At 60.5% G+C, this 57,671-nt stretch carries 54 protein-coding genes (1 of these 54 running past the window's edge); 21 read left to right on the top strand and 33 right to left on the bottom strand.

All coding sequences use genetic code 11. The features are described from left to right. The 13 genes from CCR95_RS21860 to gspD form a co-directional block, all read left to right on the top strand. A protein-coding gene (locus tag CCR95_RS21860; protein ID WP_242523417.1) for an MraY family glycosyltransferase crosses the window boundary here: on the top strand, positions 1-857 show its 3' portion. 247 nt of this gene lie to the left of the window's left edge; the window shows 857 of its 1,104 coding nt (coding positions 248-1,104); its start codon lies beyond the left edge, outside the window; its stop codon occupies positions 855-857. Further along, a complete protein-coding gene (locus CCR95_RS21855; RefSeq protein ID WP_201098494.1) occupies positions 854-991 on the top strand; it encodes a hypothetical protein in 138 nt (45 codons plus the stop codon). The genes CCR95_RS21860 and CCR95_RS21855 overlap by 4 nt, the downstream gene beginning before the upstream one ends. Before the next feature lie 61 nt (positions 992-1,052). After that, positions 1,053-2,831, top strand: coding sequence for a type II secretion system ATPase GspE (gene gspE, locus CCR95_RS21850; RefSeq protein WP_201098444.1), 1,779 nt, complete (start codon positions 1,053-1,055; stop codon positions 2,829-2,831). A 75-nt stretch (positions 2,832-2,906) separates the two neighbouring features. Then, positions 2,907-4,115 (top strand): type II secretion system F family protein, encoded by a 1,209-nt coding sequence (locus CCR95_RS21845; protein WP_201098442.1) that lies wholly within the window; start codon positions 2,907-2,909, stop codon positions 4,113-4,115. Between the two features lie 93 nt (positions 4,116-4,208). Beyond that, positions 4,209-4,628, top strand: coding sequence for a type II secretion system major pseudopilin GspG (gene gspG / locus CCR95_RS21840; protein WP_201098440.1), 420 nt, complete (start codon positions 4,209-4,211; stop codon positions 4,626-4,628). A 64-nt stretch (positions 4,629-4,692) separates the two neighbouring features. Beyond that, a complete protein-coding gene (locus CCR95_RS21835; protein WP_201098438.1) occupies positions 4,693-5,175 on the top strand; it encodes a GspH/FimT family pseudopilin in 483 nt (160 codons plus the stop codon). Then, a complete protein-coding gene (locus tag CCR95_RS21830; RefSeq protein ID WP_201098436.1) occupies positions 5,172-5,606 on the top strand; it encodes a type IV pilus modification PilV family protein in 435 nt (144 codons plus the stop codon). Before CCR95_RS21835 ends, CCR95_RS21830 begins: the two co-directional genes overlap by 4 nt. After that, a complete protein-coding gene (locus CCR95_RS21825) occupies positions 5,603-6,310 on the top strand; it encodes a prepilin-type N-terminal cleavage/methylation domain-containing protein (protein WP_201098434.1) in 708 nt (235 codons plus the stop codon). Before CCR95_RS21830 ends, CCR95_RS21825 begins: the two co-directional genes overlap by 4 nt. Then, the gene (locus CCR95_RS21820; RefSeq protein WP_201098432.1) at positions 6,310-7,260 is read left to right on the top strand and encodes a type II secretion system minor pseudopilin; all 951 of its coding nucleotides are present in this window, start codon (positions 6,310-6,312) and stop codon (positions 7,258-7,260) included. The genes CCR95_RS21825 and CCR95_RS21820 overlap by 1 nt, the downstream gene beginning before the upstream one ends. Before the next feature lie 153 nt (positions 7,261-7,413). Next, positions 7,414-8,514, top strand: a complete 1,101-nt coding sequence (locus CCR95_RS21815) for a PilN domain-containing protein (protein WP_201098430.1) — start codon at positions 7,414-7,416, stop codon at positions 8,512-8,514. Further along, positions 8,514-9,128 (top strand): type II secretion system protein GspM, encoded by a 615-nt coding sequence (gene gspM, locus CCR95_RS21810; protein WP_201098485.1) that lies wholly within the window; start codon positions 8,514-8,516, stop codon positions 9,126-9,128. Before CCR95_RS21815 ends, gspM begins: the two co-directional genes overlap by 1 nt. Then, positions 9,125-9,706, top strand: coding sequence for a hypothetical protein (locus CCR95_RS21805; RefSeq protein ID WP_201098428.1), 582 nt, complete (start codon positions 9,125-9,127; stop codon positions 9,704-9,706). Before gspM ends, CCR95_RS21805 begins: the two co-directional genes overlap by 4 nt. Positions 9,707-9,741: 35 nt before the next feature. After that, entirely contained in the window at positions 9,742-11,964 is a 2,223-nt protein-coding gene (gene gspD / locus CCR95_RS21800; RefSeq protein WP_201098427.1) for a type II secretion system secretin GspD, read from the top strand. On the opposite strand, the gene CCR95_RS21795 is transcribed toward gspD, so the two are convergent. From CCR95_RS21795 to CCR95_RS21740, 12 genes are all read right to left on the bottom strand, one after another. Beyond that, positions 11,961-13,016 (bottom strand): PilT/PilU family type 4a pilus ATPase, encoded by a 1,056-nt coding sequence (locus CCR95_RS21795; RefSeq protein ID WP_201098425.1) that lies wholly within the window; start codon positions 13,014-13,016, stop codon positions 11,961-11,963. The genes gspD and CCR95_RS21795 overlap by 4 nt on opposite strands. 26 nt (positions 13,017-13,042) lie before the next feature. After that, positions 13,043-14,293 carry a PilT/PilU family type 4a pilus ATPase gene (locus CCR95_RS21790; RefSeq protein WP_201098423.1) on the bottom strand — a complete coding sequence of 417 codons (1,251 nt, stop codon included), beginning with the start codon at positions 14,291-14,293 and terminating at the stop codon, positions 13,043-13,045. A 136-nt stretch (positions 14,294-14,429) separates the two neighbouring features. Next, a complete protein-coding gene (locus CCR95_RS21785) occupies positions 14,430-14,564 on the bottom strand; it encodes a DUF29 family protein (protein WP_242523415.1) in 135 nt (44 codons plus the stop codon). A gap of 95 nt (positions 14,565-14,659) precedes the next feature. After that, the gene (locus CCR95_RS21780; RefSeq protein ID WP_201098421.1) at positions 14,660-16,126 is read right to left on the bottom strand and encodes a glutamate synthase subunit beta; all 1,467 of its coding nucleotides are present in this window, start codon (positions 16,124-16,126) and stop codon (positions 14,660-14,662) included. After that, positions 16,119-20,774 (bottom strand): glutamate synthase large subunit, encoded by a 4,656-nt coding sequence (gene gltB, locus CCR95_RS21775; protein WP_201098419.1) that lies wholly within the window; start codon positions 20,772-20,774, stop codon positions 16,119-16,121. Before gltB ends, CCR95_RS21780 begins: the two co-directional genes overlap by 8 nt. A 514-nt stretch (positions 20,775-21,288) precedes the next feature. Continuing rightward, positions 21,289-22,368: a 3-dehydroquinate synthase gene (gene aroB, locus CCR95_RS21770; protein ID WP_201098417.1), complete on the bottom strand. Its 1,080-nt coding sequence runs from the start codon at positions 22,366-22,368 to the stop codon at positions 21,289-21,291. Between the two features lie 17 nt (positions 22,369-22,385). After that, positions 22,386-22,910, bottom strand: a complete 525-nt coding sequence (gene aroK / locus CCR95_RS21765; RefSeq protein WP_201098415.1) for a shikimate kinase AroK — start codon at positions 22,908-22,910, stop codon at positions 22,386-22,388. A gap of 392 nt (positions 22,911-23,302) precedes the next feature. After that, a complete protein-coding gene (locus CCR95_RS21760) occupies positions 23,303-25,663 on the bottom strand; it encodes a type IV pilus secretin PilQ (protein ID WP_201098413.1) in 2,361 nt (786 codons plus the stop codon). A 19-nt stretch (positions 25,664-25,682) separates the two neighbouring features. Next, positions 25,683-26,213, bottom strand: a complete 531-nt coding sequence (locus tag CCR95_RS21755; RefSeq protein WP_201098412.1) for a pilus assembly protein PilP — start codon at positions 26,211-26,213, stop codon at positions 25,683-25,685. After that, positions 26,210-26,827 carry a type IV pilus inner membrane component PilO gene (locus CCR95_RS21750; RefSeq protein ID WP_201098411.1) on the bottom strand — a complete coding sequence of 206 codons (618 nt, stop codon included), beginning with the start codon at positions 26,825-26,827 and terminating at the stop codon, positions 26,210-26,212. Before CCR95_RS21750 ends, CCR95_RS21755 begins: the two co-directional genes overlap by 4 nt. Beyond that, positions 26,818-27,465 (bottom strand): PilN domain-containing protein, encoded by a 648-nt coding sequence (locus CCR95_RS21745; protein WP_201098409.1) that lies wholly within the window; start codon positions 27,463-27,465, stop codon positions 26,818-26,820. The genes CCR95_RS21750 and CCR95_RS21745 overlap by 10 nt, the downstream gene beginning before the upstream one ends. Then, positions 27,466-28,560, bottom strand: a complete 1,095-nt coding sequence (locus CCR95_RS21740) for a pilus assembly protein PilM (RefSeq protein ID WP_201098408.1) — start codon at positions 28,558-28,560, stop codon at positions 27,466-27,468. It abuts the gene before it with no gap. A gap of 402 nt (positions 28,561-28,962) precedes the next feature. Here CCR95_RS21740 and CCR95_RS21735 point away from each other — a divergent pair, with 402 nt between their 5' ends. Next, positions 28,963-29,577 (top strand): hypothetical protein, encoded by a 615-nt coding sequence (locus CCR95_RS21735; protein ID WP_201098406.1) that lies wholly within the window; start codon positions 28,963-28,965, stop codon positions 29,575-29,577. Here CCR95_RS21735 and CCR95_RS21730 read toward each other — a convergent pair. From CCR95_RS21730 to uvrD, 6 genes are all read right to left on the bottom strand, one after another. Then, the gene (locus CCR95_RS21730) at positions 29,574-30,869 is read right to left on the bottom strand and encodes a citrate synthase (protein WP_201098404.1); all 1,296 of its coding nucleotides are present in this window, start codon (positions 30,867-30,869) and stop codon (positions 29,574-29,576) included. The genes CCR95_RS21735 and CCR95_RS21730 overlap by 4 nt on opposite strands. Positions 30,870-31,024: 155 nt before the next feature. Further along, entirely contained in the window at positions 31,025-32,005 is a 981-nt protein-coding gene (mdh, locus tag CCR95_RS21725; protein WP_201098400.1) for a malate dehydrogenase, read from the bottom strand. 294 nt (positions 32,006-32,299) lie between these two features. Beyond that, a complete protein-coding gene (gene rpmE, locus CCR95_RS21720) occupies positions 32,300-32,500 on the bottom strand; it encodes a 50S ribosomal protein L31 (RefSeq protein ID WP_201098483.1) in 201 nt (66 codons plus the stop codon). A gap of 197 nt (positions 32,501-32,697) precedes the next feature. Further along, a complete protein-coding gene (gene hemW, locus CCR95_RS21715; protein ID WP_201098398.1) occupies positions 32,698-33,912 on the bottom strand; it encodes a radical SAM family heme chaperone HemW in 1,215 nt (404 codons plus the stop codon). 18 nt (positions 33,913-33,930) lie between these two features. After that, complete coding sequence (locus tag CCR95_RS21710; RefSeq protein WP_201098396.1) at positions 33,931-35,145, bottom strand: 30S ribosomal protein S1; 1,215 nt, start codon at positions 35,143-35,145, stop codon at positions 33,931-33,933. Positions 35,146-35,228: 83 nt separating this feature from the next. Beyond that, positions 35,229-37,400, bottom strand: a complete 2,172-nt coding sequence (gene uvrD / locus CCR95_RS21705) for a DNA helicase II (RefSeq protein WP_201098395.1) — start codon at positions 37,398-37,400, stop codon at positions 35,229-35,231. A gap of 941 nt (positions 37,401-38,341) precedes the next feature. On the opposite strand from uvrD, the gene hemE reads away from it, so the two are divergent. Next, positions 38,342-39,406 carry a uroporphyrinogen decarboxylase gene (hemE, locus tag CCR95_RS21700; RefSeq protein WP_201098394.1) on the top strand — a complete coding sequence of 355 codons (1,065 nt, stop codon included), beginning with the start codon at positions 38,342-38,344 and terminating at the stop codon, positions 39,404-39,406. Positions 39,407-39,461: 55 nt separating this feature from the next. Here hemE and CCR95_RS21695 read toward each other — a convergent pair whose 3' ends face one another. From CCR95_RS21695 to glgC, 6 genes are all read right to left on the bottom strand, one after another. Beyond that, the gene (locus tag CCR95_RS21695; protein ID WP_201098393.1) at positions 39,462-40,271 is read right to left on the bottom strand and encodes an ABC transporter permease; all 810 of its coding nucleotides are present in this window, start codon (positions 40,269-40,271) and stop codon (positions 39,462-39,464) included. Continuing rightward, a complete protein-coding gene (locus CCR95_RS21690) occupies positions 40,268-40,906 on the bottom strand; it encodes an ABC transporter ATP-binding protein (protein WP_201098391.1) in 639 nt (212 codons plus the stop codon). The genes CCR95_RS21695 and CCR95_RS21690 overlap by 4 nt, the downstream gene beginning before the upstream one ends. Further along, a complete protein-coding gene (gene trmB / locus CCR95_RS21685) occupies positions 40,906-41,616 on the bottom strand; it encodes a tRNA (guanosine(46)-N7)-methyltransferase TrmB (protein ID WP_201098389.1) in 711 nt (236 codons plus the stop codon). The genes CCR95_RS21690 and trmB overlap by 1 nt, the downstream gene beginning before the upstream one ends. A gap of 249 nt (positions 41,617-41,865) precedes the next feature. After that, positions 41,866-42,663, bottom strand: coding sequence for a thiazole synthase (locus CCR95_RS21680; protein ID WP_201098385.1), 798 nt, complete (start codon positions 42,661-42,663; stop codon positions 41,866-41,868). A gap of 58 nt (positions 42,664-42,721) precedes the next feature. Next, complete coding sequence (gene thiS, locus CCR95_RS21675; protein ID WP_201098383.1) at positions 42,722-42,922, bottom strand: sulfur carrier protein ThiS; 201 nt, start codon at positions 42,920-42,922, stop codon at positions 42,722-42,724. 1 nt (position 42,923) lies between these two features. Next, complete coding sequence (gene glgC, locus CCR95_RS21670) at positions 42,924-44,195, bottom strand: glucose-1-phosphate adenylyltransferase (RefSeq protein ID WP_201098380.1); 1,272 nt, start codon at positions 44,193-44,195, stop codon at positions 42,924-42,926. 127 nt (positions 44,196-44,322) lie between these two features. Between glgC and glgB the strand changes: the two genes are divergently transcribed. The 5 genes from glgB to moaE all read left to right on the top strand — a co-directional run bounded on the left by glgB (position 44,323) and on the right by moaE (position 48,684). Next, a complete protein-coding gene (gene glgB, locus CCR95_RS21665) occupies positions 44,323-46,605 on the top strand; it encodes a 1,4-alpha-glucan branching protein GlgB (RefSeq protein ID WP_201098378.1) in 2,283 nt (760 codons plus the stop codon). Next, positions 46,592-47,017, top strand: coding sequence for a DUF2288 domain-containing protein (locus tag CCR95_RS21660; protein WP_201098376.1), 426 nt, complete (start codon positions 46,592-46,594; stop codon positions 47,015-47,017). The genes glgB and CCR95_RS21660 overlap by 14 nt, the downstream gene beginning before the upstream one ends. Continuing rightward, positions 46,930-47,406, top strand: coding sequence for a YaiI/YqxD family protein (locus CCR95_RS21655; protein WP_201098374.1), 477 nt, complete (start codon positions 46,930-46,932; stop codon positions 47,404-47,406). Before CCR95_RS21660 ends, CCR95_RS21655 begins: the two co-directional genes overlap by 88 nt. Positions 47,407-47,604: 198 nt before the next feature. Further along, on the top strand, positions 47,605-48,177 hold the full coding sequence (locus CCR95_RS21650; RefSeq protein ID WP_201098372.1) for an NnrU family protein: 573 nt from the start codon (positions 47,605-47,607) through the stop codon (positions 48,175-48,177). 57 nt (positions 48,178-48,234) lie between these two features. Next, positions 48,235-48,684 carry a molybdopterin synthase catalytic subunit MoaE gene (gene moaE / locus CCR95_RS21645; RefSeq protein ID WP_201098370.1) on the top strand — a complete coding sequence of 150 codons (450 nt, stop codon included), beginning with the start codon at positions 48,235-48,237 and terminating at the stop codon, positions 48,682-48,684. A 274-nt stretch (positions 48,685-48,958) separates the two neighbouring features. Here moaE and CCR95_RS21640 read toward each other — a convergent pair whose 3' ends face one another. The 7 genes from CCR95_RS21640 to CCR95_RS21610 form a co-directional block, all read right to left on the bottom strand. Continuing rightward, the gene (locus tag CCR95_RS21640) at positions 48,959-49,867 is read right to left on the bottom strand and encodes a DUF6268 family outer membrane beta-barrel protein (RefSeq protein ID WP_201098368.1); all 909 of its coding nucleotides are present in this window, start codon (positions 49,865-49,867) and stop codon (positions 48,959-48,961) included. Between the two features lie 122 nt (positions 49,868-49,989). Continuing rightward, a complete protein-coding gene (locus tag CCR95_RS21635; RefSeq protein WP_201098366.1) occupies positions 49,990-50,334 on the bottom strand; it encodes a Na+/H+ antiporter subunit G in 345 nt (114 codons plus the stop codon). A gap of 8 nt (positions 50,335-50,342) precedes the next feature. After that, positions 50,343-50,612 (bottom strand): K+/H+ antiporter subunit F, encoded by a 270-nt coding sequence (locus CCR95_RS21630; RefSeq protein ID WP_201098365.1) that lies wholly within the window; start codon positions 50,610-50,612, stop codon positions 50,343-50,345. Continuing rightward, complete coding sequence (locus tag CCR95_RS21625; protein ID WP_201098363.1) at positions 50,606-51,100, bottom strand: Na+/H+ antiporter subunit E; 495 nt, start codon at positions 51,098-51,100, stop codon at positions 50,606-50,608. Before CCR95_RS21625 ends, CCR95_RS21630 begins: the two co-directional genes overlap by 7 nt. Then, positions 51,097-52,614 carry a monovalent cation/H+ antiporter subunit D gene (locus CCR95_RS21620; protein WP_201098361.1) on the bottom strand — a complete coding sequence of 506 codons (1,518 nt, stop codon included), beginning with the start codon at positions 52,612-52,614 and terminating at the stop codon, positions 51,097-51,099. Before CCR95_RS21620 ends, CCR95_RS21625 begins: the two co-directional genes overlap by 4 nt. Then, a complete protein-coding gene (locus CCR95_RS21615) occupies positions 52,611-52,964 on the bottom strand; it encodes a Na+/H+ antiporter subunit C (protein ID WP_201098359.1) in 354 nt (117 codons plus the stop codon). The genes CCR95_RS21620 and CCR95_RS21615 overlap by 4 nt, the downstream gene beginning before the upstream one ends. Next, positions 52,965-55,775, bottom strand: a complete 2,811-nt coding sequence (locus CCR95_RS21610) for a monovalent cation/H+ antiporter subunit A (RefSeq protein WP_201098357.1) — start codon at positions 55,773-55,775, stop codon at positions 52,965-52,967. An 89-nt stretch (positions 55,776-55,864) separates the two neighbouring features. Between CCR95_RS21610 and CCR95_RS21605 the strand changes: the two genes are divergently transcribed. Continuing rightward, entirely contained in the window at positions 55,865-56,371 is a 507-nt protein-coding gene (locus tag CCR95_RS21605; RefSeq protein WP_201098355.1) for a hypothetical protein, read from the top strand. On the opposite strand, the gene CCR95_RS21600 is transcribed toward CCR95_RS21605, so the two are convergent. After that, positions 56,346-57,533, bottom strand: a complete 1,188-nt coding sequence (locus CCR95_RS21600; RefSeq protein ID WP_201098481.1) for a hypothetical protein — start codon at positions 57,531-57,533, stop codon at positions 56,346-56,348. The genes CCR95_RS21605 and CCR95_RS21600 overlap by 26 nt on opposite strands. Positions 57,534-57,587: 54 nt before the next feature. Beyond that, on the bottom strand, positions 57,588-57,671 hold an 84-nt coding region (locus CCR95_RS25600; protein WP_242523135.1), incomplete at its 5' end, for an IS4 family transposase.

Here is a 57,671-nt window from a genome sequence, read left to right as displayed (position 1 = left end):
ACGCCTGGCTGTGCGCGGCACTGGCACTTGTGGCCACCATTTCGTTTCTCGACGATCTGGGCGATGTGTCACCCTGGATGAGACTCCTGACCCATTTGTCGGGGGCACTGCTCCTGATCGCTGGCGGCTTGCACTGGGCGGTTCTCGACTTGCCAGGAATCATGCTGACCCTACCCGCGCTGGTGGGCGGCGGCCTGACCCTCCTTTACATTATCTGGATGATCAATCTCTATAATTTCATGGACGGCATGGATGGTTTCGCTGGCGGCATGGCGGTCTTCGGTTTCGCGGCACTGGCGATTCTGGGCTGGTCAGGCGGCGAGCCGCTGTTCGGTCTCGTCGCCACCTGTATCGCCGCCGCCGCCGCAGGATTTCTGCTCGTAAATTATCCGCCGGCACGCATTTTTCTTGGCGACGCAGGCTCCTCAAGCCTCGGCTTGCTGGCCGCTGGTCTATCGCTCTGGGGCGTCCAGCTCGGCCTGTTTCCACTCTGGACCGCCTGGCTTGCCTTCTCGCCTTTCATCGTCGACGCAACCTGGACGCTTCTGGCCAGACTGATGCGGCATGAGCACATCTGGGAGCCGCACCGCTCCCATCACTACCAGCGCCTGGTTCTCGCTGGCTGGGGTCATCGCAAAACCCTGCTGCGTGGTTATCTGCTCATGGCGGCCGCGGCCGCCTGCGCAGTTGCATCGCCCCGATTGCAAGTGCACGAGCAATGGTTATTGCTCGGGGCCTGGACGACCATCTATATCCTGATTCACATCAAGGTGGGGCTGATCGAGCGCACTTCGACTCCGCTCAGCGCAAGAGCTACGACTCCGCACAACCCAAGGTCGACACCGAATCGCCCATGAATCCGATGATCGACCGGCTGCGATCCCGGATCGCGGTCTTTGCCCATGACCTGTTGACCATCCCGGCAAGCTGGTTCCTGGCCTATTGGCTGCGCTTCAATCTCGATCGGATTGCGCCGGATTTCGTCCGGTGAGGCACGCTTGCAAGGGTTCACTCAACTGCCTGATCCTGAACGCACCAAGGGAAAGACCCTGATGCAAGACGACACCACCATCGACGAAGCCCCCGTCATCCGCGCGTTGCGCGACGATCCAGGCGATGCCTCTCTCGACGAGACATCGCACGTAACTCATGACATCAGTCCCGAGGCAGGCGTGGTCGCCTCGCTCCAGGCGCAGGGTAAACTGACGCCCGGCGATCTCGCGCGGGCGCGGCGCCTGGCCGAGGATGGCGGCGACAATTTGCTGCCGATGCTGGTGCGTCTGGGCTTGATCTCGGAGCGTGACATGGCCCGGACCATGTCCGAGGTACTGCAACTGCCACTCGCGGACGCCACGACCTTTCCAAGCGAGCCAGTGCGCGAAGACCTTTTTTCATTACGCTTCCTCAAGGACTCCCGCGTACTGCCACTGGCCGACGATGAGCGGCACATCGAGGTCGCGCTGGCCAACCCTATCGACGGCTTTGTCATTGCGGCAATCCAGATGGCGGCGGGCAAAGCGGTGCAAGCCTCGGTGGCCCTGCCGACCGAGATCGAGGCCGCGATCGAGCGTCTCTATGAAAAGGTCGAGGAGACGCCCACGGATCCGGATGCCGACTTCGGCGATTTCGATGAAGAAGACATCGAACATCTCAAGGATCTGGCCAGCGAGGCGCCGGTCATCCGCATGGTCAATCAGCTCATTCAGAAAGCGGTGGAATCGCGCGCCTCGGACATCCACATCGAACCGTTCGCCGACGCATTAAAGGTACGCTATCGGGTTGACGGCATCCTGAAAGAGGTCGACGCGCCGCCCGTGCGCTCCACCGCCGCCGTCATCTCGCGGGTCAAGATCATGGCCAAGCTCAATATCGCCGAACGCCGTCTGCCCCAGGACGGACGCATCCCGATCCGCATCCAGGGCAAGGAGCTCGATCTGCGCGTCTCGACGGTGCCGACCATGTTCGGCGAGAGCGTGGTGATGCGTCTGCTCGACAAGGAAAGCGTGCGCTTCGATCTTGACGCGCTCGGGTTCGATGGCTCGCCGCGCGAACGTCTCCGGGTGATTCTGGAGCAGCCTTACGGCATCCTGCTGGTGACCGGACCGACCGGTTCGGGCAAAAGCACCACCCTCTATACCGCGCTCAGCCGTCTCAACACCGAGGAACGCAAGATCATCACGGTTGAGGATCCGGTCGAGTACCAGTTGCCGGGCATCAACCAGATCCAGGTCAAGGCGGCGATCGGCATGACCTTCTCCGGCGCGCTGCGCGCCATCGTCCGGCAGGATCCCGACATCATCATGGTCGGCGAAATGCGCGACCTGGAGACCGCGCGGATCGCGGTGCAGTCGGCGTTGACCGGACATGTCGTGCTCTCCACCCTGCACACCAACGATGCCGCCAGCGGCGTCACCCGTCTGCTGGACATGGGCGTCGAGGATTATCTGCTCACCTCCACCATCAATGGCATCCTCGCCCAGCGTCTGGTGCGCCGGCTCTGTCCGCACTGTCGGGCGTCCTATCGCGCACTCCCCGAGCTGGCCGAGCGCTTCGCCCATATGGCTGGCGTCTCCAATGACATCGATCTGCATCGAGCGGTTGGCTGCGAGGCTTGCAACGGCACCGGTTATCGTGGCCGTCTGGTCATCACCGAGGTCTTGATGATGACGGATCAGATCCGCAAGGCGGTGCTCGGCCACGCCACCGCAACCGAGATCCGGCGGATTGCCGTCGACGAGGGGATGGAAACCATGTACCAGGATGGGCTGCGTAAAGCGCTCGATGGCCGCACGACCATCGAAGAAGTCCTGCGCGTGGCCGAGGACAACTAAACCTCAGCTTGCCGATCACTGACGGTGAGACAGGATTCATTCAAAAGATCGCAGATCACTCCGGACGCGGTTGCAATGCCAAAATTTTTCTATAAGGCCGTCAAACTCGATGGCGAGTACCTCGAGGGCGAGCTTGAGGCCACGGACGAGGCGGACGTGATGCGTCGGCTGCAAAAGGATGGGTTGATCCTGATCCAGGCCCGCACATCCAAAAGCCTGTTTACCCAGCTGAGACGTGCGCGGCGGCGGCGGCTGAGCCAAAAAGAGATCGGTATTCTAACCCGTGAGCTGGCAACGCTCCTGGAAGCAGGCATGACCCTGGACCGCTCGCTGCAGATTCTGGTGGATCTCACCGAGCAGGAACACCTGGTCTACGTCCTTTCGGACCTTCAGGAACGGGTGCGTGGAGGGTCCACCTTTTCCAGCGCGTTGGATGTCCAGGACGGTCAGTTTCCGCGGCTCTATGTCAACATGGTCAAGGCTGGCGAGGCGAGCGGAGCACTGGATCAGGTGCTCGATCGTCTGGCCGATTATCTGGAGCGGGTCGCCGAACTGCGCCAGACCGTCACCTCCGCTCTGGTTTACCCCGCCATTCTGCTGTTCGTCGCCGCGCTCTCGGTCATCATGCTGCTGGTGTTCGTGGTCCCGCAGTTCACGGTGCTGTTCGAGGACATGGGCGAGGCTCTGCCGTTGCCGACACAAATCGTGGTCGCGGCGGGCGATCTGTTTCGAAACTATTGGTGGGCCATGCTGTGTGCGATCGCCTTGATCGCGGTGGTTCTTGAACGCTGGATGCAAAATCCCGTGGTTCGCGAGCGGTTCGATCACAAGGTACTTGACCTACCCCTGTTTGGCGATCTGATCTGGAAAATGGAGACCGCCCGGCTCTGCCACACATTGTCGACATTGCTGAAAAACGGCCTGCCGCTGCTCAACGCACTCACGCTGGCCCGGGAGGTAGTGTCCAATCGCAAACTGTCCGGCCTGCTGAACGAAGCGGGCGACGACCTCAAACATGGCCGGGGGCTTGCCGGGCCACTGGTGCGACTTCAGGCGCTGCCGGATCTGGCGCTCCAGATGATCCGCGTCGGCGAGGAGTCGGGTAGTCTGGACGCCATGCTGGCCAAGGTGGCAAACATCTATGATCGGGAGACTCGAACCAGCGTTCAGAGTATGCTTACCATGCTGGAGCCGATGCTGATCATCGGACTTGGAGTGATCGTAGCCGGCATCATCATGTCCATTCTGATGGCCATATTGGGGGCCAACGAGCTGGTCTTTTGACTGGCCCGCATCCACTCTTGGCCACTCCACCCTTGCGTCCTAAAATACCCGCGCACAATCATTCAAACCAAGCACGGGAATCGAGGTATCCAGATGCATTCAATCAACTCCAGACGTCGCCGCGGCTTCACACTGGTCGAACTGCTCGTCGTGCTCGCCATCCTCGGGCTGCTCGCCGGTCTGGTTGGCCCACAGGTGATGAAGTTTCTCGGCAGTTCCAAGACCAAGACGGCCAAGCTTCAGATCGAAGACCTTGCGGCGACGCTCGATCTGTATCGGCTGGAACTCGGCTATTATCCCACTGACATCAAGGCACTGGTCGAAAAGCCTGGCGACGTGCCGAACTGGAATGGACCGTATCTGAAAAAAGGCGACATCCCGAAAGATCCCTGGGGCTTTGAATATCAATACCGCTATCCAGGAGAAAACGGCAGTTTCGACATCTGGTCCCTCGGTGCCGACAATCGAGATGGCGGCGAAGGCGAGAACGCCGATATCCGCAACTGGGAATAGCGCGTCGAATCGCTAGCGTTTATCCAAAGCCAGGTCGCAGGGCGCCGCGCAACCCATCAGCTCCATGTCAGTCAATACACCTGCCATCGCGTTTTCACGCACCCGGCACTCTGGCTTCACCATCGTCGAACTGCTGGTGGTGCTCGCCATCGCCGCACTCATGATGACGGCAGTTCCATCACTGTTTTCGGCCTCATTTCCAGGACTTGAAATGAAGTCGGCAGCACGCCGTACCGCCGCCACCCTGCGACTGGCGAGGGAATCGGCCATTCGCCAGGGAACCGATACCGAGCTGCTGATCGACGTGGAAGCGCGCCGACTCGATCTCCAAGGCTATCGCAGTTTCACTTTTCCCTCGCGGCTGACGGTCAAATTGGAGACGGCCAGCCGCGAGATGCTGGACGATCAGCGCGGTGTCATCCGCTTTTTCTCGGATGGAAGCTCGACCGGCGGGCGCATCATCGTGGAAAATCAGGGGCATGGCTATCAGATCGGGGTGATCTGGCTGACTGGACGGATCGAGCTGGGCCCCTGGGAGGCACCTTGAACATCCACCGTCAGCGTGGCTTCTCGCTACTGGAGGTCTTGGTGGCGTTCGCGATCCTGGCCATCACGCTGGGCGCGCTCATGGAAATCTTTTCCCGCGCGAGCCTGGCCACCATCGTTTCGTCCCGGTACAGTCAAGCGGCATCGCTTGTCGAGTCAAAGCTCGCCGCTGTCGGTGTCGAGGTTCCATTAGAGGAAGGCGCTTTTTCGGGCGAAACCGAGGACGGCTTCGCTTGGGAGGTGACCATGACACCGTTCGAGTTCACGGAGGGAGTCATCACCTCTGGACTTCACTTAGGGCAATTGGAGTTGCCGTCCACTCCGTACCGCGTGAATGCGACCGCTCTCTGGCAGGATACCGGTCAAGTTCGCCGCTTGACCGTCTCCACCCTGCGTCTCGGCGAACGGGACGATAGGTCACTCGTCGAATGATTCGCTCAGCGCGGCAAGCGAAACAGATCCACGGCTTCACCCTGGTCGAGCTTTTGATTGCCTTGGCCATGATCAGCCTGATTACTCTACTGCTGTTTTCGGGACTCCGCCTCGGCTCGCGCACCTGGGAAAGCATCAATGCCTCCGCCGAGCAAGTTGGCGCACTCCGTCTCGCGCATGGCTTTTTGAGCCGCACCCTGAGTCAGGCCCGGTTCGTGACCACCACCATCGATGCCGAATCGGTCGTGATTTTCGGCGGAGATGCGCAACAGATCGAATTTACCGCACCCTTGTCGCAACATGTCGGCGTTTCCGGCCTCTATATTCTCCGTCTGACGCTTGAAGACCAAGGGGACGATCACGCACTCATCCTGACGCGCTGGCTGTTGCACCCGGAGATCCTGGAGGGCGGCGACGAGTTCCCACCCTGGGAGCCACTGGAAAAAGACCAGACCATGTCGATGAACGACCTTCCATCCGAAATGGATGCCGCCGATGGGGCCTTCGGTCGGACCCTATTGGTTGAAAAGATCGATGCTTTCGACATCGCCTACTATGGCGTTCGCGATGAAGAGACGGACCCCGACTGGCATCCGGACTGGTTCGATCAATCGAGTTTACCGATCAAAATACGCATCCGTCTGACCACGATCTCCCGAGCATGGCCCGATCTCGTCATCGCCCTTCCAGCACAACCAAGCTGATGCCTCACCCGACTCGCCAACGCGGCATTGCCTTGATGCTGGTCATGTGGGTACTGACCCTGCTCACGGTCATGGCGGTCAGCATGACCGCCGTCCAGCGCACCGAAATCGCACTGACCGACAATCATGTCGCGGAAACCCGTTTCCGAGTCTTGAGCGATGCCGCGATCGCGTATACGGCCTTACAGTTCATGTCCCTCGACTCCGCTCCGGACGAATCGCCGTCGCCCGCAGATGACGAAGAGGCGAAAATGTCGGTTTGGCGGCCGAATGGCTCGCCGCGAATCTGGCATTTCGCAGGCGCGGAAATGACGATCTCGGTGTTTAATGAGCTGTCCCGGATCAATCTGAATCAGGCCGAGCCGGCACTGCTTGCCACCCTGCTGGAGGTGCTTCAGGTACCCGAGGATCAAGCGGAACCGCTGGCGGCAGCCATCGTCGACTGGCGCGACGAGGACGATCTCGTGCTGCTCAACGGCGCGGAAGATGGCGACTATCAAAACGCGGGGATCGCTTTCGGCGCCAAGGATGAACCCTTTATCGCCATCGAAGAATTACGACAGGTTTTCGGGATGACCCAGGATGTCTACCGGCGGCTGGCTCCAGAGGTCACCCTCGCAGGCGAGGGAGAAAGCCTGGTCATCGAGTTTGCTTCCCCTGCCGTCCTTGCCGCGACTCAGGGGCTCTCGCTGGAGGATGCCCAACTTCAGATTGCCGAGCGGGATTCGACGACCGTTCCCGGTGCGCAAGGACCGCTCACACTGGATCGTGGCGGACCGCTCTATCGCATCCAGGTGACCGAACAATTGAGCGGACAACCGGGACGTCGTATGGAAGCGCTGATGGAACTGATGCCTGGTCAGCAACCGCCTTATCTGGTTCACTGGCGGCGTTTCGGACTCGATTCCAAAGCCTCATCCGCTCCGCCCTTAGAGTCAGAGAATGGTTAAACCGAGTCGACCTGAACGATCCTGTATGCTGGCGAACCTGGCGGATCGCTCGCAACGGCGCAGTACACATTAGGTGCGGTTTCGATCATCGCGAACGCTCACGAGCCATCGCCAAAACCCTGTTCAAGTTCTGTTTGGAGCCGCATTCCGCTCATGACGCTCACTGATCGTTTGAACCGCCTTTTCCAGGGTCTGCCCCGAACGGGACCAGCCACCCCCGAAGGGCTCCAGGATCTCCTGGAGCGGCTTGCGGTTTGCCTGCCGACGTTCGTCAGGCAAGCTCTCGCGCATCGCAATCGGCGTCTGATTGTCGAGGTCGATGCCGCGACGGGGCATTTATTTCTAGCGACCGGCCAGGAACAAGAGGCCATCGGAGAATTCGATCTCAACGCCACCACGCCCTTGCCTGGCGTTGTCGATGAACGGGGTAGGGAACATGAACATACGACGGTCCTTTTGCTGCCCCAAGATGCCATTCTGACCAGAACCGTCTCGTTTCCCGCTCAGGTGCGAAGCAATCTGCATCAGGTACTGCAACACGAACTGGATCGTCTCTCGCCCTTTCAGGCACAGGAAGTCGTCTTCGATTACACGCTTCAGCCCGGCTCCAAACAAGCCAGCCGCGTAACCCTCGACCTGGTGCTTTGTCGACGTGATCGTCTTGAGGGCTGGATCAAACGCATGGCCGATGCAGGCTCGCCGATTGATCGGATCAGTTGGCGGGGCGCCTGGCCACGCGCCAATCTGCTGCCATTGCAGGAGCGTCCAAGCCGTCGCAAACATGCATTCGGCATGAACGGTGTATTGGCCATCATGGCGTTTCTGTTGGCCCTGAGCATTCTACTGACCCCGGTGTGGCAAAAGAACCGCATCGCCCAGGCATTGGAGACGGAGGTGCGCAACACCCGTGCCCAAGCCGTTGCCGTCGATGAATTGCGTCAGGAGCTGGAACAGGCCCGCCGGGGCAGCACCGCGGTTCTCCAACAAAAGTGGGATCAGCCGCCAATTCTGAAAATGCTGCGCGAACTGACTGACCGTCTCCCAGATGACACCTGGATTCAGAGTTTTGAATACAACCAGGGTCAGGTCGATCTGCGCGGCGAATCGGGACAGGCAACGGCCCTGATCGCCATCCTCGAACAGGCACCCGGAATTGATGGCGTTACGTTTAAGTCCCCAGTCACGCAAATCGCCCGCACCGGCGGGGAACGCTTCAATATTTCATTCCGTTTTACCAATCAGGGGGAAGATTGATGCCAAATCCTTCTCCAAGGATCTTCTGCGCACTCGTCTGGATGCTCGTGGTCATGGTTCCGCTGACGCTCCTCGCGGGCATCATGATTCCATGGGCGAACAAGCTCGCGAGTCTGGACCAGCGCATTGCCACCAGCGAAGAACAACTGACCCGCTATCGGCGGTTGGTGCAAACGCTACCCAGTCTAAACGCTGAATTGGAACGCGTGCGGAAGAATGAAGCCTTTAAAGAATTTTATTTCAAGGCGCCAACACCCTCGCTCGCCGGAGCCCAACTCCAAAGCCAGGTTCAGGAAATCGTGGTGGCCGCCAAGGGCCGGTTAGTCAGTACCCAGCTGCTTCCGGAAGACAAAAACCAGGATCCGCCAATTGTGCGTGTTCGCACCCAGATTCAGGGCACGACCGAGGCGCTGCTCGATGTACTGCTTCAGCTCGAGCAAGCCCGTCCCTTCCTTTTCGTGGAGCAGATATCGGTTCGTTCCTCGGCGCGCCCGCAGCTTCCAACGCAGAATGCGAATGGCCGGATCATGCGTCGCGCACCGACGAATCCGGCCGGAGAATTGACGGTCAGGCTGGATATTTTTGGCTTTGCGCTCGCCGGAGGTGACACTTGACGAAGATTCTGCCTGGCATGCTCACATTAGCGCTGCTAGCGCTCCTAATCCTGCAGTGGAAAGATTGGCCTCCACCTCTCTCGAGTGCCGGCCTTGATGAGACATCGGCCGCGGACGAAGGCACGACAGGAAAACCGGGACAGGATCCTCTGGCCAACTTAAAACCACCCGACGACAGAGACAATTTCGCGAGTATCATCGAGCGTCCGCTGTTCCGGCCTGACCGAAAACCCGAACCGCCCCCGGATGAATCACCGCCGGCAACGGCTGATCCAGGGACGAGCGTTGAATTGGATACCCTGGATTTAAGTGCCGTGATGCTCACGCCGATGATCGTATCCGCTTGGGTAAAGGATCCCAATCAACCAAACCTGCGGCGTCTGCGCATCGGTGACGATCTCGAAGGGTGGTCTGTCCGCGACATTCTAGAGGACCGTGTCCTATTGGAGCGACAGGGTGAAGAGTATGCGCTAATATTGCGCGACTATAGCAAAGCAACCCCGACAGCACCGACGCCGATCCCGCGGCGCCCATCCAGGGCACCAGCACGCGCGGAACCCCCAGTCATTGATCGATAGCTCGTGATGCGGCGACCGTCCAATATCGAGGCCCAATGTATTCCAACACTTACCATCTCCGCCAAATCCAGGACGGACGCTGGCTGCGAGCCATCGTGCTGGTCGGTCTGACACTTTACCTGAGCGCATGCGAACGCAGTTATTGGGATCCGACCGTCAAAGTTGGCGATCCAGCGGGACACATCGTCGATCGCGATCAGGCACTCAAGCGGGATGCATTCAAAGAACGTGGCGGCATGGGCGCCGAGACCATCGCGCTTGGCGGTGACGATGCACTGGCGCCGAAAACCGTCGATTCGCTGCAAAGAGGAACCGGCACCTTTGTCCGTAAGGTCACGCCACCCAGCGTCGATACCACACCCGGCGATGTGACCCTGAATTTCGACGGCACCGATATCCGCGAGGTCGTCAAGGTTATCCTGGGAGATTTATTGAAGGTCAACTATGTCCTTCACCCGTCGGTTCAGGGGGTCACCTCCTTGCAGACCGGACGGCCATTACGACGCGAGCATCTCATCCCGACCCTGGAAACCTTGCTGCGGATGAATAATGCGGCCATCGTTTTTCGCGACGGCACCTACGAAGTCGTGCCGATCGCCAATGCCATGCAAGGAAAAGTGGTTCCACAGCTTGGCGAGTCAACGCGAGCGCTTCCTCAAGGCTACAGTATTCAGGTCGTCCCGCTGCGCTACATTGGCGCCGAGGAAATGAGTAGCATCCTTCAACCATTGGCGCCGGAAGGCAGCGTCATTCGGATCGATAATCTGCGTAACCTGGTGGTGATCGCGGGAACCAGCCCTGAGATGGGGAATCTGCTCGATACCATTCGGGTCTTCGATGTGGATTGGATGTCCGGGCTCTCGGTTGGTTTTTTTGTCCTTGAATTCGCCAAATCCAACGAAGTCGTGACACAACTTCAAAGCCTGCTGGCCGACGAGGGCGGAAACAATCCGCTCAAAGGGCTCTTCCGGTTCGTCCCGATCGAAAGCGCCAATGCTCTATTAGTCGTCTCTCCGCAGGAGAGTTACATCCAACAGGCCCGCAACTGGATCGAACGGCTGGATATGGCGGAAGCCAGCGGCGATGCCGCGGAACGTCTGTTTGTCTATCGTGTCAAGCACGGAGACGCCGGAGCGCTTGCCGACATCCTCTCCGAATTGTTCGGTGGCGAGAGCAGTAGCGACCGCAATCAGTCCAAGGGCAGCGTCGCACCTGGACTCGAGCGTTCGAGCATCGGATCCAAGAATTCGAGCATCGGATCCAGGAATAAGACAACGGATGCCACCAATACGGATTCCGATAGCAGTCAATCCAATCAACCCCTGAAGGCTTCATCGCGCGAAATCGAGCTGTCCTCGAGCGTCAGTATCGTCGCCGATGCCGTCAACAACTCTTTATTGGTCAGATCCAATCCGCGTGATTTCAAGAAAATACTGGATGCTTTAAAGCAACTCGATATCGTACCGCTTCAGGTTTTGGTCGAGGCAACCATTGTCGAAATCACACTCACTGGCAATCTCCAGTACGGCGTCCAGTGGGAACTCTTTGGTCCCTCGGTTAAAGGCAAAGCCTTTGCTTCGCTCGACGGCAGTCTCGACGATGCAACCACGGCGGGCATCAAGACCTCGTTTCCCGGATTCAACTGGGCCTTGATCTCGAACCCCGGAACCATTCGCGCCACCTTAAGCGCCCTGGCGGGCGAGAATCTCGTCAATGTCCTGTCTTCCCCATCCGTCATGGTGTTGGACAACCAAACCGCGAAAATACAGGTCGGCCAGGAAGTCCCCGTGGCGACTTCGCAACAGCAAAGCACCTCGACGACGGATCGCGTGATTAACACCATCGAATACCGGGATACTGGAGTGATGCTGTCGGTCAAACCGCGTGTCACTCCGGGCGGGCTTGTCCAGATGGAGATCGAGCAGGAGGTCAGCACGGTAGCGCCAACCAAAAGTTCCTCTCTCGATTCGCCGACCTTCCAAACCCGTAACATCACCAGCTCGGTGGCGGTACGTTCCAATCAGGCGGTGGTGCTCGGCGGACTCATCCAGGACCAGCGCACCGATGGCAAGCAAGGCGTTCCGGGGCTCTACAGTCTGCCTTTTGTCGGAGCGCTCTTCGGCGAACGCACCAAGCAGGCCGACCGGACCGAGTTAGTCGTGGTACTGACGCCCAAGGTCATCTCAAGCGACCAGGACATCGAATCGGTCACGGAAGACTTTCGCTCCAAGGTGCGTGGTCTGAATTTCAAGTTCTAACCGAAGTGGATCTTCGCCTCCAGGTTCGGCGCCGAATCCGCGTTGGCCAGCGCCTCTTCCAGGGTAATCACGCCCTCGCGATAGAGTTCCAGGAGCGCGTCGTCGAAGGTCTTGACTCCTTCGTGACCGCTCTGCTGCATGGCCTCGTTGATCGCGTCGACGCGACCCTCCCGGATGAGATCGGCGATGTGGGGCGTGTTGACCAGCGTCTCGATCGCGGCGCGGCGCGTCCCGGCCTTGGTGCGCACCAGACGTTGCGAGAGGATGGCCCTGAGGTAGATCGACAGATCCATGAACAGGGTTTTGTGCATCTCTTGAGGAAACAGATTGACGATCCGCTCCATGGCCTGATGCGCGTTGTTCGCATGCAGCGTGGAAACCGCCAGATGGCCGGTTCCCGCCAGCTCGATCGCCGCTTCCATGGTCTCGCGGTTGCGGATTTCGCCGATCAGGATGACGTCCGGCGCCTCGCGTAGCGCGCTCTTCAGCGCGTGGGCATAGCTTTTGGTATCGAGCCCCACCTCGCGCTGACTGATGATGCACTGCTTGTGCGGATGCACGAATTCGATGGGGTCTTCGATCGTAATGATATGCCCCGACGCGCTCGCGTTGCGATGGTCGAGCATGGCCGCCAGCGTCGTGGTCTTGCCGGAGCCGGTGGCGCCGACCATGAGGATGATCCCGCGCCGGTTCATAATGAGTTGGGACAGCAGCGGGGGTAAGCCAAGCTCGGTCAGGGTGGGAATCTCGGCGCGAATGTAGCGCAGCACCATGGCGGTCTGGCCGCGCTGATAATAGGCATTCACACGAAAACGGGCGCGCTCCTCCAGGGCGATGGCAAAGTCCAGTTCACGCTCCTGTTCCAGTTCCCGCAGTTGCTGTTCGTCCATCACGGACGCCAGCGCCTCGCGACAGAATGCCGGCGTCAGGACCGTGTCCCCGATGGAGCGAATGACGCCCTCGATCTTGATCTTGACCGGCGCGCCAGCGGTAAAAAAGAGATCCGACGCCTTATGGCGGATCATCATTTCGAGATAAGGATTGATGTCCATCGGTGACTGTCTGCCTGTTGACTGCGTTATCGTCTCGCTTTCGATCCGGCCGGATTGACGAGACCCGCCGGCGGTTCCTCGATCCGGGAGACGGGCAGCGCCTCGCCAAACAGGGTCGAGTCGAAGACATCCTCTTCTTCGTCGCCGACCATGGTCAAGCCATCCGTCTCGGCGAAGTGGTTCTTGCCGCGCGCCTCCCGACCTTCCAATTTAATCGCCAGGCGCAGTCCGTTCATGGAATCGGCATTGCGCAGGGCGTCCTCGTAATTGATCTTGCCCGCTTCATGGAGATCGAACAGCGACATATCGAAGGTCTGCATGCCGAGTTCGCGGGACTTTTTCATAATGCTCTTGATGCCTCCGACATCGCCCTTGAAAATCATGTCCTGGATCAGCGGCGAATTGATCATGACCTCGACCGCCGCGATGCGTCCGCCGTCGGTACAGGGCAACAGACGTTGCGAGATGACCGCGTTGAGATTGAGCGAAAGATCCATCAGCAACTGACTCCGGCGTTCTTCCGGAAAGAGGTTAATGATGCGATCGAGTGCCTGATTGGCATTGTTCGCGTGCAGCGTCGACAGACAGAGGTGTCCGGTTTCGGAAAAATTGATCGCATGCTCCATGGTCTCACGGGTGCGGATCTCACCGATCAGGATCACATCCGGGGCCTGACGCAACGTGTTGATCAGCGCGGCATCCCAGCTCTCGGTATCGACGCCGACCTCGCGTTGGGTGATGAGACAGTTCCGATGCGGATGCACATACTCGACCGGATCCTCGATCGTGATGATGTGGCCATAGCTGTGTTCGTTGCGATGGCCGAGCATAGCCGCCAGCGAGGTCGATTTGCCGGATCCCGTCCCGCCGACCAGCAGCACCAGACCGCGCTTGTTCATCACGATCTCTTTCAGCACATGCGGCAGATTCAACTCCTCCAGGGTCGGAATCCCGGCGTTGATGGTCCGCAACACCGCGCCGCACAACCCCTGCTGCACGAAGGCATTGACCCGGAAACGCCCGATGTCCTGAGGGCTGACCGCGAAGTTGCATTCCTTGTGCGCGTCGAAGTCGCGCACCTGACGGTCGTTCATGATCGAACGCACCAGGACATTGGTCTGCTCGCCGCTGAGGATTTGGCTGCTCATGGGCGTCATGCGACCGTCGATCTTGCAGGCGGGGGGAAAGCCGGCGGAGATGAAGAGGTCGGAACCTTTTTTAGCAATCATCTTGCGCAGACATTCGAGCATGAAATGGGCGGCTTGCTGACGATCCATGAGGTACTCCGGAGGTTCTGATTGGCGATTCGCAATCGCCGCGACGACAGCGTGCGAAACCGGCCCCGTCTCGGCGGCGGGGCTCGGTCACTATGATAAGCTCCGGCGATGGATTTGTTGACTCAGGGCGCAGTGCTTAACCAGGCCAGAAATCCGGATCGATCAGCTCGGCAATCCGTTCGATGTCCACCGTGCCGAGGTCTCCAGCGCGCAGTAGAGCGGCCTGTCGATTGGTCCAGGCAAAAAAATCGGATTCGTAGAGTGTCGTCATGACGATCTCCATCACGGTCAAGGATCGAGTGTACTTCCGATAACAGAAAGGCGGCCCAATGGCCGCCTTTTGTCATCGCCGAAAACCCGCGGCCCCTATCGTGGTAGACCGGTTGCCCCCATCAGCCACTCGTCGACCGCGCGGGCGCATTGGCGGCCTTCGCGAATGGCCCAGACGACCAGCGACTGACCGCGCCGCATGTCGCCCGCGCTGAACACGCCATCGACCGAGGTGCGGTAGGCGTTCGGTCCCTCCGTCACGCCCTTGACGTTGCCGCGAGCGTCCAGTTCCAACCCGGCTGTCGTCTTGAGTTCGTCGAGCATGCCGGCATGCACGGGATGCATGAAGCCCATCGCCAGCAGCACCAGATCCGCCTTGAGTTCGCCCTCGCTGCCCGGAATTTCTTCCATTTTCCAGCGTCCCTCGGCGTCTTTCTCCCAGCGCACCAGGCAATACTGGAGCGCCGCGACCCGACCTTCGGCATCGCCCCGGAAGCCCTTGGTCGCGACATTCCACATCCTCTCGCAACCTTCTTCCTGCGAACTGGAGGTACGCATCCGGTTCGGCCAGTCGGGCCAGGTCAGCCCTTTGTCCTCTTTCACGGGAGGACGATCGAGGATCTCGATCTGAGTGACCGAGCGGGCACCATGCCGGTTGGAAGTACCGATGCAATCCGACCCCGTGTCGCCGCCGCCGATCACGACGACATGCTTGCCCTGCGCGCTGATGAAATCGCTGTCGGGCACCGGAGAGCCTTGTACCCGCTTGCTGTTGCGAGTCAGGAAATCCATCGCGAAATGCACTCCGGAAAGCTCGCGCCCCGGCACCGGCAGATCGCGCGGCTGCTCCGAACCGCCAGCAAGAACCACGGCGTCATAGTCCGCACGCAGTTTGCTGACCGGAATCTCGACGCCGATGTGCGCGTTGGTGTGGAATTCCACCCCCTCGGTGCGCATCTGCGCCATGCGGCGGTCGATCAGCGACTTGCTCAGTTTGAAGTCCGGGATGCCGTAGCGCAGTAGCCCACCGATCCGGTCGGCCTTCTCGAACAGCGACACCTGATGACCGGCACGCGCCAGTTGCTGGGCCGTCGCCAGCCCGGCTGGACCGGAACCGACCACCGCTACCCGCTTGCCGGTCCGCCGCTCAGGAACCTGGGGCTTGATCCAACCCTCGGCCCAGGCGCGGTCGACGATGGCGCATTCGATGGTCTTGATGGTGACCGGCGTGTCGTCGATGTTCAGGGTGCAGGCGGTCTCGCAGGGCGCGGGACAGATGCGTCCGGTGAACTCGGGGAAGTTGTTGGTCGAGTGCAGCACCTCGATGGCGGCCTGCCAGTCCCCGCGATACACCAGGTCGTTCCAGTCCGGAATGATGTTGTTGACCGGGCAGCCCTGATGACAGAAAGGAATGCCGCAATCCATGCAGCGCGCGCCTTGCTCGCTCAGTTCGTTCTCCTTCAACGGAATCACGAACTCGTTGTAGTGCACGACCCGATCGGCGGCCGGCTGATAGCGCCGGTCGCGACGGTCGTATTCCATGAATCCGGTTGGCTTACCCATGATCCACAATCCCCTTCAACGGCTTGAACGTCCGTGGCGGACGGCTTTGATTGGCCTGCATGTCCTGAAGCGCGCGACGATAATCGACCGGCATCACCTTGACGAACTTGGGGAGATAGGCCTCCCAGTCGTCCAGGATGCGCCGCGCGACCTCGGAGTTGGTGTAATGCAGATGCTGTTCGATCAGTTGTTTCAGACGCCTCGCATCGAACCGGCTCATATCGTGGCTCAGGTCGACACGCCCGTGGGTCTCCAGGTCTCCGCCCTGATGGTCCAGCGCCTCCAGCGCGTCGTCTTCGCGGGCGATCGGTTCGAGTTCCACCATCGACAGGTTGCAGCGATCCGCGAAGCCGCCATCACCGTTCAGCACATAGGCGATGCCCCCGGACATACCAGCGGCGAAGTTGCGCCCGGTCGGCCCGAGCACCACGGCAACGCCGCCCGTCATGTACTCGCAGCCGTGATCGCCGACACCCTCGACCACCGCCGTCGCGCCCGAGTTGCGCACGCAGAAGCGCTCGCCGGCAACGCCCCGGAAGTAGCATTCGCCGCCAATGGCCCCGTAAAGCACGGTGTTACCGACAATGATGTTGTCCTCGGCCCGCTCGATGGCCGACTCTGCCGGGGGATAGATGACGATGCGCCCGCCCGACAGTCCCTTGCCGACATAGTCGTTGCCCTCGCCTTCGAGTTCGACGGTCACCCCGCGCGCCAGCCAGGCGCCCAGCGACTGACCGGCGGTCCCCTTGGCCTTGATGTGGATGCAGTCATCGGGCAAACCGGCATGCCCGTAACGCTCGGCCACCCGACCCGAGAGCAGGGCGCCAAAGGTACGGTTGAAATTGCGGATGGCGATCTCGATCCGCACCGGCTTGCCGTCCTGCAAGGCGGGTTGGGCCTGACGGATCAGCTCATGGTCGAGCGCCTGGTCGATCCCGTGATCCTGTTGCTCGCGGTTATAGAGCGCGATCTCCGCGGCCACCGCCGGTTTGTTCAGGAGCCGCGAGAAATCCAGCCCCTGTGCCTTCCAGTGCGCGATGGCGCGACGCATCTCCAGCCGGTCGGACTGGCCGATCATCTCGTTCAGGGTGCGGAAGCCGAGACGTGCCATCAGGCGTCGGACTTCCTCTGCCACGAAAAAGAAGTAGTTGATGACGTGCTCGGGTTTTCCGGTGAAGCGCTTGCGCAGCTCAGGATCCTGCGTCGCCACCCCCACCGGACAGGTGTTGAGGTGACATTTTCGCATCATGATGCACCCCTGAACGATCAGCGGCGCGGTGGCGAAGCCGAATTCGTCCGCCCCCAGCAGGGCGCCGATCACGACATCGCGCCCGGTGCGCATGCCGCCGTCCACTTGGACCGCGATCCGCCCGCGCAGATTGTTGAGCACCAGGGTCTGATGGGTCTCGGCCAGGCCGATTTCCCAGGGCGAGCCGGCGTGCTTGATCGAGGTCAGAGGACTGGCGCCGGTGCCGCCGTCATAACCGGCGATGGTCACATGATCGGCATGGGCCTTGGAGACGCCCGCCGCCACCGTGCCGACGCCGATCTCGGACACCAGCTTGACCGAGATCCGCGCCTTGGGGTTGACGTTTTTCAGGTCATGAATGAGCTGCGCCAGATCCTCGATGGAATAGATGTCATGGTGCGGCGGCGGCGAGATCAGACCGACGCCCGGCGTCGAATGACGCACCCGCGCGATCTGGGCGCTCACCTTGTGGCCGGGCAACTGACCGCCCTCGCCCGGCTTGGCGCCCTGGGCGATCTTGATCTGGATGTCGTCGGCGTTGACCAGATACTCGGTGGTCACGCCAAAGCGTCCGGACGCCACCTGCTTGATGGCCGAGCGTTCCGGATTCGCGGTTCCGTCCGCCAGCGGCAGATAGCGCTCGGGCTCCTCGCCGCCCTCGCCGGTGTTGGACTTGCCGCCGATCGCGTTCATCGCCTTGGCCAGATTCGAGTGCGCCTCGTAGGAGATGGACCCGAAGGACATGGCGCCGGTCGCGAATCGCTTAACGATGTCCTTGGCCGGTTCGACTTCGTCGAGCGGAATCGCCTGCTCGGCGAACCGGAAGTCCATCAGACCCCGGAAGGTCAGGAGCCGCTCGGACTGCTCGTCAATGATGCGGGAGAACTGCGCGAAGGTCTCGGCATTGTTGGCGCGGGTCGCGTGCTGGAGCGTGGAGATCGTCTCGGGTGTCCAGATGTGATCCTCGCCGCGCAGGCGATAGGCATAATCGCCGCCGACATCCAGATGCTTGCGATAGATCTGCTCGCTGCCATAGCCTTGCGCGTGCCAGCGCACCGCCTCCCGGGCGACCTGGGCGAGCCCGATGCCCTCCACGGTCGTCGGCGTGCCCGTGAAATAGTGCTTCAGGAAATCGCTATTGAGCCCGATCGCATCGAAGATCTGCGCGCCGCAATAGGACTGGAAGGTGGAGATGCCCATCTTCGACATCACCTTGAGCAAACCCTTGCCGACCGCCTTGATATAGCGGTATTGGGCCTCCTCGAAGGTCAGTTTTTCCGGCAGGCGCGTCAGCATTGACTGGATGCTGTCGAAGGCCAGATAGGGGTTGATCGCCTCGGCGCCATAACCGGCCAGTGCAGCGAAATGATGAACTTCCAGCGCCGAGCCGGTCTCGACCACCAGACCCACGCTCGTGCGCAATCCCTGACGGATCAGATGATGATGCACCGCCGAGGTGCCCAACAGCGACGGGATCGGAATATGGTCGCGATTGGTGTTGCGGTCCGACAGGATGAGGATGTTGAAGCCATCGCGCACAGCCTGCTCCGCCTCGTGGCAGAGTCGGTCGAGCGCGGGCGCCATGCCCTCCGCGCCATCGGGCGCGGGATAAACCATGTGCAGGGTGCGGGTGCGGAAGACCGAGCCCGAGTTGTCCTCGATATGGCGCACCCGCTCCAAATCCTCGTTGGTGAGGACCGGCTGATTGACCTCCAGACGCCAGTGCTTGCCCGCCTCGTTGAGCCCGAGCAGGTTGGGCCGCGGACCGATCAGCGACACCAGCGACATCACCAGTTCCTCGCGGATCGGGTCGATGGGCGGATTGGTGACCTGGGCGAAGTTCTGCTGAAAATAGCTCGACAGGTGTTTGGGGCGGCTGGACAGCACGGATGGCGGATTGTCCGCGCCCATGGAGCCGACCGCCTCCTGTCCCGTGACCACCATTGGGATCAGCAGGAACTTGAGATCCTCCTGTGAATAGCCGAAGGCTTGCTGGGCGTCGAGCAGGGTTTCCGCGTCCGGGGCCATGGGCGCCACGTCGGTCGGCAGCTCGTCAAGGTGGATCTGGGTCCGGGCCAGCCATTCACCGTAGGGTTTGGCGGCGGCCAACTCGGCCTTGATCTCTGCGTCGTCGATGATGCGGCCCTGTTCCAGGTCGATCAGGAACATCTTGCCCGGTTGCAAGCGCCATTTCTTGACGATGCGTTCCTCGGCGATGTCGAGCACGCCCATCTCGGAGGCCATGATCACCAGATCGTCATTGGTGACCAGATAGCGCGCCGGACGCAACCCATTGCGGTCGAGCGTCGCGCCGATCTGACGCCCGTCGGTGAAGGCGAGCGCGGCCGGACCGTCCCAGGGCTCCATCAGGGCGGCGTGATATTCGTAGAAGGCGCGCTGCTTGGCGTCCATCAGCTTGTTGCCGGACCAGGCTTCCGGGACCAGCAGCATCATGGCGTGAGCCAGCGAATAGCCGCCCATCACCAGCAGTTCCAGCGCATTGTCGAAACAGGCCGAATCCGACTGACCCTCGGGAATCAGTGGCCAGATGCTGTCGAGTTCCTCGCCGATCAGTTCCGAGCGCATGGTGTGACGGCGCGCCGCCATCCAGTTGAGATTGCCGCGCAGGGTATTGATCTCGCCGTTGTGGCAGATCATGCGGAAGGGCTGGGCCAGATTCCAGGTCGGGAAGGTATTGGTCGAGAAGCGCTGATGCACCAGGGCCAGGGCCGAGGCAAAGCGCTCGTCGCTCAGATCCCGGTAATAGCGCCCGACCTGATGGGCCAGCAACATGCCCTTATAATTGATCGTGCGCGACGACAGCGTGACGACGTAATAGGCGCTCTTGTCGAAACCGGCGCCGCGAATCTCGTTGTCCATGCGCTTGCGGATCAGGAACAGCTTGCGCTCGAAGGCATCCTGATCCGGACAGTTTTCGCCACAGGCGACGAAGACCTGACGCACCACGGGCTCGGAGGGCAGCACGCTATAGCCGAGGTCGCGGTTGTCGACCGGTACGTCGCGCCATCCAAGCAGGGTCTGACCGCCTTCCTGGAGCCGGCGGCTGACGGTTTCCTCCATGCTCCGGCGCGCCGACTCGTCCTTTGGGAGAAACACCATGCCGACGCCATAACTGCCGGCGGGGGGCAGCTCGAAATCCACCGCCGCACGGAAGAAGGCATCGGGAATCTGGACCAGGATCCCGGCGCCGTCGCCGGCTTTCGGATCGGCGCCCACGGCGCCGCGATGATGCAAGCGTTCCAGGATTTCGAGTCCCTGGCGAACGATCGCATGGCTTTTGCGATTTTTGATGTTGCAGACAAAGCCGACACCACAGGCGTCATGCTCATTGGCTGGGTCATAGAGACCCTGTGCAGGAGGAAAGGCACGAAGGCTCATCTCTGACCTCGTTGATACCTGGGGGTAAAGGGTTCCGATTGTGGCGCCATTGACGGCGGGCGCTGTCAGTCGAACGCGCGAGCGATCAACCGTCAGGCAACGCCCCAACCAGTCATTGGACAGCACAATCCTGTGTTCCGGTGGTCTGGATGATTCAATCGCAAGCGCACCAGGGCCGCGGGGAAAACATCTCGCCATCGAAGAACCGCCAAGGATAACGCTTAAGCATGAGCCGTACCACAGACAGGAGATCTTGATGCGTTTTCCGGAAATCGTCCAAGGCGTGTCATCCATTGTATTCGTGTGGGACCATCGCCGCCGCGCCACTGTCCGGGGCTCGGATCGATGCGCTCGACGCGGGTGTTGCGCGGCATCGCCGTCGGGGCGAATTCATTCGCCCCTACAGGCATCCCGAGAATTGATGACACACCCGAAGGTCTCGTCGCCGCCTAAAATTCGCACCATTCTGGATCAAATCGCACCATCCGATGGCAAGCGACGCCGCCGCGAATCCTCAGCGATCCCAAGCGTAGAGCGTGGCACTCAACAAATCGGGGTCAAAATCCCCGGTGACCACACCCTCGCCAAGCTGGCGTAACAGCACCAGGCGCAACTGGCCATTCAGCACCTTTTTATCCACGGCCATCAATTCCAGGAAACGCTCCGCGGAGACCTCGGGCGGCGGGTCGACGGGCAAACCCGCGCTGGCCACGAGCCGACGCACCCGTTCGAGTTCCGCGCCCGACAGCCAACCCAGCCGCGCCGACAGGTCGGCGGCCATGCACATGCCTACCCCGACCGCCTCGCCATGCAACCACTGACCGTAGCCCATGCCGGTCTCAATGGCGTGCCCGAAGGTGTGACCGAAATTGAGCAGCGCGCGCTGACCGGCTTCCAGTTCGTCCGCGGCGACGATCTCCGCCTTGATCTCGCAGGAGCGCAGGATGATATGCGACAGGGCGTCCGGTTCCCGGCCGAGCACTTCCGACAGGTGCGTCTCCAGCCAATCGAGGAAGGCCGCGTCACGGATGAAACCGTATTTGATGACCTCGGCCAGACCGGCGGACAATTCGCGCTGGGGCAGGGTTTCGAGGGTTGCGGTATCGGCGATCACGGCGCGCGGCTGATAAAAGGCGCCGATCATGTTTTTGCCGGCCGGATGGTTGATGCCGGTCTTGCCGCCGACCGACGAGTCGACTTGGGCGAGCAGGGTGGTTGGCGCCTGGATGAAGGCCACGCCGCGCTGATAGCAGGCCGCCGCGAAGCCGGCCATGTCACCGACCACCCCGCCACCCAGGGCGATCAGTGTGCAGTCGCGTCCAAACCGGGCATCCAGCAGGGCGTCGAAAATTCGGTTCCAGACATCGAGCGTCTTATATTGCTCGCCATCGGGCAGGATCGCCTCGCGCACCTGATAATCGGTCAGAGCCTGCCGGGTGCGCTCCAGATAGAGCGGCGCCAACGTCTCGTTGGTGACGATCATCACCTGAGCGCCCTGGAGATAGGGCCGATACAGCTCCGGATCCGACAGCAAATCCCTCCCGATCTGGATAGGATAGGTGCGTGCCCCAAGGGCCACCGAGAGCGTTTTCATGATCCTGTTCTCCCCGTTCAGATCTCTTCGGAGGCGAGTCTGCGGCAGATTTCCTTGACCACCGAACTGGTGCCGCGTTTCTCGGTGGAGACCACCATGTCGGCGACCTGGCGGTAGAGCGGTTCGCGCTCTTCCATGATCTCGCGCAGTTTGGCCAGCGGATCCTCGGTGTCGAGCAAGGGACGGTTGCGATCACGGGCGGTGCGGGCGTATTGCTGCTCCGGGCTGCAATGCAGATAGATCACCACCCCTCGGGAAGAGAGGTTCTGACGATTCTCCGCATTCAGGATCGCCCCGCCCCCGGTGGCCAGCACGATCCGTTCCTCGCTCACCAATTCCTCGATGACCTGACGCTCGCGGTTACGAAAACCTTCCTCGCCCTCAAATTCAAAGATGGTCGGGATGTCCACGCCGGTACGGCGCTGGATTTCCTGATCGCTGTCCTTGAAGGTATACGACAGCGACTCGGAGAGTTGCCGACCGACGGTACTTTTGCCGGCGCCCATGGGGCCGACGATAAATATATTCTGTGCACGCATCATAGCGAACGATATGCCAGATTTTCGGCACGCGGGCAAGGGCACGTAGCCCATACCCGCGCGCATTGGATGGAGGGGGCGGGCGTAACTCAGCCTGTCCAGCGACGGGTGGATCGGGAGCGGCCGTCAACGGGTCGCCACTTTGACCATTCTAGCGAGATTGAACCGTGTTCAGGTCGATCGACCGAGGGCGTCTGCCTCGCCCGCCCTTTCGGGCGTCTGGCCAGAACGATGGCCGATGCCTTCATTCAAAACAACGCCTATCATACCGGAGATCGCTAAACCGGACATGAGGCCCGGCGCTATCGAAAAAAACCGCAATCTTCCGATTTTTCGTGGACAGGTCCGAGCCGCGCCATCCTTGGCGCATAGGGCGGGCCGTTCTCCCATCCCAACTAAGGCGCCGCCGCAACGTCGCCTTTGAGAATCTTGGGTGTAACGAAGATCAGAAGTTCAGAATTGTTGTCCTGACGCGCCTCCTGCTTGAACAAGCGACCAAGTACCGGAACATCGCCGAGCCAGGGTACCTGTTCCTTGCTGAAGGTCTTTTCACGCTCGAAAACACCTCCAAGAACAACGGTTTCGCCATTCTCGACCAAGACATTGGTTTCCACCGCTCGCGTATCGATTGCGGGGACACCCAGCACTATTATGCCGCTCGGCGAATCCTTGTTCACCTTGAGGTCCATGATGATCCGATCATCCGGAGTGATATGGGGCGTGACATCCAGTTGAAGCACGGCCTCCTTGAACGCCACGGTGGTATTTCCTTCTCCAGTGGCCTCCTGATAGGGGATCTCCGTTCCGACTTTGATTGTCGCCTGACTTTGGTCTGATGTAATCACCCTGGGGCTCGAGATGATCTCGCCTCGACCCTCTCGCTGCATCGCGGAAAGTTCCAGTTGGAGCAGGTAGGAGCCGACCTTGCCGAGCAAGAAATTCAGTGAACCGGATGGGGTGAAAATCGTATTCGCGGGTAAGTTCGTGATCAGCGTCTGATTACCTGCGGCATCGATTAGCCCGGAATTATAGGGAGTTCCCGTGTCGGCATTGAGTCCGAATGGTCCTTTATCGAAGCCGCCAACGGCGAGGCTTCCGGGCTGACCACCGGCAATCAGCAATTCATGATTGTTAATCGAACCCATCGAGCCGGAGACACCAAAACGCACGCCCAGGTCGCGGACGAAATCGTTGTTCGCGATCACGACCCGCGATTCGATCATGACCTGTCGAACGGGTACGTCGAGCAGGCTGACAACGCGTCTTACTTCCTCAAGATTGGCTAATGTATCCTGAACGATCAAAGTGTTAGTCCGCGCGTCGAATGTCACTGATCCTCGCGGCGACAGAATCCCCTGATTGGATCTGGATGCGCTGGCGGAGACTGGCTGAACGCCAGAAGAACCACGATTGGCGGAGCCGGCCGTCGATCTGGAACCTCCCGTCTGGCTCACCTGTGCCGACATCGATTTCGAGGCTCCCTGAAGCACAGCGGCAATTTCCGACGCCTTGGCATAATTGATCTGAATATACTCAGTTCGCAATGGCGCAAGTTCCTCGACTTTTTGCAGCGACTCCATCTGCAATTGTTCTTGAGCTGCAAGCTCCTGGGCGGGCGCGACGATGATGACATTGCCGGTCTGACGCATGGCCAAACCCTTGGTCTTAAGAATGATGTCGAGCGCCTGATCCCAGGGCACATTCTTGAGCCGCAGCGTGATGTTGCCCTGCACGCTATCGCTGGCGACCAGGTTCATATCGGTAAAATCGGCGAGCACCTGAAGCACCGCGCGCACCTCGATATCCTGAAAATTCAGAGACAGACGATCGCCTTCGTACACCACCTTCTGCCGCGCCATCTCCTCCTTTTCGTCGGGCGTCAGCGGACGAAAATCCAGGGTAAAGAGTTCGTCGGTCTGGTAGGCCATATAGTCGAAATCGCCTTCGGTCTGGACCTCGACTTCGACATTGCGTCCGTTGGGACGGGACTCGATAGCCGTGACCGGCGTGGCGAAGTCCATGACATCGAGCCGGCGAAAGAGCCGTTGGGGGAGCGAGGTATCGTGGAGGTCGACAAAAACGCGGCTACCCTGTTCGCGCACCGCAACCCTGGTGTCCGAACTCGGCAGTCGGATGACGACCCGACCCTCGCCGCTGGTGCCGCGCCGAAAGTCGACATCCCGCAACGCGGGTCCGGAAGCGGCGGACCGCGAGGGACGCGATCGAGGGTTCCAGGCGGGCGGCGGTTGACTCGTCCCCGCATCGTCCACCTGACTGGCGGAGGGCGGCGCCTCGGGCGGCACGCTGACGACATCGCTTTGCGTATTGACCTTGATCGTCACGCGATTGCCTGCCGTGCTGACCTCGTAAGGAACCGAATCGGTCAGATTGAGAACCACGCGGGTGCGGTCGCTCGCATCGACCGCGACCAGACTATGCACCGCGCCCACGCCGATCGGAACCGACTTGCTGGCGAGCTTGCTGGTCACGCCGGGGAAATCCAGCGCGATCCGCGCCGGCGATTCGGTCGAAAAGGTTTCGGGCGCGGCCACGGATCCGGAGAGGATGAGCTGAATCTCAACGCGATTGCCGGGGAGCGCGGCGAACTGAACGTCCGTTAAATCGGCCGCCGTCGCTTGAGCGCTGATGATCAAAAAGAGAATCGGAAGGCCGAGGGCATAGGCTCGCGCCATCATTCGAGCGGACCCGTTGAGCCAGGATTTGCCCCCTCGATCTCTTTGAAACAGGCTGATCATCGGTCTTCCCTCCACGAATTTATTGAGTCAGCGCAACCGTAGCCGGACGTTCCCGCCACTGGCCGGGCGCATCGGAGACGATTTCGGTCAGTTGGATGGCATCCTCGCCGATATTGGTGATCTGCCCATTGTTCATGCCCAAATAGTTCCCCACCGTCACGCGGTGAATGATGCCTTCCTTGGTTCGGACCAGTCCCCAGCGTATGTTGTCCTGATCGAGCGTGCCCACCATGCGCAGCGAGTCCAGCGGAAAGCTCTCCAGTTCCTCCTTGCGCCGATTGGGATTCGGTGCCAGGCCGTTATCCTCGATCACCGGTTCGGGCGGCATGGCTTGAGCATCGGGGGTAAAGGGATCCCGACGTTCTCCCGGAACATACACGAAAGTTTCGATCGGTTTGATTTCCGGAAGCGGCTCGATCGGGCTCGGAGGACGCGCATTGATCGACTGGGCGTAGGCTTCAAGCTCGCTCATCCCGTTTCCGCCACAGCCGCCGATCAAGATGGACGACAGTGTCAGCAGGAAGACCGTCCCGATGCGATGGCGGTTCATGGCGCCGCCTCCTCGTCAAGATATCGATACGTCTTCACGGTTGCCTGAAGGGTCAGCTTGCTGTCCTCCGCGCGAGGCTGGGTGCCGGGCTTGGCGGCCGTACCGGTGATCTGTACGTCGTGGACGGTCACGATGCGAGGCAGCGCCGCAAGACCGCTGATGAAACGCCCGAAATCATGATACGTACCGGTCACGCGGATCCGGATGGGCAGCTCCGCGTAGAAATCCTTCGTTCGTTCGTCTTCCGGCTGGAAAAGCTGGAACTCGAGCCCGTTGGCGAGCCCGGTCTGGGAGACATCGACCAGCAGCGAGGCGACCTCGGTTTTGTTGGGGAGCTGACGCAGCATGGCGCCAAATGACTCCTGCATCTCGGCGAGCTGCTGACGATAGGCGTCCAGGTTGGCCGCCTTGCGCTGCTTGGCCTCGAAGCTGGCACGCAGATCGCGCTCGGACGCCTGCGCCTGATCGAGACGAGCAAGCTGATCCTTAGTGTCGAGATAATAGACGAGACCGCCGAGGGCAAGGCAGGCGATGAGGACAATGACGGCCTTGGCCGGGTTGGGCCATTCGCCAAAGTTGTTGACATCAAGCTGATTGAGTTCGTTTAAGTCCATGACCGAATGCTCTGCGGTGTGACATGGACAAGCTGCCGTCCGGCAGCTCCGATTGTGGATGCGGATACTTTCCCGTCATTTGCTTCAGACTCCGAACTCGGGCTGATCTGATCGAAGGAGAGACGGAAATGACTGAGACCGGTATCCGTCTTTTCTTTCGTTTCGATCAGCATCAGACGCGGGTTGCCGATCGATCGGGAGGCTTCGACCTTGCGCATGAAGGCGGAAACGCGCGCGTTCGATTGGGCGCGGCCCTCGATGACGACCGAACGTCCAGCCTGTTCGATTTTCGTCAGATAAACGCCCTCGGGGATCGCCGTGACCAATTCGTCGAATAACCGGACGATTTCGGGACGGCTTTTTTGCAACTGCTGGATGATCTCCATGCGCGACAACAGGTCGGCCTTGGTCTTTTCCAGGTTCTGGATTTCCTTGATCTTGATATTCAGACGGGCGATTTCGCTTTCGAGATATTGATTGCGCGATTGTTGACCACCGATCCTGTCTTCATAAAAAAGATGGACCAGTACCGCGGCGGCGAGAGTGAGACCGAGGGCGATGCCGCCGGCGATCAAAAACTCCTTCTGCCGTTGTTGACGCGCCGCTTCGCGCCAGGGAAGTAGATTGATCCGTGCCACTTAATTGAATCCTCGCGGGTCGTCGAATCCTCGCAGGGCAAGACCGACGGCGACCATCATGGCGGGCGCCTCTCGCATGAGTTCCTGCGATTGGATGCTGGGAGACAGAGACATCTGGCTGAAGGGATTGGCGACGACAGTCGGCAGTTTAAGCCGGTCCTCGACCAGGACATCGATCTTGCGGATACTGGCGGGGCCGCCTGAGAGCAAAATCTGATCGACCCGGTTGAAGGTCGTTCCGGAATAAAAAAATTGGAGCGCGCGTCCGATCTGTTGTGCCAGAGCCTCTTTGAAAGGATTCAGAACCTCCGCTTCATAGGTCTCCGAAACGTCACCGTTCAGAATCTTCTGTGTTGCCTCCTCGCGAGAGAGGCCATAGCGGCGCTGAACTTCGTCTTTCAATTGCTGGCCACCGAAATTCTGCTCTCGGGTATAGATGATCTGGCCTTTGTGGAGGACATGCAGTGTCGTCGTGGCCGCGCCGATATCCACGATCGCAACCGTTCGATGGTTTCCTTCATCGGCAGGCGACTTCATCAGTAAAAGGGAGCAGGCGTTTTCCATGGCGTAGGCCTCGACATCCACCACGATCGCCGTCAATCCAGCGATTTCGAGCGCCGCGACGCGGTCATCGACGTTTTCGCGGCGGGAGGCGGCCAGCAGAACGTCGACCATTTCGGGACTGGCCGAGGATGTGCCGATCACCTCGAAATCGAGATTGACTTCTTCCAGGGGATAGGGAATGTACTGGTCGGCCTCTAGCTGAATCTGGCTCTCCATCTCCGCATCGCTGAGCGATGCCGACATCGAGATCACTTTTGTAATGACGGCCGAGCCCGCGACGGCAATGGCCGCTCGCTTCGTTTTGGTGCCAGCCTTGACCAGCGTCTTGCGTATGCTCTGACCGACCAACTCCGGATCCGCGATCTTTTTTTCCACCACGGCATTCAAGGGCAGTAGCTCGATGGCGGAATGCTCGACTCGAAATAAAGTGGAAGCGGTTCCAGTGCTTTTTGAAAGTTCGACCAATTTGATCGCGGTCGAACTGATATCAATCCCCAGGAGGGGGCTATTTTTGCGGCTGAAGCCAAACATAAATATCTCGCTGGGTCTGTTCTCTTGAGGCTAAGAATAACCTTAATCCAACCCTGAGGCGTTAAGATAACAAATCTGGCTGACTTCGCGAACGCCATAATGTGTAAATTTTAGGGCTGACGACACAAAGTTCGCCTGAATGGGTTGCCTCCTGCCTGAACTGTACTACGGGTATACATGTGCTGTGACAGTCAAGCGACAGCATTTGAGATTATAGTCACTTCGATCATGATCAGAGCTAGTGTCTTCCCCGCGTGATTCCAGAAACGTGATCGACTACCCTTGGATCGAAAAATATCAGGATCCCGTTACAAAGTCCCAACCTTGATCCCAGTGCCAGAGACAGTGGGGAAACGATGATCGTTTGAGGCTCTGGGCCGACCATGCCTTGAGGAAAGATCGATGTCCGCACGAGCGCGAACCAGTTCAACCAAAGAGCGCCTAGCCTATGAAGCCGCGCGCATCATGGCCGAACAGGGGCTGTCAGACTATGATCGGGCAAGACGCAAGGCCGCGGCGAGAATGGGAATCCTCGATCGACGCCAGTGGCCCTCCAATGAAGCGGTTCAGGAGGCGATTCTGACGCAACGCAGGCTCTTTCTCGGTCACACGCATGAACGTGATTGTCTGGATTTGCGCGAGAAGGCGCTAGAGGCCATGAAAACTTTTCGCAACTTTGCGCCGCGACTCGTCGGCTCCGCGCTCACCGGTGCGGGTGACCGGCAAACCGGTATCGAATTGCTGTTGTTCGCCGAGCGTCCGGAAGATGTGTTGTTTGCGCTGATGGAACAACGGATCCCCTGGCAGGAAGCCGAACGCGGCTTCCGCTATCCCGACGGTCAGCGCCACGCCCACCCGCTCTTCCGCTTCATTGCCGGCGGGATGCCAGTACAATTAATCGTGCTGCCAACACGCGCCCTGCGAAACCCGCCACTCGATTCCATCACCGAGCGTCCATTGCGCGGCGCCACTCGCGAAGAAGTCGAGCGCTTGCTCGCGTCTGTCGATTCGGCTTAACGTCGCGAGATCGGCAAATAATCCCGTTGACTTGGCCCGCAATAGATCTGTCTGGGCCGGCCGATCCGATTACTTGAATCGGACATCATTTCCATCCAGTGAGAAACCCAGCCAACGGTGCGCGCGATCGCGAACATGACGGTGAACATGTTGCGCGGGATGCCGAGCGCCTGATAAATGATGCCGGAATAGAAGTCCACATTCGGATACAGCTTGCGCTCGACGAAATACTCGTCGTTGAGCGCGATATCCTCCAGCTTCATCGCTAGATCGAACAGCGGATTATTCGCCTCGGCGAGTTCTTCGAGTACCTGATGACAGACCTCGCGGATGATCTTGGCGCGCGGGTCGTAGTTTTTATAGACGCGGTGACCGAATCCCATCAGGCGGAAAGGATCGTCCTTGTCCTTGGCCTTCTCGATATAGCGCTGGACATTGTCGACACTGCCGATCTCCAGCAGCATGTCGAGCACGGCTTCATTGGCACCGCCATGCGCCGGCCCCCAGAGCGAGGCAATACCCGCGGCGAGACAGGCGAAGGGATTGGCCCCCGAACTGCCCGCCAGACGCACGGTCGAGGTGCTGGCGTTCTGTTCGTGATCGGCGTGCAGGATAAACAGGAGATTCAATGCCTTCTCGGCAACCAGGCGCGGTTTATAGTCCTCGCAGGGGGTGGCGAACATCATGTACAGGAAGTTCGCGCAGAAACGTAGATCGTTGCGCGGGTACATGATGGGTTCGCCGATGCTGTGCTTGTAGGCGGCGGCGGCAATGGTGGGAAGCTTGGCGATCAGACGATGGGCCGAAATCTCGCGATCATGGTATTCGTTGACGCTCAGTGAATCATGGTAGAAGGCGGAGAGCGAACCAACCACCCCGATCAGGATCGACATGGGGTGGGCGTCATAATGGAACCCGTCGAGAAAATTTTTCAGGTTCTCATTCAGCATGGTGTGGCGGCTGACCATCTTCTCGAAACCGACCAGGGATTTCTCGTTGGGCAACTCGCCATAGAGCAGCAGATAGACGACCTCCAGAAAGCTCGCCTTGGTCGCCAGTTGTTCGATCGGATAACCGCGATACAGCAGGACGCCCTTTTCGCCATCAATAAAGGTGATCGCACTATGGCAACTTGCCGTGGACATAAATCCAGGATCAAAGGTGAAAATCCCCGCTTCCTTGTAGAGGGATGTAATGTCAGCCGCGGAAGGTCCGATGGTCCCTTGTTTCAGGGGGAACTCGAAGCTCTCCCCGGTGGCGTTATTGGTAATGGTGATGGTTTCGTTCGCCATACGCTCGCTCCTGGCCATGCCGCCTGGGGTGCCATCACCTTCAAGGCAGTCAGTGTTGAGATGCGAGACGGGGGACGCCGACTTGACACCTTTGCGTGAACGTCTTGACGCCAACGTTCCCCATCTCACGCCCACTCGGGTAAAGATAAGGCATTTTATGTGCCCGCGTTAGCTTGGATGCGATGAAAAAGCGAGCCATGGGGTTTCTGGTTAGCGTCCAGACTCTCGATTTCAGAGCGCACGGCGGCGGCAGAACGGAGGAAATCAGCCCGTTCACGCAGATTCAACTCCAGTTCGACGATCGAATCGATCCCCTTTTCGCCAATGATGCAGGGTACACCCATGGCGATATCGGTTTCGCCATATTCGCCCTCGAGCACGGCGACACAGGACAGCAGCCTCCGCCGATTGTTGGCGACGGCGTCAACCATGGTAGCTACCGCCGCGCCAGGGGCGTCGTAGGCAGTGGAATTTTTGCGTAACGAGAGGATCTCGGCGCCCCCCCCGCGGGTGCGGTCGACGATTGCCTCGATACGCTCCTCCGACAGAAAATGCGAGATCGGAATCCCATTGATGGTGCAAAACCGAGTGACGGGCACCATGGTGTCGCCATGACCGCCCATCACGATCGTGGTGATATCCAGGGCCGAAAAACCCGTTTCCTGTGCGAGGAAACTCGCCATGCGCGAGGCATCGAGCACGCCAGCCTGACCGAAGACACGACCGCGCTCCCAACCGGTGCGTTGAGCCACTCGATAGGTGAGTGTATCGACCGGATTGGAAACGATGAGAATCATGGCATCCGGAGCATACGCCATGATGTGGTCGGTGACTTCATCGATAACGACGACATTGCTTTTCAGCACGTCGGCGCGCGACATTCCGGGTTGGCGCGGCAAGCCAGCGGTGACGATCACCAATTCTGAATTTCGAATAATGCGCGGATCGTTGCTTCCTTCGAGGGCACAGTCGAACCCGAAAAAAGGGGCTGTCTGCAGAATGTCGAGCGCAACTCCCTCCGGCACATCCTTGCGCACGTCGAACAATGCGATTTCGCGGCAGAGTTCTTTCTCCGCTAAAATTTGAGCGGTTGTCTCGCCCACGCGTCCGGCACCAATGATGGCAACTTTTTTCAAGTTCGTTTTACCTCCTGTCAGAGATCGGTGGTTTCCATGCGGTACCCGGGGCTTTAACAGGATGCGGCCACGCGAGAGGCCGCTTGGCTAAGTCCGCCCGGGCAGTATTGATGGTAACCTTGATCATCGCTCGAAATGGCGCATCCCGCGCCGAATGCGGCTTATAGAGATCGAAATAGAGGGATTGGGATCGCACGGCCTGGCTCAAGCAGGGTCTCATGAGTCCCAGGGAGGACGCGCGGAGCACTCGTCGGACGGACAAAGCGCCGAGTACAACTCTCCGCGCGGGAGATTTCAGCGCGAATACTTGCGGCGGAATTTGTCAACGCGCCCAGCGGTATCCAGGACTTTCTGCTTGCCGGTATAAAAGGGATGGCAGGCGGAGCAAACCTCCACATGCATGTCTTTCCCCTTGGTGGAGCGCGTCGTAAATTCGTTGCCGCAGCTGCATACCACCTTGACATCGGTGTATTCCGGGTGGATTCCTTCTTTCATGATGACCTTTTTGCCCAGCTCGGGCTTTAGAATTCTAGGAAAACGGGCGAGGTTACCATTGAGGTTGCCAGGCTGCAACTTGACGACCGCGTCCCGAGCAAAAAACACCTTTTCAGCCGATGCCATGCCTTTATCGAAAACGACAGGGGGCTTGGGCGTGATCGGCAGTGTAGGCGAAAAGCGCATGCCGGCGGAACTTATCCCGCATCGGCTTGAGAGTCGTGGAACAGAAATCGGCTCACCAGATCGTCGAGGAAATCGCGGCCCAACCTCGTGGGCCGAATCCGGTCCGTGCTCAAGATCAGCAACCCATCCGCCGCCGCGCGCTCCAAACGATCCGCGATGCGCGCGATCGGCTGCCCCGTGGTCTGGCTGAACAGCCCAGGCTCGAAGCCTTGGGTGAGTCGCATCGCGTTCAAGGCAAACTCGCACACGCCGTCTTGTTCGGTCAACTCGGACCGACTTCCGAGCAGTAACTCGGAAGTCGCCTCAAGGTAGTTCCGCGGGCGAGGATCCTTGACGGATCGCCGGATACGCCAGCCGCCGCTCTCCTCGGTCGACACCGTGAGTTTACCATGAGCACCGGCGCCGATCCCGAGATAGTCGCCAAAGCGCCAGTAGTTGAGATTATGCCGGCATTGCCGCTGGGCGCGGGAATACGCGGACACCTCGTATTGAGGATATCCGGCCTGGGACAGACGTTCCAGCCCCTGGGCGGCCAGATCCGCCGCCAGATCGCCATCGGGAAGGGCAGGCGGATGGGCATAAAAGTCGGTCTTCGGTTCCAGCGTCAACTGATAGTAGGAGACATGCTCCGGTTCGACTTCGATCAAGGCATCCAAGTCGGCCGCGGCTTCGGATAGAGTCTGGTCGGGCAACGCGAACATCATGTCCAGGTTGAGATTATCGAAACCGGCGGTCCGCGCCGCCGCGACCGCGGCCCGCGCTTCGGCGGCACGGTGGATCCGACCCAGTCGCGCCAACTGGCGATCCGACAGACTTTGCACGCCGATCGACAGACGGTTGACGCCCGCCACGCGATAGGCACCAAATCGGTGCGCATCCGCCGCCCCTGGATTGGCCTCCAGGGTAATCTCGATCTCGGGCGCCAGCCGCGCGCGTGCGCGGATACCATCCAATAACGTCCGGATCGCGGGACCGGGAAAGAGACTTGGCGTCCCGCCGCCGATGAAAATGGACGAGAGCGGACGTTGCGCCGCCGGCTCGCGGAGTTCCATGTCCAGATCGGCCAGCAGTTGGTCAACATAGCGATCGAAGGGCGGCGATCGATCGGCGGCGTGCGAATTAAAATCGCAATAGGGACACTTGCGGACACACCAGGGGGTGTGGATATAGAGCGCGAGCGGCGGCGGCTCGATAGCGCCCGGGATTCCGGTCGCGTCCTCTCGCATCCAGCAAACCCGCATCGCTCAACGACCTTTGTTCATGCTTGCCTTCAGGAGTTCGCCAAAACTGCCCAGGGGGTTTTCGGGTGCCTTGGCCGACGCCTGAGTCGAGGCGAAAGTACGCGCGTCTGGAATCTCGTCGGCCTGACGTTTTTCATCCAGGGAAAGACTGATCCGGCGGCGCTCAAGATCCACCCCCAGCACGGTCGCCTCGACTTGGTCGCCTGGATTGACGACCTCGCTCGGGTGATTGATGCGCCGACCGGCGCCCAACTCGCTGATATGCACCAGTCCGTCGATTCCAGGGGCCAGCTCGACGAAGACGCCGAAGGGTTGAAGACGCGACACCGTGCCGCTGACACGAGTCCCCACCGGAAAACTGTCGAGCGCGTCCTGCCAGGGATCGCGACCGAGGGCGCGGATCGAAAGCGCGATTTTTTCGCACTTGTTTTTCTCGCCCGGCGGATCGATCCGTAGCACGCTCACCTCGACCTTCTGACCAACCTGCAACACCTCCTTCGGGTGCTTGACATGACCGAAGGCGAGTTGGCTGATGTGGATCATGCCCTCCAGACCGCCGATGTCGACGAAAGCGCCATAGTCCTTGAGCGACGTCACCGTACCGGTCAGAACGGCGCCTTCCGTGAGCTGGGCGCGAGTCTGCTCGGCCTGGAGACGCTGCTCTTCTTCGAGAATGGCGCGGCGCGAGACCACCAGATTAGGCCGACGACCGCCCTCGAATTTCGTGATCCGAAAATCGAAACGCTGGCCGACGAACTCCGACAGATCTTCGATAAAGCGGATATCAATCTGCGAGGCCGGACAAAAGGCCCGGATCCCGGCCACCTGGACCTCGACCCCGCCCTTGACGGCGGCGCTCACCTGACCCTGCACCGGCAGGCCCTGACGGTAGGCGTGTTCCACCTCTTCGACGCCATGATAACGATGGCCCTGCTGGCTGCCGAGCAGCAGCATGCCGCTGTCCTCGTCCTTGCCGGTCACCAGGGTCTCGATGATGTCGCCCACGGCATGCTTGAGCTGCCCCTCGGCGTCCTTGAGGACCGCGATTTCCAGGCGTCCCTCGGACTTAGCGCCCAGATCGACAAAGGCATAGTCCTCGCCGATCGCGACCAGGGTGCCGCTCACCTTGTCGCCGATGGCCGGCTCGCCCTTCTGAGTTTGCGGGTGAGCTTGGTCGAATTGTTTGAGCAGATCTTCGAAGTTTTCGGTGTCGGACATGATAGGCGGGTGTCGCAGGGTTGTGATGATCCGATCTATTGTAGGGCGGATTGGCCGGTTACCCCAGCCCGATTCAATCGCGTCTATCCCGCAGGCTCCAAGCGTGCATAGGCCAGCACCAGCCATTTTGCGCCGACGTCCTGGAATTTAACCTGGATACGGGCATTGGTACCGCTACCCTCCTGTTGCAGGACCACCCCGTCGCCGAACTTGGGATGCCGAACGCGCTGACCGAGTTGAAAGCCGCCGGCGACCGGCGTCCCGGCCTGGCCCCGTATCGGGATTACCGCAGCCGGGCGACGGGCGACACCGCCGCCGCGCACCTCTTCCACCAGTTCTGGCGGAATCTCGCGCAGAAAACGCGACGGCGCGGGATAGTCCTCGCGTCCGTAGAGACGGCGGCTCTCGGCATGGGTGACGAATAACTGCTTCATGGCGCGGGTCATGCCGACGTAGCATAGGCGCCGTTCTTCTTCGAGCCGGGCCGGATCCTCGGCCGAAAGACTGTGCGGGAAAAGACCTTCCTCGACGCCCACCAGAAAGACGATCGGGAATTCCAGACCCTTGGCGCTGTGCAGGGTCATGAGTTGAACGCCGTCCTCCGAGCGGTCGGCCTGGGTCTCGCCGGCCTCCAGCGCGGCATGGGCGAGGAAGGCGCCGAGCGCATCGCCCGACTCATCGTCCAGTTCACGCTCGAATCGCGTGACCGTTTCCACCAACTGTTCCAAATTTTCGATCCGATCCTGACCCTTGCCGTCTTTGTTTTTTTGATAGAAAGCGGGGAGTTCGGTGACATCGATCAGATGTCTGGCGAGTCCGGCCAGCGTCCGGCCGTCGTTGTCTGCGGTCTGCGCCTGGATCAGTGCGATAAATTTACGCAACGCACCGCTCGCCCGCGGTCCCAGCGCGTCGGTGGCGGTCAGATCCAGCGCGGCCCGCCAGAGCGAGACGCGGGATTCTCGTGCCTGCTGACGCAACAGATCGAGCGTGCGCTCGCCGATGCCGCGGGTCGGCGTATTGATGACGCGCTCGAAGGCGGCGTCATCGTCCGGGTTGGCCACGAGACGCAGATAGGCGAGCGCGTCACGGATTTCTGCCCGCTCGAAAAAGCGCAGTCCGCCATAGACTCGATAGGGGATTCCGGCCTGGATCAGCGATTCCTCGAACAGCCGCGATTGTGCCGTGGTGCGGTAGAGGATCGCGCACTCGTCGCGCCGATAGCCATCGGTCTCGACGAAACGGCGGATGCGCTCGATGACGAAGCGCGCCTCGTCCACCTCGTTGAAGGCGGTATAGCGGCGGATGGGCTCGCCCGCGCCGTCTTCGGTCCAGAGATTTTTCCCCAGACGGGTCGGATTGTGATCGATCAGGGCGTTGGCCGCGGCGAGAATGTTGCCGGTCGAACGATAATTCTGCTCCAACCGAACCGTGCGGGTATTGGGATAGTCACGCTGAAACGACTGGATATTTTCGACCTTCGCGCCACGCCAGCCATAGATGGATTGATCGTCGTCGCCGACCGCGAAAAGGTTGTCGTTGCGCCCCGCGAGTAGTCGCAGCCAGGCATATTGAATGGCGTTGGTATCCTGAAACTCGTCGACCAGGATATGACGGAAACGCTCCTGATAGTGGTGCAGAATGTCCGGTCGTTCGCGCAGCAGTTCGAGCGCCGAGAGCAGCAGATCCGCGAAATCCAGTAGGCCGCCGCGGGTACGCAACGACTCGTACTCACGATAGACGCCGATCATTTTGTCCAGGAAAAAATCGCCGCCAGCATCCAGATGCTGGGGCCGCAGACCTTCGTCCTTCTGTTTGTTGATGAAGCCCTGTACCTGACGCGGCGGCCAGCGCGCTTCGTCGAGTTGCATTGCCTTCAGAATACGTTTGACCAACCTGAACTGATCGTCCGCGTCCAGAATCTGGAAGTGCTGGGGCAGTTTGGCATCCTGCCAGTGCGCGCGTAGAAAGCGATGGGCAAGACCATGAAAGGTTCCGACCCACATGCCGCCGACCGGTTCTCCGAGCATTTCCTCGATGCGCCCGCGCATTTCCCGTGCCGCCTTGTTGGTGAAGGTCACCGCCAGTACCGCCCAGGGCGGTACCTGCTCGACCTGAATCAACCAAGCGATACGATGCACCAGTACGCGGGTTTTGCCGGAACCCGCGCCAGCTAGGATGAGCAGATTGCCGGCTTCGGCGGAAACCGCCTCGCGCTGGGCCGCATTGAGTGAGTCGAGCAGAAGGGAAACGTCCATCAAGGCATTTTATACCCGTCATTCGTGGATCGCGGGATAAAAATCCCGCTGGATCTGGGATTCGATGGTTCTGGCCTGCTTTCTTTAATAAAAAAAGATTAAGTAAAAATAACTGTAGTAATAAGTGTTGTGGATAAACTTTTTTATCATCTAAATTATTTTAAAAACATAAGCTTAGATTAAACAAAAGGGGTGCGTGGAGACCTTTTGAAACGGTGGATAAGCAGTGCGCAACAATGCTTGATATTTTTTCGCACAGATTATCCACAAGTTGCTCCAGCGGTTTTTGTCAGGTTATTATTTATCAATTAACAATCAATAACTTATGTTTATATCCGTGCACTGGAAGATAGAGGCATCTACGATCATCAAGTCGTAGCCTTCCGCGAAGACACCTGCGAGGAATTGTTCGTCTGCGATGCCCTCGCCGGTTAAAGATAATCAAGTCCAGCATCGAGATGGCGAGAGGCAGACACGTTAAGTGGTACGGACTGCTGCTTGCTCAAACAGCGGTGCGGGGGGTGTTCGCGCGAAAATATACAACATCAAATATTTATTTATATAAAACTGTAGTAATAAGCTCTGTGCATAACCTTTTTAACGGATAAAATTTAATAAAAATCAAATTCTTGTATAAAATAAAAAGGGTGCGCCGGTGACTATTGAAGCTGTGGATAACAGGTGTCTAATATTGACCTGGAGATTTTTTCGCGGATTATCCACAAGTTCCTCTGTTAGATTTCAACAGCTTCTATTTTAATTTTATTTATCAATAACTTATATAATTAAATTGAGTGTTTTTCGTAGGATGGCACATAAAAAACACATTTTGTTCGATGCAGGCTTACGGATGGAGAGATCCCGCGAAGCTCATCCCGTAGTAGAATGCCCAGCCGAATCATGCGAGACATTCAACCTAAAACACTGCTCGGGCACGCTTCATGACATCACTGACCAATGACACCTTCCTGCGCGCACTGCTGCGCGAACCTGTTGATTACACTCCGGTGTGGATGATGCGCCAGGCAGGCCGCTACCTGCCCGAGTACCGTGCGACCCGCGCGAAGGCCGGCAGCTTCATGGATCTTTGCAAGAATCCGGAACTGGCCTGTGAGGTGACTCTGCAACCGCTGGAACGCTTTCCGTTGGATGCTGCCATCCTGTTCTCGGACATTCTCACGGTGCCCGACGCCATGGGTCTGGGACTCTATTTCTCGGAGGGCGAGGGACCGCATTTCGAGCGTCCGGTCCGATCCGAGGCCGATGTCGATCGGATCGGGATACCGGATCCGGAAGACGAGCTGAAATACGTCATGGATGCGGTCTCCACGATCCGGCGCGAACTTCAGGGGCGCGTGCCGCTGATCGGTTTTTCGGGCAGTCCCTGGACTTTGGCCACCTATATGGTCGAAGGCGGTGGCGCGAAGACTTTTTCGCAGATCAAGGGGATGATGTTTGATCGCCCGGATCTGCTGCATCGTTTGCTGGCCAAGACCGCGGATGCGGTGACGGTCTATCTGAATGCGCAGATTGCCCGCGGGGCGCAGGCGACAATGATCTTCGATACCTGGGGCGGCGCGTTGGCACCGGCGAATTATCGTGACTTTTCGCTCGCCTATATGCAGCGAGTGATTGCAGGTCTGACCCGCGAGGCCGAGGGTCGGAGGGTTCCCGTCATCCTCTTTACCAAGAATGGCGGACAGTGGCTGGGCGAGATGGCCAACACCGGCTGCGACGCGCTCGGGGTGGATTGGACCACGGATCTGGCGGATGCCCGTCGTCTGGTCGGGGATCGGGTCGCGCTCCAGGGCAATCTCGATCCCTGCGCCCTCTACGCTTCCCCGGAGCGGATTCGCGAGGAAGTCGCGCGGGTGCTGGCCAGCTATGGCCAGGGTCCAGGGCATGTCTTCAACCTTGGCCACGGAATTACGCCGGACGTCAATCCGGAACACGCCGGCGCCATGGTTGCCGCGGTGCATGAATTGAGCCTTGCGTATCACGCCTGAATCAAAGTCCGGCGATATTTCTGCGTAACGTGCGCAAGGATGGCGTTTGCGCGCGTCAGCGCCGCCCGTCCGCCTCGGCCAGCCGGTCCAGCCGCAGTCTTTGGCGGTCGTCGAACAGCCGTCTGGAACCCAGCCAGACGGCGGCCACCGAGCCCAGGCCGGTGCCAGCCGAGATCAGGAACATGATGAGCAACTGATATTTCGCGGCTTCCAGGGGCGGGCTGCCGGCGAGGATCTGCCCGGTCATCATGCCCGGCAGGCTCACCAGACCGGCTGTGCCCATGGCGTTGACGATGGGAATCAGCCCAGCGCGCAGCGACTCGCGGCGAATGTCCTCGATGGATTCTTCCCAGGTTCCGCCCGCCAGCAGTCGCGCCTCGATCTTGCCGCGCGACTCCCAGGCCTGACGGGTCAGGTTGTCGAGCGCGATGGCGACCCCGCTCATGGCGTTCCCGAGCAGCATTCCGAGCAGTGGAATTAGGTACTGCGGCTGATACCAGGGCTCGACGCCGATGATGACCGTGAGCGCCAAGAGGGTCACGGTGAAGGAGGAGAGAAACATGGAAAAGGTGCCGATGCCGTAGCCCCAGAGACCGCGATAGCGTCGTTTCTGGCGCTGCATCACCTCGAACCCGGCCGCCGATAGCATGACCAGCATCATGAGCGCGATCAGCGGCAGGCTGGTTTGCGCGAACAGAAATTTGAGCACGAAGCCCACGAGCATGAGTTGGACCGCGCTGCGTGTCGCCGCGATCAACACCCGGCGCTCGACTCCCAGGCGCAGCCGCCAGGACATGGCCGCCAGCAGGAGCACCAGGACCGAGGCCAGCGTCAGATCCCAGGGCGTCAGATGGATCAGGGTCATGACTCTGGCTCCAGATGACCGTCGCGAATGACGAAGCAACGTCCACCGCTGGTCGCGGCGAGCCGTCGGCGTTGTTCCGGATCGTGACTGACCCAGAGCACGGCGGCCCGCGCGTTGCGACGATAGGTGTCGATCAGGGTTTCGACGCGATCGCGTCCCAGAGGGTCAAGATTGGCGGTTGCTTCGTCGAGCAGCAGCGCTTCGGGCTGCTGAGTCAGGAGCCGAATGAGCGAGAGTCGTTGACGCTCGCCGGTCGAGAGCCGAGCGATCGACCAGTTCAGGACATCCGCGCCGAATCCGAGTTGATCGAGCCAGCCGAGAATCGCCGCTGTCGCGGATGCGGTGGCCGTCTTTGCCACGGGGAAATGCTCGCCGACCGACTCGGCCCACCAGAAGGATTCCGCCGGCAACAGACCAACCCGGCGGCGCCAGTGTGGCGGGGCCATCGAGGAACGCGCCGCGTCGCCCAGCCAGACCTCGCCAGTGTTGGGATCCAGATCCGCGACCGCACGCAGCAAGAGGCTTTTGCCGGAACCGGAGGGACCGGATAGGAAGACCAGCTCACCGGCCGCCAGTGTGAGATCCACTGGGGCCAGCAGGCGATGACCGATGGCGTCGAGTCGCAATCCGGCCATCAGCGACGCCGAAACAGTAGATCGCGAACCCGATGGCCGAGCCGCTCGCCGCGCAGCTCGAACCGGGTCAGTGGACGCAAGACGGGACGGGGCGCGAATTGGCCCTGGCCGGCGGTGTTCTCGAACTGGTCGGCGGCCGCGTCCAGGGTTTCCAGCATCTGTTCGGCATAGGGTTCCCAATCGGTCGCGGCGTGGAAGATCCCGCCCGGACGGATTGTCCGCGCCAGCAGGGCCACAAGATCAGGACTCAGGATGCGTCGCTTGTGATGACGCCGTTTGGGCCAGGGATCGGGAAAGAACAACTGCACGGCGTCGAGACTGGCGGGCGGGATGCCGCGCGCGAGCACCTCGACGGCGTCATGCCGGACGATCCGCAGATTCGTGAGCGCGCGCCGCTCGATCTCCAGCAGCAGATGACCCACGCCGGGGCGATGGACCTCGATCCCGAGCCAGTTGCGCGCGGGATCCTGCTCCGCCATCTCGGCCAGCGAATCGCCGTTGCCAAAGCCGATCTCCAGCACCACCGGCCGGTCGTTGCCAAAAATCGCCACGAAGTCGAGCGAGTCGCCGGGACTCCAGTCCAGGCCGAAGCGCGGCCAGAGTTCGCGGAAGGCGCGTTCCTGGGCGAGGGTCAGGCGACCCTCGCGCAGCACGAAACTGCGGATAGCGCGATGCCAGGAGTGGGTGGACGAATCGGTTGACGGGTTCACGGGCGGGTCTCGACGAGGCGATCGGAGGGTGTGGCGCTGACGGCCGGATGGCGGTCGGTCATGGCCGCAGGCGGTTTCCGGGCATGTTTCTAATCAGAGTCAACGCTTCAAATGGACAGGATTTACAAGATTTTTCAAGGTTGACAGGATTCAAGAACAGCTTTACGAAATCCTGTTTATCCTGCGAAATCCTGTTCATCCTGTCCATTGACGACATCTCCGTGGGCCGATTGTTTTCAGGAAATCACCTTAGAAAAACAGCCCTTCGATTGGCGAGGAAGCCGAGGCAAAGCGCTTGGCGGGCATGCGCCCGGCAAGGAAGGCCTCGCGCCCGGCTTCGATGGCCTTACGCATGGCGCTGGCCATCAGCACCGGATGTTTGGCGGCGGCGATGGCGGTGTTCATGAGCACGCCGTCGCAACCGAGTTCCATGGCCACGGCCGCATCCGAGGCGGTGCCGACGCCGGCATCGACCAGCACTGGCACCTTGGCGTTCTCGACGATGGTGCGGATGTTGAGCGGATTGCGGATGCCGAGGCCCGAGCCGATGGGTGCGGCGAGCGGCATGATGACGAGACAGCCGATGGCTTCGAGTTCGCGCGCGACGATGGGGTCGTCGTTGGTATAGACCATGACATCGAAGCCGTCCTTGACGAGAACCTCGGCGGCCTTGAGGGTCGCGATCACGTCCGGGAAGAGGGTTTTTTCGTCGCCCAGCACTTCCAGCTTGACCAGGTTGTGACCGTCGAGCAGTTCACGCGCCAGCCGGCAGGTGCGAATGGCGGTCTCGGCGTCGTAGCAACCGGCGGTGTTGGGCAGGATGGTGTAGCGGTCGGGCGTCAGGACATCCAGGATATTCGGCTCGCCGGGGTTCTGGCCCATGTTGGTGCGGCGTACCGCGACGGTGACGATTTCGGCGCCGCTGGCCGCGATGGCGCTGGCGGTTTCGTCGATATCCTTGTATTTGCCGGTACCGACCAGAAGGCGCGAGCGGTATTCCTTGCCGGCGATGATGAGTGGGTCGCTGTTCTGAGTCACGTTAGACATGAGGCTGTTGAAGGGTGCTTGCTAAAGGTTGAGTAGGAGAGAGGCTTGACGCCTGGTGTCATCCGCCGCCAACGGCCTGGATGATCTCGACCTTGTCGTCGTGGTTGAGACGATGCTCGGCGAAACGGCTGCGCGGAATCAGCTCGGCATTGATCTCGACGGCGAAACGCTGGCCGCCAAGGGCCAAGGCTTCGACAAGCTCGGACACCAGAGTTCCGTCGGCAATCTCCTGGGGAGATCCATTCAGAACGATCTTCATCTTAGCGAACGTGATTGGCGTCTTGACCGAGCATTTCCGGGGTGACCAGCGTCACGCCGCCCTCGCTGACCAGGAATCCGGCCTTTCGATCGGCCTCGGGATCCAGACCGATCACCGTTCCTTCCTCAAGATGACAGTAGCGGTCGAGGATGGCGTTCCGGACGGTGCAGTTGCGCCCGATCGTCACGTCGGGCAGCACCACTGAATCCGCCACATAGGCATAGGAGTTCACCCGCACGTTGGAAAATAAGAGTGAGTGACGCACCGTGGAACCGGAGATGACGCAGCCTCCAGAGACCATGGAATCGACAGCCATGCCGCGGCGCGCCTCGTCGTCGAACACGAACTTGGCGGGCGGCAACTGCTCCTGATAGGTCCAGATTGGCCAGTTTTTGTCATAGAGATTCAGCGGCGGGGTAACGCCGATCAACTCCAGATTGGCCTCCCAGAAGGCATCGAGCGTGCCGACGTCGCGCCAATAGGCCTGCTCGCCGCTAATCGGATCGCGGAAGGTATAGGCCATCACCCGATAGAGTTTGATGACGGTAGGAATGATGTCCTTGCCAAAATCGTGGCTTGAGCCGGGCGTGTCGGCGTCCTTGATGAGTTGCTCGAACAGGAAGGCGCGATTGAAGACATAGATGCCCATGGACGCCAGGCATTGCCCCGGTTTGCCGGGAATGGTCTCGGGTTTGGCCGGCTTTTCCGCAAAGCTCCGGACCCGGTTGCTCTCATCCGCGGACATAACGCCAAACTCGCTCGCCCGATCGGCCTCGACTTCGAGACAGCCAACCGTCATATCCGCGCCGCTTTCGACGTGGTAGGCGATCATGGCGCCATAATCCATCTTATAGATGTGGTCGCCGGCCAGGATCAGGATGTATTCGGGATTGTGATCGCGGATGATGTCCAGATTCTGGAACACGGCGTCCGCGGTTCCGGCATACCAGGCGGTCTCCGCGACCCGCTGTTGGGCCGGCCACAGTTCCACGAACTCACCAAACTCGCCGCGCAGAAATCCCCAGCCTTTCTGGATATGCAGGATGAGCGAATGCGCCTTGTACTGGGTCAGCACGCCGATCCGGCGGATGCCCGAATTGATGCAGTTGGACAGCGGAAAATCGATGATGCGGAACTTTCCGCCAAAGGGAACGGCGGGTTTGGCGCGCCAGGCGGTCAGGTGCTTCAGCCGGGAACCCCGCCCGCCGGCCAGGATAAGCGCCAGCGTGTCACGGGTCAGGCGACTAATGAACCTGGGATTGGAGTGGGGCATCTTTTCTCCTGTCGTCAAGGACGAGTCAGCATTTGAACGATCACCCTATGATACCATTAAGATTACTTGCAACCCCTGGATCTTGGGATCGGGGCCGGCTCAGAAACAGCAGAGGAACACGAACGACATGGCATCCGCAAAAGGCTCCGCATCAAAGCTCCCGGAACCCCTGCTGCGTATCGTCGAGGCGCGCCATTACGACCCTTTCGAGGTGTTGGGCCGTCACGTCAACGAACAGCAGGCGGTGGTCCGCGCGTTTCTGCCCATGGCCGAAAGCGCGATTCTGGTGGAAGCGGGCGAGGCGCTCAACCGGATCGAAGGCTCCGATTTCTTTATCTGGGAAGGCGCGGCCGCGAAGGTTCCCGAGCGTTATCGCATCGCGTGGCAGGATGCGGCCGGGACCACGTACAGCGCCCATGACCCCTACTGTTTTCCGCTCCAGCTTGAGGATTTCGACATCCATCTGTTTGGCGAGGGGCGCCATTGGCATGCCTATCGTTTTTTGGGTTCGCATCCGCGCGAGGTCGAAGGAATCTCCGGGGTTCAGTTCGCGGTGTGGGCGCCGAATGCGGAGCGGGTGAGCGTCGTTGGCGATTTTAACCAATGGGACGGTCGCGTGCATTCCATGCGCGTGCGCGGCGGCAGCGGCATCTGGGAACTATTCATTCCCGGTTTAGAGACTGGCGGTTTCTATAAATACGAGATCCGCGATCGCGACACCAATATCCACATCAAGATCGACCCCTATGCCCAGGCTTTCCAGGAACGGCCGCAGACCGCCGGCCTGATTTGCCCCGAAAGTCGCTTCAAGTGGTCCGATGCCCCGTGGCTGAAGGCGCGCGCGGAATCCGATTGGCAGCATCAGGCATTCTCGGTCTATGAGGTCCATCTCGGTTCCTGGATGCGGGATGCCGATGGCAATTTCCTCAATTACCGAATCCTGGCCAAACAACTTGGCGATTACGTCACCGAGTTGGGCTTCACCCATATCGAGCTGATGCCGATCACCGAGCATCCGCTCGACGCCTCTTGGGGCTATCAGTGCACCGGCTATTTCGCGCCCAGCGCGCGTTTCGGCACGCCGGACGATTTCCGCTTTTTCGTCGATTATCTCCATCAACAAGGCATTGGCGTGCTGCTCGATTGGGTGCCGGCCCATTTTCCCAAGGATGCCTACGCGCTGGCGCGTTTCGATGGTACGGCGCTCTATGAGCACGCCGATCCGCGCATGGGCGAGCACAAGGATTGGGGCACCCTGATCTTCAACTTCGGACGCAACGAGGTGAAGAACTTCCTACTCTCCAGCGCGCTTTACTGGCTCGATGAATTCCATCTTGACGGGCTGCGCGTCGATGCCGTTGCCTCCATGCTCTATCTGGACTACTCGCGCAACGCTGGCGAATGGATCCCGAACAAATACGGCGGCAACGAGAATCTCGAAGCCGTGGACTTTGTCCGCCAGCTCAATACCGTGACCCACGAACAGCATCCCGGCACCCTGATGATCGCCGAGGAATCCACCGCCTGGCCGGCGGTCTCGCGCCCGACCTATCTCGGCGGTCTCGGATTCAGCATGAAATGGAACATGGGCTGGATGCACGACACCCTGTCCTATATGCAGAAGGATCCGATCTACCGTCATTTCCATCATGACCTGCTGACCTTCGGCCTGCTGTACGCCTTCACCGAGAACTTCGTGCTGCCCTTCTCGCACGATGAGGTAGTGCACGGCAAAAAATCCATGCTGGACAAGATGCCCGGTGACGGCTGGCAGAAATTCGCCAGTCTGCGTCTGCTCTACACCTTCATGTTTAGTTACCCCGGCAAGAAACTCCTGTTCCAGGGCTGCGAATTCGGACAGGGAACCGAGTGGGATTTTTCCGCGTCGCTGGACTGGGAGTTGCTTAAACGTCCCCAGCATCTGGGTCTGAAAACGCTGGTCTCCGATCTGAATCGTCTGCACCGCGAATTGCCCGCGCTGCACGAAATCGATTTCGACGCCTCGGGGTTTGAATGGATCGACTGTCACGACAGCTCGCAGTCGGTGCTGAGTTATATCCGCAAGAGCAAATCCGGCCGGGATCTCGTTGCCGCCGCGTTCAATTTCACGCCGGTGCCGCGCAACAACTACCGGATCGGCGTACCCGAGCCCGGTTTTTATCGGGAGGCCATGAATTCGGACGCCGAGGTCTATGGCGGCAGCAATGTCGGCAATCAGGGTGGCGTGGAAGCGGAACCCGTGAGCTGGATGGGGCGTCCCTATTCGATCCCGATCGCGCTCCCGCCCCTTGGCGGATTGATCATGGTCCATGAGCCAGCGCGCGCCGTGTCCGAGTCCGTCGAAGAGGACAGCCTTGTCGCATCGACCGCTGCCGAGCTTCCCGCGGATCGGACCGATGAGGCCGATTGAGGACCGTCGAATCGGTTCTGCAACCGCAGTGATCGACCCCGCAGGCGATGCGCGCCGCACACTCAATCAGGAGACGGCGCGGATTCCCTGGCGGGATTTGCAACGCTTTTTCGCGCAAGGCAAGGTGATCTGGGTCCGGGACGGTCTCGACCTCATCGAAACCGCCCTCTTGATCGCACGCGATGACGCCCCGACCATTGACGCCGAGATGGCGCGCGGGGGCATCGTCCCGGTTCCGGATCGACAGGCCCGAGATTGGTTCGAGACCGACGCCAGTCTCTGGGCGGTGGTCGTCAAACCCTGGGTACTGGTTCAGGAGGCCGCATGCACATCTGGGTCGACGCCGACGCCTGCCCAAGGGTCATCAAGGACATTCTGTTTCGCGCCGCCGAACGGGTTGGCGTCCGAGTAACCCTGGTCGCCAATCAGCCCATGAATCTGCCGCCATCGCGACTCATCCGCGCGATCCAGGTCGCGCAGGGATTCGATGTCGCCGACAACGAGATCGTCAAACGTCTGGAACCGGGTGACCTGGTGATTACCGCCGACATCCCGCTGGCCGCCGAGGTCATCGCCAAGGAGGCCCATGCCTTGAATCCCCGTGGCGAGATCTATACCAAGGACAATATCCGCGAACGCCTGAACCTGCGCGACTTCATGGACACCTTACGCGCGACTGGCGTGGACACCGGCGGTCCCGCGACACTGGACGCGCGCGACCGGCAGGCATTCGCGAATGCCTTGGATGGCTTTCTTGCGAGGCAGGGGTGTCATCCGGCGGCGGAATCCTGGAAGCGATAAACCTAGAAAGAGCAGTCAGCCGCCAGCGACCAGCCTCCAGCCGTTGGTTTGTCGAGGTTTTCGCTGATTGAGGCGTTCACCCAATGGGTGAACTAAGGCAAGTCTTGCCCAATGGCGAATTTGATGATTTCCAAGAGCTGGAAGCTGACAGCTCTTTTCAGGATAAACACACCTAAACTCAATCGGAGCAGTTGACGCATGGCAGTACTGATTCTAGGTCTGATTCTGTTTCTGGGGGTTCACTCGGTCTCCATCGTCAAGCCGGGGTTGCGGACCACTGTCGTCGAACGCTTTGGCGTCATCCCCTGGCAGGCTGTTTACAGCGTGCTCTCGCTGGCGGGATTTCTCCTGATCGTCTCGGGTTATGGAGAGGCGCGCCAGTCGGCCATCGTCCTCTATGAGCCGCCGGGCTGGATGAGACACCTCAATCTGCTGCTGATGCTGCCGATCTTTCCCTTGCTGTTCGCGGCCTATCTGCCGGGGCGCATCCAGACCGCCGCCAAACATCCCATGTTGCTTGCGGTCAAAATCTGGGCCTTTGGTCACCTGTTGGCCAACGGCACTCTCGCGGATCTGCTCCTGTTCGGCGCCTTCCTGGCCTGGGCCGTGGCGGATCGGATTTCGCTCAAGCGTCGGGCGGGTCCGCCGGTTCCCGGCGCGCCGCCGAGTCAGACCAACGACGCCATCGCCATCGTCGGCGGACTGGGTGTCTATCTGCTCTTCCTGTTCTGGCTGCACCGCGCGCTGATGGGGGTTGCACCCATTGGTTGACGACGCAGTTCGAGCGGCGTCAGAGGAATCGGGAAGACGTGCCCCTGGAGCGTTCTGATGCCGCGCATCCGGATCCAGACCGAACCCTTCGATATCGCCGCCGAACAGGATGCGTTGTGGCGCGACAATCCGCGCGTGGGCGCGCTCGTCACCTTCGTCGGGCTGATGCGCGATCTCCACGAGGGGGTGGCGGTGTCCCGCATGACCCTGGAACATTACCCCGGCATGACCGAGAAGGCGCTAGCCAAGATCGCCGAGGAGGCTAACGCGCGTTGGAAGCTGGAGGGCATGACCATTGTTCACCGGGTCGGGAAGCTGGAGCCGTTGGATCCCATTGTCTTTGTCGGTGTTGCCAGCCATCATCGTGGCGATGCCTTCCGCGCCTGTGAATTCCTGATCGATTTTCTGAAGACCCGAGCGCCCTTCTGGAAAAAGGAGCAGACCGAGCAGGGCGAACGCTGGGTCGAGTCAAGGGAATCGGATGACGCCGCCGCCCGGCGTTGGTGACACATCCAGCCGTGTGGGGATTCAGGCGATTTCCGGGAAAACTCATACCCATACCCAAGGCAAATAGACAGGATTAAACCGCGTCCAGTGCGGTATGCGATGTTTTTGGATTGGATTAACCTTGGCCGCATCTAGGATAGTTGGAGCGGACGCGGTTTAAGATATTAAAAAATATAAAATTTTAAACCGCGTCTCTCGTGAGGCTGGTGAAATATCCAGAGCCAAACACAAACTGAAAATTACGCATATCGCGCTGGACGCGGTTTAACAGGGTTCAAAAGCGACCGCTCAGCGACAGGCCCAGCATGGCCGCCGGATCCTGATCCTCTTCATACAGCCGGTTGCCGTTCGCGTCCTCGACCCGCAGCATCGAGTCCATCGCCGCCCCGGCATAGAGGTTGATTTTCAAGGTCTCGGAAAACTCTCGGCCGACGCGCACAAAGACGGGAATGTAGCGATTCTCCCCGACGCCGCCAGGGAAGGGGCCATCCCGGTCGAGCCGATGGCGATAGGAGCGATAAGCGGCGCCCATGCCGACCTCCCAGCCAGAATTCAGCGCATAGGAGAGTTCCAGTCCAGCCGGACCGGTCGGGCCGGCAACCAATGGATTCGTGAGGCGCAGGCGATCGGTGATCCGCCAATCGACCATCAGGAAGGGAAAGAGGCTGGTCTCCTCGATGCGCGCGTAGACGCCGACACCAAACCCCAGCGTCAGATCGGAACGGATGCGGCGTGCCGCCGTCACGGTGGCCCCGTACTCCAACGCATCGGAAAGACGCGCGTCCGCTTCTCCCGAATACTCGACGGTGGGCGTCAAGCCCAGGCGCCAACCGCCCTCGGTCACATAGCCGTAGGGAACCGAGAGGCCGACCCGGTAGAGATCGCCCCAAGGCGTGGCGCCGCCGAAGCCGCCGACATGGTCAAAATTCCAGTCCTCGAAGTCGATTTTCAGTCGCAAGCCGAGCGACGAACGCGGACCGCGTGTCCAGAGCCCTCCGACGGTGGCGAAAACCCCCGTGAAACCGGCCTCTCCGCCAGCGTCAAGATCGCTCTCGACATGCTGTAGCAGGGTGAGTGAGGCGCTGATATTCGTCGGAGATGACTCTGCGAAGACGGCCGTGCTTCCAGCTAACATCACTGCGGCAAGCGCGTGTGCGCCGCGAACGAAAACAAGCTTGGTCATTCTTGGCATTCCATGACGTGTGGACGGGAGGCAAATGCAAATGGCGACACGGGAGACCCTGTGTCGGCGCGAATGAGACTGGGCCATTGGCACTCGCCATTGCGGTGAATAAAGACATCGAGCTAGCGACTGTCCGGATCTGAATCGGTCTCGTCAATCCGTGGGGGCACGTTCGCCAGCGACTTCACCCGCAGATGCAGCGCGGCCTTGGACAGCAGATGGGCGCTCACCGGGGCGGTGATGAAGAGAAACAATGTAACCAGAATTTCGTGAAAACTCACGCCCTTCCCTTGGGCGCTGAAATAGAGCATGGAGGCGATCAGCAGACTGCCCACGCCCAGCGTGGTGGCCTTGGTCGGGCCATGCAACCTGGTATAAAAATCGCCCAGACGCGCCAGTCCCAGCGAGCCGATGAAGGTGAAGAGGGCGCCGATCAGGATGAGCGCGGACAGCAGGATTTCCAGCATGGCTTGACCTATTCGATGATGTCGCCGCGCAACAGATATTTGCAGAGCGCGACCGTTCCGACGAAGCCCATCATGGCGATCAGGAGCGCCGCCTCGAAATAAAGCGAGGAATCGAGATGGATACCGAGTAGAACCAGCAGGGCGATGGCATTCACATAGAGCGTGTCGAGCGCGAGGATGCGGTCCGGCTGATCCGGTCCGCGCAGCAGACGCCAGAGGGTCAACGCGAAGGCGGCGGAGACCAGCCCCAGGGCGATCATGACGGCGAGATTCAGCATGGCTCGAAGACCTGGAGCAGTGGCGCCTCGTAACGGCGCTTTAGGGTTGCCGCGAGGGCGTCCGGATTGCGGACATGCAGACCATGCACCACCAGAGTGCGCCGATCCGGACTCAGCCAGGACGAGACGGTGCCGGGGGTCAGCGAGATGGTGTTGGCGAACAGACTGATTCCAAGCTCCGAGCGCAGATCGAGCGAGACCGTCACGAAGGCCGGGGTCAGCCGGCGCGGTCCGCGCAGGATAAGAAAGGCGACGTTGAGATTGGCGACCAGGATGTCATAGAGCACCAGGAGCAGAAAACGGAGCAGGGTCAGCGGTCGATGGATGCGGATGCGTTCCGGCCAGAAGCGCAGGGTGAAGATGGGAATCGCCCAGCCCAACAGCAGGCCGAGCAGAATCTGTCCGGGCGCCAGGCTGTTGGCCAGAAGCAGCCAGATCAAGGCGAGGAGCGGGGTCAGGACGGGATGCGGGAAAAGCCGGAGTTTCATCGGTGTTCCGTCTGGATCGTGGAGCCGAGCACGGCCTGGATGTAAATCTGTGGTCTCAGCAACTGGTCGGCCGCCGATTGCACGAAGCCGAGGATGGGACCGGCCCAGATCGTCAAGGCTAGACAGAGTGCAAGCAAACCGACAACTGGCGCCAAATCGCCGGCACTCGCCGGCGTCGCCCCGGATCTTCCGTCGGCGCGCAGGAACAACAGGCTCCCCGAACGGGTCAGGGCGATCATGCCCAGCAGTCCCGAGGTCAGCACCAGAACCATCGCCCAGGGCCAGGCGGGATCGGCGAGCGCGGCCTTGAGCACCAGGAATTTGCCGAGGAAACCGGACAGCGGCGGCAGTCCCGCGACCAGTAGAGCGGCGACGAAGAAGAGTCCGCCGACGAGTCCGGCGCGCGGGATGGCAGGGCCGGGCGTCAGTCGATCCAGCGACGTGCCCCGCCCGCCGGCAATGATGTCGGCCAACAGAAAGAGCGCCGCCGCGGCAAAGGTGGCGTGGGCGAGATAATAGAGTCCGGCGCCGATCGCCGCCGACGTGCCGAGTCCGAAGGCGGTAAGCAGAAGCCCCACCGACACCACCACCAGATAGGCGATCTGTCGGCGCAGTTCGGTGGCCGAGAGCGCCCCCAGCGCGCCGACGATCAAGGTAATCAGCGCCAGCGGCAGCAGCCAGTCGGTATAGAGATTCGCCACTGGTCCTGCGTCCTCGCCAAAGATCAGCGTCCCGACCCGCAACAGACAATAGGCCCCGACCTTGGTCATGATGGCGAAGAGCGCCGCCACCGGCGCGGAGGTGGACGCATAGGCCGCGGGCAGCCAGAGATGCAGCGGAATGAGCGCGGCCTTGAGGGCGAAGACGCCAAACAGCAGCAATCCGGCCGCACGGACCAGACCCAGATTTTCGGGCGGGGTGGTGGCGACCTTCACCGCCAGATCGGCCATGTTCAGCGTCCCCAGCGTGCCATAGAACGTCCCCGCCGCGAACAGGAAGAGGGTCGATCCGGCCAGATTCAGGGCGACGAAATGCAGCCCCGCGCGGGTGCGTCGGGCACCGCCGCCATGCAGCAACAGCCCGTAGGAGGCGAGCAGCAGAATCTCGAAAAAGACGAAGAGATTGAACAGATCGCCGGTCAGAAAAGCGCCGTTGAGACCGAACAACTGCAACTGAAACAGCGGATGAAAGTGCCGGCTGCCCGCATCGGTGCCGCGCACGGCGAACAGCAGGGCAAACCAGGCGAGGATGGCGGTCACCAGCAGCATCCAGGCCGCCAGCCGGTCCGCCACCAGCACGATGCCATAAGGGGCCGGCCAGTTGCCGAGCGTATGGACCAGAATGTCAGCTTCGCCGACAGTCATGAGCAGGATGGCCGCAAGCAGGATCTGCATGGTGACCAGCGTCAGATTCAGTCCGCGCCGAACCCGGAGCGAGAGCGTGCCGCGCAGTAGCAGAAGCAGTGTCCCCGCCAGTAGCGGCAGGAGCACGGGGGCAATGACCAGAGGATTCACGCGCGGTCTCCAGGGTCCGGCCGACCGTCGACATGATCGTTCCCCAACTCGGCGCGCGCCTTGAGCGCCAGCATGATGAGAAAGGCGGTCATCGCGAAACCAATGACGATGGCCGTGAGAACCAGCGCCTGGGGCAGCGGGTCGGTGTAACCGCCGATCGTTTCCGCGAGGTTCCGGTCGATGATCGGCGGCAGACCGATGGCGAGCCGTCCGGTGGCGAAGAGAAAGAGGTTCACGGCATAGGAGAGGAGCGTGAGCCCCAGCACCAGCGGAAAGGTGCGTCCGCGCAGGATCAGATAGACCCCGCAGGCAGTCAGGACACCGACGATCAAGGCAAGCAAAGCCTCCATTCAGCGTGACTCCATTGGGTTGGAAGACGTGGGATGGCTGGCCCGATGCATCAGACCCAGATGGATCAGAATCAGCAGGGTTGCGCCCACTACCACCAGATAGACGCCCAGGTCGAAGGCCATCGCCGAGGCTAGCTCGAAATCGCCGACGATGGGCCAATGGACATGGGTGAAGGTCGATGTCAGGAAGGGATAACCCAGCACCAGGCTTGCCAGGCCGGTGATCAGGGCAATTAGCAGACCCGCGCCGATGACCGGATGCAGGTTGTCGGAGAGTCGGCGGTGGGTCCATTCCACGCCATTGGTTAGATATTGCATGATCAGGCCGACGGCGGCGATGAGTCCGGCGATAAAGCCGCCGCCCGGCAGGTTGTGACCGCGCAGCAGGATGAACACCGACACCAGCAGTACGAGCGGCAGCAGGAGCCGCGTCAGTGCCGCCATGATGCTGGGATGCATGTCCCAGTTCCAGGGTCGCCCGTCGGCATCCTGGGTGGGGCCTTGCAGACGCAGATCGTGGAGCATGGCATAGATCCCAAGACCGGCCAGCGCCAGCACGGTGATCTCCCCCAGGGTGTCGAAGCCGCGAAAATCGACTAGGATCACGTTGACCACATTGGTGCCGCCGCCGCCCGGCAGGCTATTGGCTAGAAAGTAGTCGGAGATGCTCGCGAAGGGGCGCGTCAGCATCGCCCAGGTCAGCGCCGCGGTTCCGGCACCGGCCAGTGCCGCGACGCCCAGATCGCGGATGCGTGTCGCTCGGCTGGATTCGACCGGACTGCGCTGCGGCAGAAAATAGAGCGCCAGCAACAGCAGGACAATGGTCACGACCTCAACCGTTAGTTGGGTCAGAGCCAGATCCGGCGCGGAAAATTGAACGAAGATCAGCGCGATCAGCAGACCCAGCGCGCCCATGACGATCAGGGCCGTCAACCGGCGGCGATGCAGCGCCAGGGTGCCGATGGCCGCGGACAGTATCCCCGCCGTGACGAGCACGCCGAGGATATCGACCGGGAGCGTCGCGCGGATGCCGGTCAGCGGCGAGCCGCTGCCGACGAACCCCGCCGCGCTCAGGGTCAGGACGGACAGGACGAACAGCAGGAGCATGCGTTGCAGCGATCCGGTCTCCAGATGTCGGGTGATCCAAGCGGCGAAAGCGATGACCCGACCGAGCGTCCAGCGATACATCGCCTGTGCATCCAGCCGCCCCTCCAACTGTGCGGCCAGGGCAAACAGCGGGCGTCTGGCCGCATAGATCAGCAGACCGCCGATGAGCGCGGCAATGCTCATCAGGAAGGGCAGATTGACGCCGTGCCAGATGGCGAGACTATGGACCGGCGAAGACGTTTGCAGCACGCTCGCCACCGCCACCGTGAGGATCGGCTCCACCGTGAGCATGGGCAGAATGCCCACCAGCAGGCAGAGCGCCACCAGCACCCCCACCGGAGCCTTCATCCAGAACGGCGGCTCGTGGGGCGTGCGCGGCAGATCGATCGGATCGCCATTGAAAAAGACATCGTGGATGAAGCGCAGCGAGTAGGCGACCGCCAGCATGCCGGCGATCACCACGAACAGCGGCAGCAGCCAGCCCCAGTCATGTTCGGTGTAAAAGGTCGCCGTTTCGGCGAAGAACATCTCCTTGGATAAAAACCCGTTAAAGAGCGGCACGCCCGCCATCGCGGCCGCCGCCACCATCGCCAGGGTGGCGGTATAGGGCATGAATTTCCATAGACCGTTGACGCGGCGCATGTCACGGGTGCCGCACTCGTGATCGATGATCCCGGCCGCCATGAAGAGCGACGCCTTGAAGGTCGCATGATTGATGATGTGAAAGACCCCGGCGACCGCCGCCAGGGGCGTACCGATCCCGAACAGGAGCGTGATCAGTCCCAGATGACTGATGGTGGAATAGGCCAGTAGCCCCTTGAGATCATGCTTGTAGAGCGCGAACCAGGCGCCCACCAGCAGAGTCGCGAGCCCCGCGCCGCCGACCAGCCAGGACCATTCGGGGGTGCCCGACAACACCGGAAACAGGCGCGCCAGCAGAAAGACCCCGGCCTTGACCATGGTGGCCGAATGCAGATAGGCGGACACCGGCGTGGGTGCGGCCATCGCGTGCGGCAGCCAGAAATGGAAAGGGAATTGCGCCGATTTGGTGAAGGCGCCGAGCAGGATCAGGACCAGCATCGGGGTGTAGAGCGGATGGGCGCGGACCCGGTCGCCGGACGCCAGGATCGTCGACAGATCGTAACTGCCCGCCATCTCGCCCAGCAGCAGGAAACCGCCGAGCAGCGCCAGTCCGCCCAGACCGGTGATGGTGAGCGCCATGCGCGCGCCCTTGCGGGCGTCCTCGCGCTCGCGCCAGAAGCCGATCAGCAGAAAGGACGTGAGACTGGTCAACTCCCAGAACATCAGCAGCAGAATCAGATTTTCCGACAGCACGATGCCGAGCATGGAGCCCATGAAGAGCAGCAGATAAGCATAAAACAGGCCCAGACTGTCGCGCTCGGACAGGTAATAACGGGCGTAGAGGATGATCAGCAGACCGATCCCGAGGATCATCAGGGCGAACAGAAGACCGAGTCCGTCCAGACGCAAGGCCAGATCCAGGCCGATGTCCGGTATCCACGGCCAGCGCTGCACGAGGGTCTCGCCGAGGAATGGCGCGGCGGCGGACGGTAGCAGGCCGAGCAGGGCAAGCAGGGTCACGCATCCCGCGGTCCAGGCCGATGGCGTCCGCCCGAAGCGGGACATCCAGCCCGTCAGGCCGGCCCCTACGAAGGGGATGAGGATGACGAAGAACAGGTTCATGCGCGAATTTCCGTGACACGGAGCTGTTTCTGATGGCAACTGTGAGGATACCATCGATCCCTCGGAATGATCTTTTGCAGGGGGTGACGATGTTTTCCGTAACGCTGATCCGCCGACTCCTCCAGGGGTCGATCTTGAGTGTCCTGCTTGCCGGAAGCGGCCAGGTCGCGGCCGAGACGAGCCGCATCGAACTCGCCGACGGCAGCGTCCTTTCCGGCGAACTGGTCGCGATCGAAGGAGGGCGTTATCGGATCCGATCCGCGGCCCTGGGTGAAATTCTGGTTCCCGAATCGGAAATCCGCTCGATTCAGCCTGGCGGTTCGGCGTCGATGCCTCAACCGCCAGCGTCCGGAATTCCCGGATACGGGACGGAGATTGCCGCCATCCAACAACAACTGGCGAGCAATCCAGGACTGATGGGGCAGGTCTCGGCGCTTCAGAATGATCCCGAGATCCAGGCCGTTCTATCGGACCCCGAGTTAACGCGCCTGATCATGTCCGGCGACCTGGAGCGGCTGCGCGGGGATGCGCGCATCCAGCGACTGATGGCGCACCCGACGATTCAGGCCATCATGGGGCAGATGGTGGGGCAGTAACGTCGGAGCCGGTATCCGGATTGCCGGCTTGCCCAACCAGCGGAGCGGTCCAATGCTCGGTGCCGATCCCGTCGCCCAGATCGGCGTCGATCAGACGCTGACGCACCTCCAGCAGCCGCTCGATTAGCGCGGGCTCCGCGAGTCCATACCCGATGGCGTCCGGTACCCGCTTCACCACCACGCCGAGCAGCTCGGTGATAGCGTTGCCGATGGAATTCTGGCTGATGGTTACCAGCAGTCGGCCGGTCTCGTTCCGGAAAATGATTTGCTTGAAGGCCGGCTCCCAGCGGATCGAATTGGCATAGGCCGGTTCGCGGATGCAGCGGTCGCGCACCTTCTTGGCGGTGGCCATGAAATCGCGGTTGAACAGCAGTACTTCCTCCACCGGTTGCCGAAAGCGGACATCTGGCAGGATCGGGGCGTTGCGGGTGGAGACCTGCGAAAAGAAAGTCCGGTAAAAATCCAGGAAGCCTTCAAGGATGGCGTCGTACTCGCGCCAGAACCGCACCTCCTTCAATGCCTCCACCCCGCCGACGATTTCCCAGCAGGGCAGCCCTTCGGGATAGCCGGTGAGTGCCAGCCGAGATTCCGGGGCATCCGCCGCGCGCAGAATGCGCAAATCCAGCGCCTCGTCGAAGAAGCGCTGATAGACCTCGCGCATGTGCGCCTGAAACAGGCTGTGTTGGCCGCCATCGGTGAGGTTGGGATTCTCCCGCCGCGCGAGTGGCGCCGCGCGCAGGTCGGCCATCGGGAAGACGATGAAATGGTTGTGCAGCATGCGGATGCTGGGCACCCCCGGCGAGGTCAGAGGCCATGTGGCGTCCAGGCTGGCCTCGCCCGCCAGCACCAAAGCCTCGTTCGGATCCGGGTATTGCTCGATCATGTAGCCGATGAGGATCTGGTTCATCCGATCCCAGACCCGCTTGACCGGTTCGGGCACCTGGGTGCGACGCACCGGGCGCCCCAGTGGATTGAGGATGCGCTTGGAGGTGTTATAGAGAATGGAGCCGTCGAACGCGAGCGAATGCCCCAGTGCCTTGCGATAGAGCAGCAGGTCTTCCTGATTGACCAGCAGTCCGTTGCGGTTCACCAGATCGTTGAGATTCTCCGTACTGTTGAAAAATTCATTGGGCTTCATGCCCTCCGGGATCTCCAGCGGAATGGGCCTGAAGGCATCCCATTACACACAACTTTCCGTGTCCGGCATCTCCCTGGCCTATTTGATCCCGGCGGCGAAGTCCATGATGCGCTGCATGCCCAGCCAGATCGTCTTCAAACCGGGCTCGCCATCGCCCTTGCG

The organism is Thiocystis minor (assembly GCF_016653465.1).
In the GTDB taxonomy this organism is placed as follows: Bacteria; Pseudomonadota; Gammaproteobacteria; order Chromatiales; family Chromatiaceae; genus Chromatium; species Chromatium minus.
This window is presented reverse-complemented; position numbering and strand designations above follow the sequence as displayed.

Excerpts from the sequence above, each read along its gene's own strand:
- CCR95_RS21855 (WP_201098494.1), top strand. The coding sequence starts at position 854 with ATGAATCCGATGATCGACCGGCTGCGATCCCGGATCGCGGTCTTTGCC.
- gspE (WP_201098444.1), top strand. The coding sequence starts at position 1,053 with ATGCAAGACGACACCACCATCGACGAAGCCCCCGTCATCCGCGCGTTG.
- CCR95_RS21845 (WP_201098442.1), top strand. The coding sequence starts at position 2,907 with ATGCCAAAATTTTTCTATAAGGCCGTCAAACTCGATGGCGAGTACCTC.
- gspG (WP_201098440.1), top strand. The coding sequence starts at position 4,209 with ATGCATTCAATCAACTCCAGACGTCGCCGCGGCTTCACACTGGTCGAA.
- CCR95_RS21835 (WP_201098438.1), top strand. The coding sequence starts at position 4,693 with ATGTCAGTCAATACACCTGCCATCGCGTTTTCACGCACCCGGCACTCT.
- CCR95_RS21825 (WP_201098434.1), top strand. The coding sequence starts at position 5,603 with ATGATTCGCTCAGCGCGGCAAGCGAAACAGATCCACGGCTTCACCCTG.
- CCR95_RS21820 (WP_201098432.1), top strand. The coding sequence starts at position 6,310 with ATGCCTCACCCGACTCGCCAACGCGGCATTGCCTTGATGCTGGTCATG.
- CCR95_RS21815 (WP_201098430.1), top strand. The coding sequence starts at position 7,414 with ATGACGCTCACTGATCGTTTGAACCGCCTTTTCCAGGGTCTGCCCCGA.
- gspM (WP_201098485.1), top strand. The coding sequence starts at position 8,514 with ATGCCAAATCCTTCTCCAAGGATCTTCTGCGCACTCGTCTGGATGCTC.
- gspD (WP_201098427.1), top strand. The coding sequence starts at position 9,742 with ATGTATTCCAACACTTACCATCTCCGCCAAATCCAGGACGGACGCTGG.
- CCR95_RS21795 (WP_201098425.1), bottom strand. The coding sequence starts at position 13,016 with ATGGACATCAATCCTTATCTCGAAATGATGATCCGCCATAAGGCGTCG.
- CCR95_RS21790 (WP_201098423.1), bottom strand. The coding sequence starts at position 14,293 with ATGGATCGTCAGCAAGCCGCCCATTTCATGCTCGAATGTCTGCGCAAG.
- CCR95_RS21785 (WP_242523415.1), bottom strand. The coding sequence starts at position 14,564 with ATGACGACACTCTACGAATCCGATTTTTTTGCCTGGACCAATCGACAG.
- CCR95_RS21780 (WP_201098421.1), bottom strand. The coding sequence starts at position 16,126 with ATGGGTAAGCCAACCGGATTCATGGAATACGACCGTCGCGACCGGCGC.
- gltB (WP_201098419.1), bottom strand. The coding sequence starts at position 20,774 with ATGAGCCTTCGTGCCTTTCCTCCTGCACAGGGTCTCTATGACCCAGCC.
- aroB (WP_201098417.1), bottom strand. The coding sequence starts at position 22,368 with ATGAAAACGCTCTCGGTGGCCCTTGGGGCACGCACCTATCCTATCCAG.
- aroK (WP_201098415.1), bottom strand. The coding sequence starts at position 22,910 with ATGATGCGTGCACAGAATATATTTATCGTCGGCCCCATGGGCGCCGGC.
- CCR95_RS21760 (WP_201098413.1), bottom strand. The coding sequence starts at position 25,663 with ATGATCAGCCTGTTTCAAAGAGATCGAGGGGGCAAATCCTGGCTCAAC.
- CCR95_RS21755 (WP_201098412.1), bottom strand. The coding sequence starts at position 26,213 with ATGAACCGCCATCGCATCGGGACGGTCTTCCTGCTGACACTGTCGTCC.
- CCR95_RS21750 (WP_201098411.1), bottom strand. The coding sequence starts at position 26,827 with ATGGACTTAAACGAACTCAATCAGCTTGATGTCAACAACTTTGGCGAA.
- CCR95_RS21740 (WP_201098408.1), bottom strand. The coding sequence starts at position 28,560 with ATGTTTGGCTTCAGCCGCAAAAATAGCCCCCTCCTGGGGATTGATATC.
- CCR95_RS21735 (WP_201098406.1), top strand. The coding sequence starts at position 28,963 with ATGTCCGCACGAGCGCGAACCAGTTCAACCAAAGAGCGCCTAGCCTAT.
- CCR95_RS21730 (WP_201098404.1), bottom strand. The coding sequence starts at position 30,869 with ATGGCGAACGAAACCATCACCATTACCAATAACGCCACCGGGGAGAGC.
- rpmE (WP_201098483.1), bottom strand. The coding sequence starts at position 32,500 with ATGAAAGAAGGAATCCACCCGGAATACACCGATGTCAAGGTGGTATGC.
- hemW (WP_201098398.1), bottom strand. The coding sequence starts at position 33,912 with ATGCGAGAGGACGCGACCGGAATCCCGGGCGCTATCGAGCCGCCGCCG.
- CCR95_RS21710 (WP_201098396.1), bottom strand. The coding sequence starts at position 35,145 with ATGTCCGACACCGAAAACTTCGAAGATCTGCTCAAACAATTCGACCAA.
- uvrD (WP_201098395.1), bottom strand. The coding sequence starts at position 37,400 with ATGGACGTTTCCCTTCTGCTCGACTCACTCAATGCGGCCCAGCGCGAG.
- hemE (WP_201098394.1), top strand. The coding sequence starts at position 38,342 with ATGACATCACTGACCAATGACACCTTCCTGCGCGCACTGCTGCGCGAA.
- CCR95_RS21695 (WP_201098393.1), bottom strand. The coding sequence starts at position 40,271 with ATGACCCTGATCCATCTGACGCCCTGGGATCTGACGCTGGCCTCGGTC.
- CCR95_RS21690 (WP_201098391.1), bottom strand. The coding sequence starts at position 40,906 with ATGGCCGGATTGCGACTCGACGCCATCGGTCATCGCCTGCTGGCCCCA.
- CCR95_RS21680 (WP_201098385.1), bottom strand. The coding sequence starts at position 42,663 with ATGTCTAACGTGACTCAGAACAGCGACCCACTCATCATCGCCGGCAAG.
- thiS (WP_201098383.1), bottom strand. The coding sequence starts at position 42,922 with ATGAAGATCGTTCTGAATGGATCTCCCCAGGAGATTGCCGACGGAACT.
- glgC (WP_201098380.1), bottom strand. The coding sequence starts at position 44,195 with ATGCCCCACTCCAATCCCAGGTTCATTAGTCGCCTGACCCGTGACACG.
- glgB (WP_201098378.1), top strand. The coding sequence starts at position 44,323 with ATGGCATCCGCAAAAGGCTCCGCATCAAAGCTCCCGGAACCCCTGCTG.
- CCR95_RS21660 (WP_201098376.1), top strand. The coding sequence starts at position 46,592 with ATGAGGCCGATTGAGGACCGTCGAATCGGTTCTGCAACCGCAGTGATC.
- CCR95_RS21655 (WP_201098374.1), top strand. The coding sequence starts at position 46,930 with ATGCACATCTGGGTCGACGCCGACGCCTGCCCAAGGGTCATCAAGGAC.
- CCR95_RS21650 (WP_201098372.1), top strand. The coding sequence starts at position 47,605 with ATGGCAGTACTGATTCTAGGTCTGATTCTGTTTCTGGGGGTTCACTCG.
- moaE (WP_201098370.1), top strand. The coding sequence starts at position 48,235 with ATGCCGCGCATCCGGATCCAGACCGAACCCTTCGATATCGCCGCCGAA.
- CCR95_RS21640 (WP_201098368.1), bottom strand. The coding sequence starts at position 49,867 with ATGACCAAGCTTGTTTTCGTTCGCGGCGCACACGCGCTTGCCGCAGTG.
- CCR95_RS21635 (WP_201098366.1), bottom strand. The coding sequence starts at position 50,334 with ATGCTGGAAATCCTGCTGTCCGCGCTCATCCTGATCGGCGCCCTCTTC.
- CCR95_RS21630 (WP_201098365.1), bottom strand. The coding sequence starts at position 50,612 with ATGCTGAATCTCGCCGTCATGATCGCCCTGGGGCTGGTCTCCGCCGCC.
- CCR95_RS21625 (WP_201098363.1), bottom strand. The coding sequence starts at position 51,100 with ATGAAACTCCGGCTTTTCCCGCATCCCGTCCTGACCCCGCTCCTCGCC.
- CCR95_RS21615 (WP_201098359.1), bottom strand. The coding sequence starts at position 52,964 with ATGGAGGCTTTGCTTGCCTTGATCGTCGGTGTCCTGACTGCCTGCGGG.
- CCR95_RS21610 (WP_201098357.1), bottom strand. The coding sequence starts at position 55,775 with ATGAACCTGTTCTTCGTCATCCTCATCCCCTTCGTAGGGGCCGGCCTG.
- CCR95_RS21605 (WP_201098355.1), top strand. The coding sequence starts at position 55,865 with ATGTTTTCCGTAACGCTGATCCGCCGACTCCTCCAGGGGTCGATCTTG.